The organism is Mycobacterium sherrisii, from assembly GCF_002102355.1.
GTDB lineage: Bacteria > Actinomycetota > Actinomycetes > Mycobacteriales > Mycobacteriaceae > Mycobacterium > Mycobacterium sherrisii.
In genome coordinates this window covers 1-56610 of sequence record NZ_LQPT01000051.1, presented here as the reverse complement: position 1 = coordinate 56610, position 56610 = coordinate 1, and the positions used below count along the sequence as shown (strand labels likewise).

The window sequence follows — 56610 nt, the reverse complement described above, 5'->3', positions numbered from 1 at the left end:
GGATGTACCAAACCATCGGCATGGTGCGGTATTCCGGATGCAGCGGCAGCGCCACCCGATAGGTGTTGATCAAGGCGTACACCGGAGACCGTTGCGCCGCCTCGATCCACTCCTCGGCGATGCCCTGCGCCCGCGCACCGGCGATCACCTCGGGATCGTTGGGGTCCAACAGGATTCGGCGCTGGGCCTCGTACAGCTCGGTGTCCTGTGGCACCGACGCCGCCTCGAGCACCCGGTCGGCATCGTAGAACACCAATCCCAGGTAGCGCAGCCGTCCCACACAGGTTTCCGAGCACACCGTGGGCAGGCCGACCTCGATGCGCGGGTAGCACATGGTGCACTTTTCGGCCTTGCCCGTCTTGTGGTTGAAATACACCTTCTTGTAAGGACATCCGGACACACACATCCGCCAGCCGCGGCAGCGGTCCTGGTCGACGAGCACGATGCCGTCCTCGGTGCGCTTGTACATCGCCCCCGACGGGCACGACGCGACGCACGAGGGATTCAGGCAGTGCTCGCAGATCCGCGGCAGGTAGAACATGAAGGTCTCTTCGAGCTTGAGCTTGATGTCCTCGCTGACCTTGCGCAACACCGGGTCGTCGGGCAGGATTTCGGGCGAGCCGGCCAGGTTGTCGTCCCAGTTGGAGCCCCACGACACCTTCATCGGTGCGCCGCTGATCAGACTGCGTGGTGGCGCCGTCGGGAAGGTGTCGCCCGCCGGCGCGCGGGTCAGGTTCTCGTAGTCGTAGGTCCACGGCTCGTAATAGTCGGCGATGGTCGGCAGCCGGGGGTTGGCGAAGATCCGCAGCAACTTCGCGAATCGCCCACCGTCGCGCAGCCGCAGGCGGCCCTTTCTATCGCGGATCCAGCCACCGCGCCAGCGCTGCTGGTCCTCGTAGGTGCGCGGATACCCCACACCCGGGCGGGTTTCGACGTTGTTGAACCACACGTACTCGGTTCCCGCACGGTTGGTCCAGGCCTGCTTACAGGTCACCGAACAGGTATGGCAGCCAATGCATTTGTCGAGGTTCATCACCATCGCCAGCTGCGCCATGACTTTCATCGTCTCGCTCCGCGGGCGTCGCTTGGACCCGTCATCTAGTAGGTCACCTCCTGGCTGCGCCGGCGGACAATGGTGACCTCGTCGCGCTGGTTGCCGGTGGGGCCCAGGTAGTTGAATCCGAACGAATGCTGGGCATAGCCGCCGGCCAGGTGACTGGGTTTGATCCGCACTCGGGTGAGCGCGTTGTGGTTGCCGCCGCGCTTGTTGTTGGTCTCGGTGCGCGGCGTGTCGACGGTGCGTTCCTGCACGTGATAGACGAACACCACGCCCTCAGGCATCCGGTGCGAAACGATCGCCCGACACACGTAGATGCCGTTAGCGTTGACTGCCTCCACCCAATCGTTGTCGCGGGCTTGAATTTTCGCGGCGTCGGCCGGGCTCATCCACATCGTCGGACCGCCGCGGGACAACGACAACATGTACAGGTTGTCCTGGTAGGTGGAGTGGAACGACCACTTCGAATGCGGTGTCAGATACCGCACGGTCAGACCGATCCCGTCTTTGGTGGGGCCCAGCTCCGGCTGTTCGAACAGCCGGGCCATGTCCAGCGGCGGCCGGTACACGGGCAGCTGTTCGCCGAGTTCCTCGACCCAGTCGTGGGCGAGATAGAAGTGCATGCGTCCGGTGAGGGTGTGAAACGGCTTGAGGTGCTCGATGTTGATGGTGAACGGGGCGTAGCGCCGGCCCCCGGTTTCGCTGCCCGACCACTCCGGGCTGGTGATCACCGGGACAGGCCGGGCCTGGGTGTCGGCGAAGGTGATTCGCCTCTCCTCGCTGCCCTCGGCCAGCTGCGCCAGTCGCTGCCCGGTGCGTTTCTCCAGCTCCAGGAAGCCCTCGACCGCCAGCCGGCCGTTGCAGGTTCCGGACAGGGCCAAGATCACGTCGGCCATCCGCTCGGCCGTGGTGATCGCCGGACGGCCTGCTCCCGCACCGGAATTCATCACCCCGAACTTCGCGGCAAGCTCGCCGACCTCGCGGAAGGGATGGACCGTACAGCCCTTGACGGTCGCCCCGAATCTGTCCAGCAGCGGACCCAACGTCACCCACTTGTCGTAGATTGCGGTGTAGTCGCGCTCGACGACGGTCAGCGTGCCCATCGTCCGGCCGGGGATCGGGACCTCGTCGCTGCTCAACCAATTGCGCTGCGCGCCGTCGGGATACGCCATCGCCTCCGGGGTGTCGTGCTGCAGGGCGGTCAGCACGACGTCGCGCCGGGTACCCAGGTGCCGGCGGGCCATCGCACTGAAGGCACGCGCGATGGCGGCGAATGCGTCGAAATCGGACCGGGTTTCCCAGGGCGGGTCGATGGCCGCGCTGAAGGCATGCACGTAGGGGTGCATGTCGGTGCTGGACAGGTCGTACTTCTCGTACCAGGTGGCGGCGGGCAGCACCACGTCGGACACTAGCGTCGTCGACGTCATGCGGAAGTCGATCGACATCATCAAATCGAGCTTCCCTTCGGGAATCTCGTTGTCCCAGTTGACTTCCTGTGGACGTACCCCCTCGGCGGGAGGCTCGCATTGCACGTTGGAGTCGGTGCCGAGCAGGTGTTTGAGGAAGTACTCGCCGCCCTTGCCGGAGGACCCGATCAGGTTGGACCGCCAGACGCTCAGCACGCGTGGCCAGTTGACCGGGTTGTCCGGGTCGGTCACCGAGAGTTTCAGCGTGCGCCGCGCCAGCTGTTCGGCGACATAGTCGCCGGCGTCGCGGCCGCAGGCCGCCGCCTCGTCCGCGACGTCCAGGCTGGAGCGGTCGAACTGCGGGTAGAACGGGCTCCAGCCCATCGCCGCCGCCGACGCCAGCAGGTCCATCGTGTGCTTGCCCTCGAACTTGCCGGTACCGAGCGGGCTGGCCAGCTTGTCCGCTCCGTAGGCGTCGTATCGCCATTGGTCGGTGTGGGCATACCAATAGGAGGCGCCCGGGACCTGTCGCGGCGGGCGCGACCAGTCGCTGGCGTTGGCCATCGTCTGCCATCCGGTCAGGGGACGGACCTTTTCCTGCCCGACGTAGTGTGCCCAGCCACCCCCGTTGCGTCCCATCGACCCGGTCAGCATCAGCAGCGCCAGGACCGAGCGGTAGATCACGTCGCCGTGGAACCAGTGACAGATGCCCCCACCCATGATCACCATCGATCGACCGCCGGATTCGGCCGCGTTGCAAGCAAATTCCTTCGCCACCCGGATCGCTTGCTCGGCCGACACCCCGGTGATCGGTTCCTGCCAGGCCGGGGTGTTCTGGTGGGCGGCGTCGTCGTAGCCGGTGGGCCATTCCCCGGGTAGCCCGTCGCGGCGAACCGCGTAGTGGGCCAGCAGCACGTCGAACACGGTGCACACCAGATGATCGCCGACCCGCCGCACCGGCACCCCCCGCCGCGCGATCTCGCCGTGGCCGTCGATCGTGTCGAAGCTCGGCAGATCGACCACGACGGCGTCGGACTCGCCATCGCCACGGGCGACGCTCAACGCGGGTACCAGCGAACCCAACGCGAGGTTCCACTTTCCGACACCGTCCTCGCCGTAGCGAAATCCCAGCGATCCGTGGGGCACCACGACGCGGTCGGTGACCTCGTCGAGCAACGCCGGTTTGAACGCGGCATTGTCGACCTCCTCGCCGATATCGGCCGCGGTGAGAAACTTCCCCGGCACCAGCGTGTCGCCGCGCTGCTCGAGCTTGATCAAGAACGGCAAGTCGGTGTAGCGCCGGGCGTAATCGGCGAAGAACGGAACCTGCCGGCGCACATAGTATTCGGTCAGAATGACGTGCCCCATCGCCATGGCCAGCGCACCGTCGGTGCCGGCAGCGCAGCGCATCCACTCGTCGGCGAACTTGGTGTTGTCGGCGTAATCCGGGCTCACCACAACAACTTTGGTGCCACGGTAGCGCACCTCGGCCATCCAGTGCGCGTCCGGGGTCCGGGTGATGGGGACGTTGGCGCCCCACATCATCAGATACGACGCGTCCCACCAATCACCGGATTCGGGAACATCGGTCTGATCGCCGAACACCTGCGGCGAGGCGACCGGGAGATCGGCATACCAGTCGTAGAACGACGTCATCACCCCGCCCAGCAGGGACACGAAACGTGATCCCGCCGCGTGGCTGACCATCGACATCGCCGGGATCGGGGTGAACCCGGCCACCCGGTCGGGACCGTAGGTCTTGATGGTGTGCACGTGCGCCGCGGCGATCATCTCGCAGGCCTCGGTCCAACTCACCCGCACCAGGCCGCCCTTGCCGCGGGCCTGCTGGTAGCGGCGGCGGCGCGCCGGGTCGGTCTGGATGTCGGCCCACGCCAGCACCGGGTCACCGAGGCGAGCCTTGGCCTCGCGGTACATCTCGACCAGCACGCCGCGGGCGTAGGGATATCGCAGGCGGGTGGGCGAATAGCTGTACCAGGAGAACGACGCGCCCCGCGGACACCCGCGCGGTTCGTATTCAGGCCGGTCCGGCCCGACGGAGGGGTAGTCGGTCTGCTGGGTCTCCCAGGTGATGATCCCGTCCTTGACGTAGATCTTCCACGAGCAGGACCCGGTGCAGTTGACGCCGTGCGTGGACCGGACCACCTTGTCGTGGCTCCACCGGTCGCGGTAGAAGATGTCGCCTTCGCGGCCGCCATGCCGCGTGACCGTGCGCAGATCGTCGGAGAACTCCCCGGGCGTGAAGAAGCGTCCGCTGCGTTCCAGCAACTCTTCGAGGGCCCCACCAACGTGTGCGGTTCCAGTCAAGCGGTCTTCCTCCTAACTCGTCTGCGCGGCGTCCGGCGGTTCGCCTGGCAACCGGCGTACACAGCGGGTCAGAGTCGGCGGCAAGTATTACCTGTGATAACAGGTGACAACGTGTACCTTCAATGAGCCTGTAAAGCGGCTGATGATCGCCTGTGGAAAGGTCAGCAGCCTGCTGTGAGACCGCGGCGAGACCGGCGGCCCCACCGGAGGTCGGCGGCGGCCCGTCCTCTCGATGCAGGCGCGCCGGCGCGCGGATGACGGCACGATCGACGGTTCCGGTTCCCGATCGGCAGCTGAAGGAGACTGAACGGGTTCCGGTGGATCCAGAAGTGCTGACTAGCAACGGATTTCAACGGCACGGTGGTCACACAAGGCCTGTACGGCCGGCACTCGGATTGCCGCGCCGCGATGGTTTCCAATCCAGCGGCCTTTGGCGACAGCAACATTCGGCACCCGGTGCCAGAGAGCTCACACGTCATCGACCGCACCTCCGACGGTTACCGGCAACGGCACCCTCCGGCAATCACCACCATCGGGCGACATCGCCATGTCCGGACGAGTCCCCCTACGGCCCAAGCTATTTGACGGAGGCCTTGGACGCGGGGGGCCGGCCGGGTGAGAAAACTCACCGCCCGACCGGTGGCGGCGGATTGGCGGGATGGTGCACGATACGTGGCGTGTAGCCAATCACCTTGCGAGCGAGCACATCAACGACCGAATTCTTGGTGTCAAGAAACCAAGGCGCGGCATCGAATTCTTCTAGACAACCCCTGCTGCCCGACAATTTGGGGAGTGGCGGGTGAACTTTGTTGAACAAATCGTCGCACCGGAATCGCGAGGAGGCTGTCGGATGCTTACCAGCCGACTTGCCGGCAGGTCCGCCCTACCCGGTGTCTCGCACCACGGGCGGCGTTCGACCAGGAGGGATCACGCGTGACTGCCTCGACAGCGGCCCCGGGCCAACCGGCCTGTCGGCTACTGGAACTGATGAGCGGAGCCTGGGCAACGCAGGCCCTCGCCGTGACTGCCGAGATGCGCCTGGCCGATCACCTGGCCGGGGGGATGAGCACCGAAGAGCTGGCGGCCACCGTCGGTGCCGACCGGCGTGGACTACACCGATTGATGCGCTACCTGGCAAGTTTGGGCGTTCTGCGCACAGTCGGAGATCGCTTCGAACTGACCGAGGTCGGCCAGCTGCTGCGCAGCGACCAGGCTAACTCGATGCGGGTTCTGGCATCGCTGTACGGCGGCCCGTTCTACGAATCGTTCGCGGCGCTAGGACGGGCCGTGCGCACGGGCGAGGACTCTTTCACGCACATTTTCGGTCAGCATCACTTCGACTTCTTTGCCGAACGGCCGGAACTCGAATTCAATCAGGCAATGGCGGTCAGCACCGCCGCGCTGCAACGAGTAACCGAGGTCGTGGAATTTACCGGGGCACGGGTCGTCGTCGACGTCGGTGGTGGCAACGGCGAGCTGCTCAAACACATTCTGGCGGCGCATCCGCACCTGCGCGGGGTGTTGTTCGACCGGCCGGATACGTTGGCCTCGGCGAAAGCCAATATGGTGAGGTACCTCAGCCGGTGTGACCTGGTACCCGGCGACTTCACCTCCCGTGTGCCCGCCGGCGGCGACATGTATGTGCTGTCGCGCGTCCTGCACGACTGGGATGATCAGCGGTGCGCGGAAATACTGAAGCGGTGCGCCGAGTCGATGTCGGCAACAGCCGAGCTGCTGGTCATCGAGCGGTTGCTGTCCGAAAGTAACTCGGCGTCGTTGGCGGCGGCGTGGGACATCCACATGCTGTGCAATGTCGGCGGCGAGGAACGGACCGTCGATCACTACCGCAGTTTGCTTGCCGACGCGGGCTTGCAACTGCGCCACCAGCACCAACTGCCACTGGAGTTCGAGTTGTTGCGGGCCACGAAATCTGTGGAGAACCAAGTCGAGTCGACGCCGCCGACATCGATTTGACCCAGCTACCCCCGCGTGACGGCGGCACGTACACCTAGTGGTTGACCGACGCTCGGAATGTTCGAAGTCTGCGCCGACATTGGCGGCCGGGATAAGGGGAAGTTTGTGAAAGCTGTAATCGACCTGGCCGCAGGCGATTTCCATGCAGGCAACAGTGAATCGGTCGACCGCAACGCGGGTGCGACCACGAAGTGGCCGTTGAGGTCACCGATCAAGACGTCGATGGCCACGGTGTGCCTCAGCGGCTCGCTCGAGCAGAAGATAGCCGCGATCGCCGCAGCCGGGTTCAATGGCCTGGAGTTGTTCGAGTCCGACCTGATCGGTTGTTCGCTGTCGCCCCAACAGATTTCCCGGCGGGTCGCGGAGGCCGGTCTGACCATCGACCTGTACCAGCCCTACCGCGACCTCGACTCGACGGACGCCGACGAATACAAGCGCAGACTGCGCAGTGCGATTCGCAAGTTCGACACCATGGAGAAACTCGGCGCACGCACGCTGCTGGTCTGTTCGTCGTGTCTGCCGTCGGCGGTCCGTGACGACGGCATGCTCGCCGATCAGCTCTGGACGGCCGCCGAGGAAGCGCACCGACGCGGAATCGTGTTGGCCTATGAGGCCCTCGCCTGGGGCACTCACGTCAATCGTTACCGGCACGCGTGGGATGTCGTGCGGCAGGCCGACCACCCTGCGCTGGGACTCTGCCTGGACAGTTTTCACATACTGGCGCGCGGCGAAAACCCTGCCGAGATCGCCGACATTCCCGGGGAAAAGATCGCCTACGTTCAACTTGCGGATGCACCGTGGTTGACGATGGACGCGGTGCAGTGGAGTCGCCATCATCGATGCTTTCCCGGGCAAGGCGACTTCGATCTGGCGACGTTCTGCGCGCATTTGCTCGAGTCCGGATACCGCGGGCCGTGGTCGTTGGAAATCTTCAACGACATCTTCCGATGGACCTCTCCGGTGCGCACCGCGACCGAAGGGCACCGCTCGCTGCTGTACCTACAGTCGCAGGTTGCCGAGTTATCACCAAGGGCGACCGACAGATTGCTGTTCGCACCGCCCAAACCCGGGCCGGTGGCCGAACCGGTGTGCCTGCGCTTGGCGGCCGGGCCGGACCACTCGCCGGTGCTGGGCACCACGCTGCGCCACCTCGGATTCGACCTCGCCGCAGCGCAAAGCCGGCACGGGCAGCAGTTGTTCACCCACGGCCCGCTGGCGGTGATCGTCGACCAGGCGGACCCGTCTGCCTGCCGACCCGGACTCACCCACATCGGGATTCATTGCGGACGGACCGCGGAATGGTACGCCAGGGCGGCGGCCTTCGGTGTCCCCGCCGAGGCGGTGACGATGACTGGACCCGACGGCGGCGGCGTCGACGTCGTGCGTGTCGCGGTCACCGACGACGCGTCATTCGACCTGCAGGCGCGCGCGTGTGCCACTACCTGGCCGGCCCCGTTCGATTTGGTTCCGCAGGCGGAAATGCTAACCGCCGCAGATTTTCTCACCGGAGTGGACCACGTCTCGCTGATGGTCTTTGAGGACAGGATGGCCGGAGTCGCGCTCCTGCTGCGATCGGTGTTCGGGATGGAACCGCAAGAAGGCGAGGACATCATCGACGCCCTGGGTCTGGTACGCAGTCAGGCGTTCACCCTTGGTTCCTCGGCCGGGACCCTGCGCTTGGTGCTGACGTCGATCCCGGGTAGCACCTCGTCAGCTGGCGCACCGCGCCCGCAGAGGTATGGCGGCGTCGGGCACATCGCGTTTGGCACCGACGATATCGTCGGCGCGGCCGAACAGATGCGGCGTCGCGGGTTTGAGCCACTTCCCATTCCCGCGAACTATTACGACGACCTCGCGGCACGCGTCGACGTGGACCCGTCTTGGGTCGGCGTCATGAGCGACCACGGTGTTCTCTATGCCACCGACTCCTTCGGCGGCGAGTTCTATCATTTTTTCACGCCGGTGATCGGCGATGAGATCTTCTTCGAGGTCGTGCAGCGGATCGGGGGATACGCCGGTTACGGCCACGCGAACTCGGCGGCGAGGCTGTCGGCTCAATACACTTACGAGTCACTGGCCCAGCTATTGACGGCATGAGTAGCGGGCGGCATCGTGCACGGGAATCGGGTCGAGACATCGGCCGCGGCCAGATGAGTCGGAGCAACCGCTGCGGGACGGCAGGCAGGGTCAGCGGTCTGCCGTGAGGGCTTCGGTCAACGCGCCCAGCCATTCCCGGTCGGCGGGCACCCAATCGAGGTCGGGTAGTTCGGCAGCGGTGACCCACCGCAGCGCCCCATGGTCATGCGGGTGTGGTTCGCCGGCCAGCAGCCGAACCCGGTAGGCGCGCAACGTCATTGCCGCATTCAGTGCGACGTCGGCACCCAGCCGCTCGCCGACCCACACGTCGCCGGCCTCGACGCCCAACTCCTCGGCCAGCTCGCGGGCCAGCGCCGCACGCTCGGTCTCTCCGCGAGCGACCTTCCCGCCGGGAAGCTCCCAGCGGCCGGCCAACCGCGGCGGACGCAATCGTTGCGCCACCAGCAATGTGCCGTTGTCGATCAGGGCTGCGGCGACGACGATCTGGGTGGGCACGCCGGCTCAGCCGCCCGCTGCCGCGCGTACCGCGTCGACGAAGTCGCACAGGGTGCGCTCGCCCGTCCCGAATCGCGCCGGCCAGTGCGTCAGTCGCAGGTCCGTCGCACCGGCCTTCGCCAATGCCGCGGCGTCGGTGGCGACGGCGGCCAGGTCGGGTCGGTCATCCGGGCCGGGGGTCACCCGCAGCGAGCCGGTCACCCCGAAGCCGTGCGGGTCACCGCCGGCGCGCTCGACCGCGGCGCGCATTCGCCCGATGCCGTCGGCGAGGTCGCGGGCATCCTGACCCCAAGGGATCCAATACTTTCCGAACCGCGCGAGCCGGCGGGCGACGGCGCGGTTCACCGTTCCACTCACCCAGATCGGCACCCCGCCGGGTTGGACCGGTTTGGGCATTTGATGGATCCGCTCGAAGCTCAGCGACGGCGAGAAGTAGCTGACCTCGTTCTCCCGCCACAGGCGGCTGCACACATCCAGCGTTTGGTCCAAGATGGCGCCGCGCTTGTCGAAGTCGAGGCCGACGACCTCGTACTCTTCGCGCTGCCACCCGACACCGACCCCGAGATCTACCCTGCCGCCGGACAGAACATCAAGTGTGGCAACGGTTTTCGCGAGAATTGCGGCGGGGCGCAACGCCGCGAGCAGGATGTTGGTGCCCAGGCGGATGCGGTCGGTGCGCGCCGCGAGGTAGGTCAGCACCGTCAGCGGTTCCAGCCAGGGCCCGTCCGGTCCGGTCGGCTGGCGGCCACCTGTCGTGCCGCCGAGGCGGGGATCGGCATAGGCGTCCATGTTCATCCCGAACGCGATGTGCTCCGAGACCAGCAGGCGGTCGAACCCGCAGCGCTCCAGCAGTTGTGCCCACTGGGTCAGATGTGCCCAGTCGGTCCGTGCTTCGGCCGAAAAGGACGGGATACTCATCGACAGCTGTATCGAGGCCATTCGGCAGGTTAACCGATCCGCACCGCGCGCCCGCGGCCCGACGGCCGAAGTCGTTACTTGCGCAGCGTGAACTGGTTGACGTCGATGTAACCGGCGCGGAACGCCCGGGCACAACCGGTCAGGTACCGCATGTAGCGCTCGTAGACCTCGTCGGACTGAATCCTGATGGCCTCGTCGCGACGGGCCTGCAACGCCTCGGCCCACAGATCCAGCGTCCGGGCGTAGTGCAACCGCAGCGACTGTCGGCGGGCGAGGTTGAAGCCCATCTTCGAGGCGTGGAACTCGACCATCTCGATCGCCGGCAGCTGACCGCCGGGGAAGATCTCGCGGGCGATGAAGTCGTTGAAGCTCGTCTGCTCCTCGGTCATCGGCAGGCCGCGCTCGAGGATCTGCGGCGCCGTCAGCATGGTGATCGTGTGCAGCATCATCACGCCGTCATCGGGCAGGTTCCGGTAGGCCATGGCGAAGAAGTCGTCGTAGCGGTCGTAGCCGAAGTGCTCGAACGCCCCGATGGAGACGATCCGGTCGACGGGTTCGTCGAATTGTTCCCAGCCCTGCAACAGCACCCGCCTGCTGCGGGCGGTGTCCAACGCGTCGAACAACCGCTGGACGTGGGCGGCCTGGTGCTCGGACAAGGTCAGGCCGATGACGTTCACGTCGTACTTCTCGATCGCCCGACGCGAGGTGCCGCCCCAGCCGCAGCCGACGTCCAGCAGGGTCATGCCGGGCCGCAGCCCCAGCTTGCCCAACGACAGGTCCATCTTGCGGATCTGCGCTTCTTCGAGACTGATGTCCTGCAGCCGGTCGAAATAGGCGCAGCTGTAGGTCATCGTCGGGTCGAGGAACAGCCGAAAGAAGTCGTCCGACAAGTCATAGTGGGCTTGTACGTCTTCGAAATGCGGCGTCAGCTTCTCGGTCATGGCGGCTCGTGCCTCCCTGAACTGTGGGCCAATCAAGTGATCCACGAGCTGGCCGTCCCCATGGTTCAACGGCGCCGTCCCCGAATGCGCAGGCGTCGAACGTCTAGGCCCAAGCGTAACGTGGCTGGCGTCAGAATTCTCGTCCAGAAAGGTTTGCTACCCATGGTCGTGCTGACGGATGAACAAGTGGACGCCGCCCTGCCGGGCCTACCCGGATGGCAGCGCAGCGACGGCGCGTTGCGCCGCTCGATCAAGTTCGACAGCTTCTTGGCCGGCATCGACGCGGTGCGCCGAGTGGGCGAACACGCCGAGCGCAAGGACCATCACCCCGATATCGATATTCGTTGGCGTACAGTGACTTTCGCGCTCGTCACGCACTCCGAGGGCGGTATCACGAAAAACGACATCGAGATGGCCCGCGACATCAACGAGATCGTCGGGGGCTAGCCCAACGACGAGGCGGCGCGAGAGTCCGAACCGCACGACGGCACCGGATCCGGTGTGCCACAACGCCTTCCCGAGACGGCGATGACAACTAGCGTTGCCATTGCTGCCGCCGTGTACGCCAGCCCTGCCCACGCCAAGTACCAGGGCCGGCCGATCTGCCAGATGCTCGGCTGGGCGAACAGCAGCAGCCATGGCACGCCGACGAGAGTAAGCGCCAGCCAACCCCAGGCCGTGATCCGCGCGCCGCGGTGTTCCCGCAGCGGCCCGTGCACCAGCCACAGCAGCAATGGCACCAGCCACACCCAGTGGTGGGTCCACGAAATCGGCGACATCAGCAACCCGAAGATCTCAACGACGAGCAACTTGCCGAGCCGATCCATCGGCCGCAGGGCGCGCCATGCCAGTACGGCCAGTGCCGCCGTGACGGCGACGGCGGCCAGCACCGGCGGTGAGAAGCCGGCGTCGTGACCGAGGATCCGGGAGATCGCGCCGCGCCAGGATTGATTGATCGACGTGGCGATCGGGCCGACACGATGAGCGTCCCCGAGCAGCACGGTGAAGTAGTAGCGGGTCTGATCGCCGACCACCAACGCCGAGAGCCCGACGGTCAACAGGAACACGACGGCCGAAAACCCAGCGGCAGCAAACCGCCGCACGCCGACCAGATAGACGCCGACGATCGCGGGGGTCAACTTGATTCCCGACGCCACGCCGACCAGCAACCCCGATAACCACCAACGCGAGGTGTAGACCGCCCAGAGCACCGCCAGCATCAGAAACACGTTGATCTGGCCGTAGTCGAAGTTGTTGCGCAGCGGCTCGATCCAGATGGTGATCGCCGTCCAGGCCATCGCGACACGCCGGCCGGTGCCGTTCCTACCGGCGAGCAGGCACTGGGTGAGACGCACCGACCCGTACAGCGCGGCGATCATCGCGACCTGCCAGAGGAACCCGTCGAGGTCGAACGGCAGCCAGTGCATCGGGTAGAACACGATCGCCGCGAAGGGCGGATAGGTGAAGGGCAGCGGGAAGTCGGGCGTGTGCTCGGCGTACACGTAGCTGTACAGCGTGCCGGGATGGTCCAGCGCGGCCGCGCCCCCGAGGTATACGTGCAGGTCGACGAAGTTTGCGCCGTTGGGTCCCAGGTAGGTCAGGCCAAGCCGGGCAGCGACACTCACGATCAGCAACGCCGGCGCGACGGTGCTGATAAGACTCGCCAGCCGCCGAGACAGGGGTGCCGCCGCGGCGGCCGAAGTGGTGTCTATTCGCCCGACTTTAGCGACCGCGACGGTGGCCGTGCGTTATCCGCCGGCACGCCCGTGGGCCGGTGACCGCCGCCTTTCCGGCGGCAAGCCGCCGCGTCGTCGTTTCTCGGCGTTTCGCAACGCCCGGTCACCGCCACCGCTCGTATCGGTAACGATCAAATAAATGCCACACGTGTCACTTGAGTCCCACCAGCATCAAAGTAGCTTCGGGATCCGTCACCTGTTGTCGATCCCTTGGGGGAGCAATGCCAACCATCTGGACTTTCGCGAAGGCCGCCGCCATCGTTGTCGGTTCATCCGCCGCCCTACTGACGGGTGGAATCGCCCATGCCGACCCGGCGCCGATTCCCGACCCCGTGCAGAACATCCCGCAGCAGTTGATCGCTTCGGCGGCCAACGCGCCGCAGATTCTGCAGAACCTGGCCACCGCGCTGGGCGCTCAGCCGCCGGCTGCCCCGGCCGCTCCGGGCATCACCTTCCCGGGCATGACGTCGGCCGCTCAGGCGCCGGCGGCATCCGCCCCCGCGGGTGTGCCGTCGATTCCGGGCCTGACCCCGGCCCCGACCACGCCGACCGCCCCGACCGCGGCCAGCCCGACCATTCCCGGGTTGAGCTCGATTCCCGGACTGGGCCAGTCGACTCCGGCGGCAGCCGCGCCCGCCGCTCCGGCGTCGACTCCGCAGGTGGCCAACGTGAACATGCCGGCGCTGCCCGGCCTGCCGCTGAACGTGCCGCCGAAGCTGTCGCTGCCGGGCGACCTGACGGCACTGGCCACGGGTGCCGTCCCGGGGGCACCGGCCGCCGCGACCCCGGCCGCACCTGCCGCACCGGCCGCGACACCGCCCTCGCTGCTCTCCGCCCTGCCCTGAGCAGTCCGATAACCCACCGCTAACCGGCTAACCCGCTACCGAAGGACGAGGACATCGTGGAAAGCACTTGGAATCTGTCCAAAGGTTTGGCCGCTGTTGTCGTGGCATCGGCTGCCGCGTTCGGGATGAGCCCGAACGCGGCAGCCGACCCGGCGGCGCCGCTGCCGACACCGCCACAACCCGACTCCGCTCAGCAACTTCCGGGCCTGCCCGCGTTGTCACAGCTGAGCCCCATCATTCAGCAGGCGGCCGGTAACCCCGGCCAAGCAACGCAGCTGTTGATGGCCGCCGCGCAGGCGTTCACCCACAACCCCTCGACGCCCACCGAATCGAAGAACGTGGCGGCGTCGGTCAATCAGTTCGTGCAGGAACCCGGCGCCCCGATTCCCGGCGCGGCGGCCCCGGCGCCACAGGCCGCGCCCACCGAGCATGTGCCGGGTGCCGGCATCGTGCCGGGGGCGCAGGCTCACCTGCCCACTGGCATCGACCCGGCCCACGCCGCGGGCCCGGCGCCGATCGCCGCTCCCCCGGCCGGGACGCCGCACGCTCCGGCACCGGGCGCTGCCCCGGGCCCGGCGGCGGGTCCCGCTCCCGGCCCCGCTCCCATTGCCGCCCCGGCCGCCGCACCCGCACCGGAGGCCGCAGCGGTGCCCGGCCCAGCGCCCGCGCCTGAACCCGCCCCGGCACCGGGGGCGGCCCCTGCCGCGGCTCCGGGCTTCGGCCCTAACGCCCCGATCACGCAGGACTTCATGTATCCCTCGATCGGCAGCAATTGCCTTGCGGACGGTAGCAGTTCGATTGCCACCGCCCTCTCGGTCGCCGGGCCGGCCACGATTCCGCTGCCCGGTCCCAAACCCGGTCAGACCGCCTACGTGTTCACCGCGGTCGGCACGCCGGGGCCGGCCGCGGAGCAGAAGCTGCCGCTGAACGTCACCTGGGTGAACCTGACCACCGGCAAGTCCGGCACCGTCACGCTCAAACCGCGAACGGACATCAACCCCGACGGTCCAACGACATTGACCGGGATTGCCGACACCGGCTCGGGCAGCATCATGTCGACGATCTTCGGTCAGGTCACGACCAAAGAGAAGCAGTGCCAGTTTTTGCCCACCATCGGCTCGACCGTGGTGCCTTAATAGCCAACCGACACCCTCCCCAGGGCGAGCGCGCGTGTCACCGCACGACACGCGCGCTCGCCCGGTGCGGAGTTAGTAGGCCATGAACAGGATCGCGTCGCGGTCGTACTCCAGCCCCGGATGCACGCTGGCCAGGTGAGCCTGGGTCAGCTCGACCAGCTCATCCTCGTCTTTGCCGACGATGGCTTCTCCGCACGGACAGGTCAGGTGTGTCTTCATTGCCGCCCTTCCCTTCTGACCTAACTACTGAGCACAACCGCCTACTTTCCCGCTTTGGCGGCCGCCTTCATCTGCTTTTTGTAGGAACGCACGTGGCCCATTGATTCGGCGTCGACGATGTCGGCGACGGAGATGTAGGTGCCGTCCTTCCCGAACTGCCCGGCCGCCGCGCGCCAGCCCTTCGGGGTGACGCCGTACTGCTTGCCCAGCAGCGCCAAAAAGATCTGCGCCTTGACGTCGCCGAAGCCGGGCAGCCCCTTGATCCGGCGCAGCAGCTCCTCGCCGTCGGGATCCCCGGCGGTCCACAAGCCCGCGGCGTCGCCGTCGTAGCGATCCACGATGATCTGAGCCAACGTCTGGATCCGCTTGGCCATCGAACCCGGAAAGCGATGAATCGCAGGCTTTTCCGAGCACAGCGCGGCGAACTTGTCGGGGTCGTAGTCGGCGATCTCGACCGCGCCGAAGCTGCCCATCCGGTCGGCGATCTTCTTCGGCCCCGAAAAGGCGGTCTCAAACGGGACCTGCTGATCCAAGACCATCCCGATGAGCAGGGCCAACGGGTCGCTCGACAGCAGCGCGTCGGCCTCGGGTTCTTGCGCGAGCCACAGTTTCACTGTCACGTTCACTGTCCAGGACCTCCCTTCCTATGAGTCGACACACTACTCACCGGCACTCACCAGCACGGGCCCGGTTATCGTGACGGCGTGGTGGATGAGGCCCGATTGGCACTGATGCTGGCCCGCGACGAACTGCACGCGCTCGTCACCGCCTATTGCCGGGCCGTCGACCGCGCCGATTACGCCGCGCTGCGCGAGCTCTACCACCCCGACGCGACCGACGCGCACGGCGAGTTCTCGACGGGTGGTGTCGAGCAATTCATCACGCAACTACGGGCCGCGGAGCCGTATGTGCGTGTCTGTCAACACAACATCACCACGACCAACTTCGAGATCCACGGCGAGACCGCCCGCGGCGAAATCTATTGTTTGGTGTTCCACACCTTCGCCGGTCCCGAACACGACATCGACGTCCTGATCGGCGGCCGCTACCTCGACGAGTACACCCAGCACGACGGTCGCTGGAAGTTTCACCGGCGCACCATCGTCGCGGACTGGGCCTACCAGAACGACCCGTCGCAAGTGGACTTCTCCCACCCCAGCACCCGCGGCAGCCTGCGCGGACGACCGGGCCGAGACGACCCTTCAGCCGGCCTGTTCACCCGAATTTAGACGGCCAAAACGTTTGTCTGGCAATATCTTTGGCGATTAGCCGCTCTTACGGCGGAACTCCCGCCGGCCGCCGCCGGCCGCGCCGTGCGCCCGCGACTGCTTGCCGCCCCCGTCCTTGTGTTCGGATACGCCCGATGTCTTGGTCATCTTGCGCTCCAGGGCTTCGCGAAACTTGCGCTTGTTCTCGTCCTCTGCCCCCACCGCATCCTGCTTGGAGTTCGACTCGGCCATAGCGGCAGCTTAGCCCGATTACCGCTTGCCCGGCGGCATGCCATACAAATGGGAGATCGGCAGGGTGAGCAGCACTCGCCGGTCGGTGACCATCGCCTGCCGGAACTCATCCCAATCGGGATGCTCACCAGCGATGTTGCGATACAAGGCAATCAACGCTTCCACGGTGTCGTCGTCGGGCGCCGCGGCCGGCGCGGTCAGTTCGGCCGTCCCCTCCGCGACGGCATACGACCAGCCGTCGTCGGAATCGATCAGCAGCGAGGCGCGTGGGTCGCGACGCAGGTTACGAGTCTTGGCCCGCGGCTCGGTGATCGACACCCGAATCACCAACTCCCGCGGATCGAAGTGGTAGCTCACGTTGGACAGTTGTGGTCGCCCGTCGCGCTTGATCGTGGCCAGCACGCCGAGCGAGTTCCCCGCGATCAGTGCCAACAGCTTGTCGTCGAAGACTTGGCGTCCCATTCCCAAAGACTACGTCTGTCGATACCGGTCTGATCCAATCGGATGATGACCGGTTACGCGGTGTTCCTGCGGGGCGTCAATGTCGGCGGCGTCAATATCAAGATGGCCGACGCGGTAACCGCCCTGACCGATGCCGGGTTCACCGCCGTACGCACCATCCTGGCCAGTGGGAACGTGCTGCTCGAGTCGTCGGCGAGCGCAGCCGTCGTGCGCAGGAAAGCCGAAGCCGCCCTACGGGAACGCTTCGGCTACCAGGCCTGGGTGCTGGCCTACGACATCGACACGGTGCGCGCCGTCGTCGACGCGTACCCGTTCGCGCCCGAGGTCGACGGCCATCAGTCCTACGTCACCTTCGTCGCCGACCCCGCCGTGCTCGACGAACTGTGCGGTCTGGCCGACACCGCCGGCGCCGAGGAGAAGATTGGCCGGGGCGAAGGCGTCGTCTACTGGCAAGTCCCCAAGGGCGCCACGCTTACCAGCACGATCGGCAAGACGATGGGAAAGCCGAAGTACAAGTCGGCCACGACGACCCGGAACCTGCGGACGCTGAGCAAAGTCGTGCGAAGCGCCGACCGAGGCGGTGGGTAGCGTGGCCCCGAAGACCCCTGCCCACGACCGGCCCAAGGGGAAGGTCTGTCTCGGCGGCGTTCCCGAGACCGCATTGCTGACGCTGAATTCGCGGGCCCGGGAGGCACGCCGGCCCGATCGCATCCTCGAAGACCCGATGGCGATCCGGCTCGCCGACGCCATCGACTACGACTTCGCGAAGTTCGGCCGTCCACGGCAAGACATCGCGTTGCGCACGCGCCTCTTCGACGCCCAGGCGCTGTCGTACCTGTCCGAGCATCCGACCGCCACCGTGATAGCCCTGGCCGAGGGCCTACAAACCAGCTTCTATCGGCTGGACGCGGCGCTCCCGGACAGCCGATTTCGTTGGCTGACAGTCGATTTGCCGGAGATCGTCGACGTGCGGACCCGGCTGCTGCCGCCCGCGCCGCGGGTGATGGTCCGCGCCCAGTCGGCGCTGGACTTCAGCTGGACGGAGTCGGTCGATCCCGGCGGCGGCGTGTTCGTCACCGCCGAGGGATTGCTGATGTATCTGCAACCCGAGCAGTCGTTGGCGTTGATCGCCCAGTGCGCCAACGCGTTTCCCGGTGGGCGGATGGTCTTCGATCTGCCCCCGGTGTGGGTGCCCAAGGTGAGCAAGTCCGGGGTGCGGACCTCGACGCGCTACCGGGGGCCGCCGATGCCGTTCGCCCTGTCGGCCGCGCAGGCGGCCGACCTGGTTAACATCGTGCCGGGTGTCCGCGCGGTGCACGAGCTGCGGCTGCCGCCGGGGCGCGGTCGCGTGCTGAACGCGGGTGCCCGTCCTTGCCCCGCTGCGATCGTGCCTGACCATGCTGGAATTCGGTTAGCCCACAGCTAGCCCTCGACTAGCCCCGGTCTAGCCCTCGTCCGGGTCGGGGACCGCCTCGATGTAGCGCAGCGCGTCGGCCTTGGTGAGGCCGAGGCCATGGGCGACGTGCACATACTCGCGGGCCGCGGCCGCCATCGCGGCGTCGGTCGGGTCGTAACGGGCGATGAAAGTGCCGAAGCGGCCCCGGGTTTCGACGATGGCCGCGGTTTCCAGCTCACGGTAGGCGCGCGCGACGGTGTTCACGGCCACGCCGAGTTGACCGGCCAGCTCGCGGACCGTCGGCAATCGGGTACCGGGCGGCAATGCGCCGTCCCGCACCCCTTCGATGACCTGTGTCCGGAGCTGATCGAACAATGGACGGCCGGCCTTGAGGTCGACGCGTAGCCATTCGCCCAGCTCCACGTATCCAGTATTACCCCACCACCGCTATCTTGGTGAGATGCGAGTCGCGGTGCTCAGCGGGGCGGGGATCTCCGCGGAAAGCGGAGTGCCGACATTTCGCGACGACAAAAACGGGCTGTGGGCACGGTTCGACCCCTACGAACTGTCCAGCACGCAAGGTTGGCGGGACAACCCCGAGCGGGTGTGGGGCTGGTATTTGTGGCGCCATTACCTGGTCGGCAACGTCGCGCCAAACGACGGCCACCGGGCCATCGCCGCCTGGGAGGATTACGCCGACGTCAGCGTCATCACCCAAAACGTCGACGACCTGCACGAGCGGGCGGGCAGTACCACGGTACACCACTTGCACGGCAGCCTGTTCGAATTCCGTTGCGCGAGTTGCGATTTGCCCTACACCGAGACGCTGCCCGTGATGTCCGAACCGGCCCTGGAGGTGCAGCCGCCACGGTGTCCCCGCTGCGGCGGGATGATCCGGCCGGACATCGTGTGGTTCGGCGAGCAGTTGCCCGAGCGGCCGTGGCACCAGGCGGTCAAGGCGACCGAGGCCGCCGACGTGATGGTGGTGGTCGGTACCTCGGCGATCGTCTACCCGGCTGCCGGCCTGGCCGATCTCGCCCTGTCGCGCGGCGCGGTGGTGATCGAGGTAAACCCCGAGTCCACGCCGTTGTCCGCGAACGCGACGATCAGCATCCGCGAATCGGCCAGCCAGGCGTTGCCCGGCCTGCTGCGCCGGCTTCCCGCCTTGCTGAAATAGCCGTCGCTGGTCGCGCTAAGGTCTGCGCGCGCGGCCCAGCAACAGCTCGGATACCGGCATCGGCGACCAGGCCGGCAGCGTCCACTCCCGGCGCGACGTCAGCACCTCGAAGCCGGCGTCGCGGATCGCGCGTTCGGTGTCGCGGTGAGTATGGCAGTTACCCAGGAACCGCGGCCACACCGTGGCGTCGGCGAACCGCTGCAGCCGGCCCCGCAGACCGGCGCTGGCCACGTGCTCGAGATAGCGCAACTGTCCACCCGGGCGCAGCAACGCGTACAGATGACGCAACACCTGCACCGGATCGTGCACCGAGCACAGCACCAACGAGCAGACGACCGCATCGAAGGGCTCGCCGTCGTTGAACTGCTCGACGGTCTCATTGGTTAGGGCGATCGGGACCGGTGCCGTCGCGGCGGCCGCCCGGGCCCGCGCGTGCAGTCGCGATTCGGGCTCCATCGCCACCACCTGGCGAACGGACGACGGGTAGTTCGGGAAGTTCGTGCCGATCCCGGCGCCCACCTCGAGCACCCGGCCCGACAAATCTGCGAGGTTCTCGCGGCGCAGCGCCTGCACCGCCGCCGTCTCGTGGCTGGCTACGATCGGCCACACCCGCGCAAAGAACCGATTGTCGAACGTCGCTGTCGCTGCCGTCATCTGCCCCTCCGACTCAAACGGGCCCACTATACGGCCGTAAGCCGGTCCTCAAAGCCGCTTTAACCCCCGATTTTGGTCACCGATTCGCCGACCGGGTGACCGTTGTGCTGAAGCGAGATGGCCGGCTCGGGGATCGGCGCGGATTCGGCGATCCCCTCGCTGATGCCGAATCGGTCGTGCAACCACACCAGCGGGCGGGGCGCCCACCAATTCCAGCGGCCCATCACGTGCATGAACGCGGGAACCACGACCATCCGCACCAGGGTGGCGTCCGCGAACACCGCGAGCGTCAGGCCCAGCCCGAACATCCGCATGAACGACACGTGCGCGGCGATCAGCGCGGCGAACGACATCGACATCACCAGCGCGGCCGCGGTGATGACGCGACCGGTGCGGGCCACACCGTGCGCCACCGCTTCGTCGTTGGCCGCGTGCGCCGCCTTGGCCGTCGACCGCGCCGGCCGGTACTGCAGCCAGAACTCGCGGATCCGGGAGATCAGGAACACCTCATAGTCCATCGACAGGCCGAACGCGATGCAGAACAACAGCACCGGCATGTTGGCGACGAGCGTGCCGCTGGGCGTCGTGCCCAGTGCGCCGAGATGGCCGTCCTGGAAGATCCACACCAGCGCCCCGAATGCCGCCGTCAACGACAAGACGTTGCACATCAAAGCCTTCACGGGCAACACCACGCTGCCGGTCAACAAGAACAGCAACACGAAGGTGATCGCGGCCATCACGCCCAGCACGGTCGGCAGCCGATCGGTCACCGCGTCGACGCTGTCCCGATTGACCTGCGCGACGCCGGCCATCTCAACCGGGCGACCCGCGGGCCCCGGTACCTGGTGCAGCCGCTTGAGCTGGGTGTCGGACGCCCGGGAGAACAGGGGCGCCGAACTGCTGACGGTCAGAAACGCGCTGCCGTCGGCCAAACCGGCGGCGGCCGCGGGCGGCCCGACCCGGTTGCCGTTGACGAACGTTCCGCTCGGCGCCGAGACCGCCGACACGTCGGGCACCCGCGACAACCCGGCGGCGTAGGTGTCGAGGTCCGCGGGGCTGACGCCGGTCGCGTCGGGGATGACGATCGGCACCGAGGTGGCCGAATCGTGCGCGAAGTTGGTGCGCAGCTGGTCGCCGACCTGATGTGCGGACGCCGACCGTGGCAGCACCCGATCGTCGGGGAAGCCCCAGGTCACTCGGAGGAACGGAGCGCCGAGCAGCAACAGTAGGGCGATGACGGCCATTCCGATCGGCAGCCAGCGTCGCATGACGTATTTGCTGGACCGATACCAGAACAGCTGCTCGACCGGCCGGTGGCCGGGCTGCGGGCGGCGCAGGATGCGCCGCGCCAGCTTGCGCGCATCCAGCGAGTCCAGCCGCGGCCCCAACAGCACGATCGCGGCCGGGGTGATCACGATCGACGCAACCGCGACGAACGCGACGGTCGCGACGCCGGCGTAGGCGAACGACTTGAGGAAGTACATCGGGAACAGCACCGTCGCCGACATCGACAGCGCGACCGTGACGGCGGAGAACAGCACGGTGCGCCCGGAGGTCGCCATGGTCCGGACCAGCGCCTCCTCCCGGTCGCTGCCCTCCGCCAACTCGTCGCGGTAGCGGCTGACGATCAGCAACGTGTAGTCGATCGCCAGCGCCAGACCCATCGCGGTGCTCAGGTTGAGCGCGAAGATCGACACCTCGGCGGTGTAGGTGACCAGCCGCAGCACCGACATCGACCCGACGACGGCGAGCGCGCCGAGGGCCATCGGCAACGCGGCGGCCACCAGCCCGCCGAACACCCAGATGAGCACCAGGAAGCTCAGCGGCAGCGCGATCATCTCCATTACCAGCAGGTCGGCCTGGTTCTGGGTGTTGATCTGGGCGTATTGCATCGCCGAACCGCCGGCGCGAACCGTCACGCCGTCGCGGTCGTGGACGAAGTGATCCGCCAGTGTTTGCGCGTTGTTCTGGGCGTTGGTCTCCCCGCCCTTGAGGTTGACCACGATCAGGCCCGACTTGCCGTCCTTGCTGATCAAATCGGCGGCGGCTTGCGGTGGCGCGGTCCACGGCGAGGACACGTTGTAGACCAACGGCGAATGCGTCAGATCGTCGACGAGGTCGGCGCCCACTGCACGGGCCTGGTCGCTGCGGGCGCCTTGGGGCGCGGTCACCAGGATCAGCATCTGCTGCCCGCTCTGGCCGAATTTGTCGGTCAGCACCGCGATGGCCCGCGCGGATTCCGAGTTGGGATCTTGGAAGCCCCCGGGTGCCAGCCGCTGGGCGACCGGAAGCCCGAAGACCGCGGCGGCGATGAACACCAGGACCCCGATCGCGATGATGCGGCGTGGCGCGGCGATGGCCAACCGAGCGATCCGTGGCAGCATCTGTGCTTCCTCCCAGGGTCGCGGTCCCGCGGGGGCGCGCACCATATGCGCGGTAACCTAGACCGGGTAAGTGACAGGTGTCAAACAACTCCTGCTGGTGGTACGGCACAGGACCTCGTCTGGTTCGACCGGGTTTCAAACCCGTGAAGACTAAGAGTCCGGCTAGAAAATCAAGCCCCAAATGAGCTGCTCACGGACCAAAAACCCGGCCGGACCGCGACGAACCCTACTCGCGAGTAAATTGCCACAATTTTCCGAATCGTGACTCAAAGAATCCTTAATGGTTGCTTTTAGGCTCAGTGTCATGTGGATCGACGACTTCAGCGCAGATGTCATCAAGGTTGACTTCGAGGCCCTCTACCACGGCGACGTGCTGGTGGAAGGCGAGACCTCCGAGCAGCTTGAAGACTGGCACCCGCTTCCCAACGCGAGCTGATCATCATGAGCTTGCTCGCTCGGCTTCTGATGGCCGAACCCTCAGTCTCCCGTTGGTTCCGTCGATCGCACTGATCTTGCTGCCAACAAAAACCCCCGCCACGGCGGGGGTTTTTGCGTGCTCGGCGCTTTCGTTTTGCGTCGGTGATCGGCCCGTCAGCGGGGCGCCATGCGAATGGCGCCGTCGAGACGGATCACCTCGCCGTTGAGCATGGCATTCTCCACGATGTGCACGGCCAGGGCGCCGTACTCGTCGGGGTCGCCCAGCCGAGCCGGGTGCGGCACCTGCTTGCCCAGCGACGCCTGCGCCTCCTCGGGCAGCGAGCCCAGCAGCGGCGTCTTGAACAATCCGGGCGCGATCGTCACCACGCGGATCAGTTCGCGGGACAGGTCGCGGGCGATCGGCAGCGTCATGCCGACGACGCCACCCTTGGAGGCGGAATAGGCGGCCTGGCCGATCTGCCCCTCGAAGGCGGCCACCGAGGCGGTGTTGATGATGACGCCGCGCTCCGGACTCGTTTCCGGACCGATCGGTTCGCTCTTGGCGATCCGCTCGGCGGCCAACCGCAGCACGTTGAAGGTGCCGATCAGGTTGACGTTGATGACCTTCTTGAAGGCGTCCAATGGGAATGGGCCGTCCTTGGACAGCGTCTTGATGGCGTTGCCGATGCCGGCGCAGTTGACATTGATCCGCAGCGTGCCCATCGACTCCGCCGTGTCCAGGGCCTTGCCGACGGCGGCCTCGTCGGTGACGTCGGCCTCGACGAAGCGGGCACGGTCGCCGAGCTCGCGGACCGCGTCCTCGCCGCGCAGGTCGATCACCACCACCTGGGCGCCGCGATCGAGCAGGCGTTTGGTGGTGGCCAACCCCAGCCCGGACGCACCCCCGGTGACGACGGCGACGGCGTCTTTGATCTCCATTGAGAGTCCTTTCGTGATCGTGCCAACCAACTTGTTGGTTGGGAACTATACCCAGTCGTTGAGGACGTCCGCGACGTCGGCGAGCACCGCCGCGGGCCGCGGTGTGTCCGGCGGGGTGCGGGAGAACCGCGGTGCCGGTCGCGGCTGCAGGCCCCCGTTCACTTCGTAGAAGGTGTCGCGCTCGGTGATGTGCGGCTCGGTCTGGACCTCGCCGAACGCCAGCACCGGGGTCACGCACGCGTCGGAGTCGGCGAACACCTTGGCCCAGTGGTCGCGGTCGGCGCTGGCGAATTTCTCGGTCAGCGCGGCGCGCAGTTCGGGCCAGCGGTTGACGTCGTTCTGCCCGGGCAGGTCGGCCCCGTCCAGACCCAGCCCGGCCAGCATGGCCGCGTAGAACTGCGGCTCGATGGCCCCGACCGCGACATAGCGTCCGTCGGCGCACTCATAGGTGTCGTAGTAGGGCGCGCCGCCGTCGAGCAGGTTGGTGCCCCGCGCGTCCGTCCACAATCCGGAGGCCCGCATCTGCCACATCATCTGGACCAGCACGCTCGAGCCGTCGACCATCGCGGCGTCGACGACTTGCCCCTTGCCGGAGCTCTGCCGTTCCCACAGTGCCGAGAGGATGCCGAGCAGCAGGAACATTGAGCCGCCGCCGAAATCGCCGACCAGGTTCAGCGGCGGAACGGGACGTTCGTTCACCCGGCCGATGGCGTGCAGGATGCCGTTCAGCGAGATGTAGTTGATGTCGTGGCCCGCCTGCTGGCTGCGCGGACCGGTCTGGCCCCAGCCGGTCATCCGCGCGTAGACCAACCGGTCGTTGACCTTGGCGCAGTCCTCGGGGCCCAGGCCGAGCCGTTCGGTGACGCCGGGGCGGTAGCCCTCGATCAGCACGTCGGCCTTGGCGATCAGCTTCAGGACAAGCTCGCGCCCTGCGTCGGACTTCAGGTCAGCAGTCACCACCCGCCGGTTGCGCATCATGGCGTCCTTCGTGGCACCGCCGGGGCCCCCAGGGCCTTTGGCCGGGCGATCGATGCGCACCACGTCCGCACCCAGATCTCCCAGAATCATCGCGGCGTGCGGACCCGGCCCAATGCCGGCCAGCTCCACGACCCGAAGTCCCTTGAGCGGTCCCGCCATGATGTCCACCAACCTTCCGTCTGCGCTGACGCGTGCGAACCCGTTGGCATCTTCGCAGCCGCGCTCCGCGGCCGCGCAGCCCGGTCACCCAACCGGTGGTTAGGGTGAGCCCATGCCGGAATCCACGCTCGACTTTCAGACTTCCACCGCCGACCTCGCGGTCGACCTGTCCGACGGCGTGTTGTCGGTGACCATCAATCGCCCGGACAGCCTCAACTCGCTGACCACCCCGGTGATCGCCGCGCTTGCCGACACGATGGAAAGCGCGGCCACCGATCCGCGCGTGCAGGTGGTGCGACTGGGCGGCGCCGGCCGCGGCTTCTGCTCTGGAGCCGGCATCAGCGCCGACGACATGTCCGACAGCGGCGGCGTTCCGCCGGACGAGATCATCTTGGCGGTCAACCGGCTGATCCGCGCCATCACCGCGCTGCCGCATCCGGTGGTCGCCGTCGTGCAGGGCCCGGCCGCCGGCGTCGGCGTTTCCATCGCCCTGGCCTGCGACATCGTATTGGCTTCTGAGACAGCGTTTTTCATGCTCGCCTTCACCAAGATCGGGCTGATGCCCGACGGCGGCGCCTCGGCGTTGGTCGCGGCGGCGATCGGCCGGATCCGCGCCATGCGGATGGCGCTGCTGGCCGAACGGTTGTCGGCAGCCGACGCGTTCGACGCGGGCCTGGTTACCGCGGTCTATCCGGCCGAGGACTTCGACGCCGAAGTGGCCAAGGTGATTTCGACGTTGCTGCGTGGCCCGGTCGTGGCGTACGCCAAAACCAAGGACGCGATCAACGCGGCCACCCTGGCCGAGCTGGATGCCACGCTGGACCGTGAGTACCGGGGGCAGTCGATCTTGTTGCGCTCAGCCGACTTACGGGAAGGCGCAACGGCGTTCCAGGAGCGCCGCGCGCCGAACTTCACCGACCGCTAGACGCTTAGTCGCCGCCGGAGCGGCAATCCTTCCCGACGTCAGTCAAGGGAGGACACGATGGACGAACCGCTGCGCTGCCTGGTGACCGGGGCGACCGGTTACATCGGTGCCCGCCTGGTGCCGCGGCTGCTCGACGAAGGCCACCGCGTGCGAGCGCTGGCCCGCACGCCGGACAAGCTGGCGGAAGTACCGTGGCGCGAGCAAATGGAGGTCGCACGCGGCGACCTCGGCGACGTCGACTCTCTCATCGAGGCCTTCGACGGCATGGATGTCGTCTACTACCTGGTCCATTCGATGGGGACGTCGAAGGATTTCGCCGAGGAGGAACGCCGCTCGGTCCGCAACGTCGTGACGGCCGCGCAGCGCACCGGGGTCCGGCGGATCGTGTACCTGAGCGGGCTGCATCCCCCGGACCGGGATCTGTCGCCCCATCTGGCGTCGCGCAAGGCGGTGGGCGAGGCGCTCGTCGAGTCGGGAATCGAGACGGTCGTGCTGCAGGCCGGTGTGGTCATCGGGTCCGGATCGGCGTCGTTCGAAATGATCCGCCACCTGACCGACCGGCTGCCGGTGATGACCACACCGAAGTGGGTGCACAACCGGATCCAGCCCATCGCGGTGCGCGACGTGCTCCACTACCTAATCGCCGCGGCAACGGCTCAGGTGCCCTCGTCGCGGGCCTGGGATATCGGCGGCCCCGACGTGCTGGAGTACGGCGACATGATGCGCGTCTACGCCGACGTGGCGGGCCTGCACCGGCGCTACCTGTTCGTGCTGCCGTTTCTGACGCCGTCCATCGCCAGCCTGTGGGTGGGGACGGTGACGCCGATCCCGTCCGGCTTGGCGCGGCCGCTGATCGAAGCGCTGGAATGCGATGCGGTGATGGGCAATTCGGACGTCGACACCATCATCGCGCCGCCGCCGGGCGGCCTCACCCCCTACCGGCGAGCGATCGCGCTGTCGCTGAATCGGGCGGCGCGCGGGTTGCCCGACGCCAGCTGGGCGTCGTCGCACACCGAGCCGGCCGAGCCGCTGCCCAGCGACCCGGCCTGGGCGGGCGAAGTCAGCTACACCGACGTGCGGACGGCAGCAACCGCCGCCAAGCCCGAGGATGTTTGGGCCGCAGCCGAAAACGCCGCGACTAGCAACGGCCGCTGGACCGTGGCCGAGCGGGAACCCGGCACCTGGTTGCGGCTGCGCTCCCGATTCCGCACCCGCGGGACCGCCTGGTTGGAAATGACCGTCGCGCCGCGGGACGGCGGCGGCAGCAGATACACGCAGCGGGCGGTCTTCGTCCCGGCCGGCGTACGCGGGCGGCTCTACTGGCTTGCCGCCCGACCGCTGCACACCGTCGCGCTGGCGGCCCTGGTGCGCAACGTCGTCGAGGCGGCGGACGGCTAAACGCCGAACATCGGCGGCAACACCAGCACCATGATCAAGCCCCAGAAGAAGTGGGTCAGCACGGGCGCCAGGACGCCGCCGCTGGCGCGGCGCTCCAGGGCGCAGACGGTGCCGAGGATGAGCGCGGCGAACCCGAGCATCGGGTTGCCGCTGGCCAGCGTGACGCCGAGGTACAGCACGGTCGAGATCGTCAACGGGGCGAACCGCCCCAGCGCGGTGTAGAGGGCGCCGCGGAAGAACATCTCCTCGGCGACGCCGTTGATCAGGGTGATCAGCACGACCAGCCAGAACGATCCGTGGTGTGCGTATTGCAGCACCCGGCTGATCAGTGCCGCAACGGCGGGAATCTCGCGGGCGAACAGTCCGCCGACGATGAAGACCCCGCCCAGACCCAGCCCGACCAGCGTGCCGCTGATCACCGGCCGCTGATTGCGGCCACGCCAGCAGATGCCGCCCAAATGCAGCGGGCCGGAGCAGGACGCGCCGACGACCCACACCGCGGCCAGCACCAGGGTCAGCCAGTAGAAGCTCGATTCGCCGGGCGGGCGGCGCAGCGAGTAGCCGAGCACCGCCGCGCCGACCACCAAGGTGACCGCGACCACGACGCGGCGCCGCCGCACCAGCGACGGCGGTTCATGGTGTGGTACAGCAACATTGGTGACGGCCTGACGCAGCTCGGAGAACACACTGGCGTGGTACGGGCTGGCCTGCTGGCTCATGCCGGACGGACCTTCGGGGTCAGGCTGAGCAGAATGTCCAGGCCGGTGCGCACGGCTCCGGCGACCGGGCCCGGGACATTGTTGACCAGCTTCAGGGTGGGCCGGGCAATGGGCGGGGTGATGGCCCTGGCCAGCCGGCGGATCCGCAGCGCGTCCCCGCCCGCCCAGGCGGGGTCGGTGTCGGCGAGGTCGTGCGGGTCGGCCAGCTCGTTGACCGGCCGCGGCTTGCCCCGCGCCGCACCCGCCAGGGCCAGCGAGATGGCGTCCTCGACGCCCAGCAGGCCGCCGGGCGGGTCGGGCACCCGTCCGCGCAGCCCGCTGGCCGACGCGAGCATCGGATGATCGAGCGACTCCACCAGGTCGCCGGCCAAGCCGGGCGGCACCGGCAGGGCGAGCCCGGTGATCAGCGACGCCAACGAGGTGTCGACGCGACCGACCGGCAGCGCGGCGTGCCAGCGTCCCGAGGCTCGCGCATACGCCTTGAGCAGGTCCCGGTAGGTAGTGGTGTCCGGACCGGCGATGTCGTACGCGCCGGGCGGGACGAGCTCGGGATCCGCGGCGGCCACCAAATAGTGCAGCACGTCGCGGATGGAGATCGGGTCGATCGGGTTGTCCATCCAGCTCGGGGCGGGGATCAGCGGGAATCGGTCGCCGACGTAGCGCATCATCTCGAACGACGTCGAACCCGCACCGATGATGACGGCCGCGCCCAGCCACACCAGCTCCGGGCCTTCGGGGATGGTCAGCGCCTCGGCGACCTCGGCGCGGCTGGTCAAGTGCTCGGACAGTGCCTCGTCGGCGGGCACGAACCCGCCCAGGTAGACGATGCGGCGCACCCCGGCGTCGCGGGCAGCCGCGGCGACATTGGCGGCCGCGGTCCGATCGGCATCCCTGAAGTCGGGCTGGCCGATGGCGTGGACCAGGTAATACAGGACGTCGACGGGGTCGGCGGCGTCCATCGCCGCCTGCGCCGACGCCGGATCCGATGCGTTCAGACGCACCGGCGCGACATCGTCAAACCACCCGAACCGCTTGAGCTGCTTCGGGTTTCGGCTTGCCGCCACCACCTGGTGGTGGTTTTCCAGCAGTTCCGTGACCAGTCGGGAGCCCACATAGCCGGTCGCACCGGTCACCAAAATCCGCATGCATTTGACCCTATCCCGCGGAAGGCATACCTAAACCGGGTTGGGTTGAACCAACTAAGTTAGGCCACCGTAACTAAGTTCATGAACGAAAAAACAGGGGGAAATGCCACGCGCGTGGGCTTTACAACCACGGCCAGCGAGGATCCGACAATTGCTGCGGTGTCTGTGCAGTTTCCGCAGCACTATCATCCGCAGGAAGAACTGATCGACCGGCTCAGTGGCGTTATGGGGGAACACTTCCGGCGCTTTGCGCTATCGGCCGGCGTGGAGCACCGGCATCTGGCGATCTCGATGGACCGGATGGAGCAGCTGAGCGGTTTCACCGAGGCGAACGAAGCCTACGTCGAGGTCGCTCTGGAATTGGGTGAGCGGGCTCTGCGCGCAGCGCTCGAGCAGGCCAAGGTCCGGCCCGAAGAGGTGGACATCGTGTTTTCGACGACGGTCACCGGGCTCGCCGTGCCGTCGCTGGAGGCACGGCTGGCGCACCGAGTGGGGCTGCGCCAGGACGTCAAACGCATCCCGATGTTCGGTCTGGGATGTGTTGCCGGCGCGGCCGGGGTCGCGCGGGTGCATGACTACCTGCGAGCGTTCCCCGACCACGTCGCGGTGTTGCTGGCGGTCGAACTGTGCACGCTGACCATTCAACGTAACGACCATTCGGTGGCCAACACGGTCGCCACCAGCCTGTTCGGCGACGGCGCGGGCGCGGTTGTCGTCAAGGGCGCCAATTTCTCGGAAACCGAGACCGGCCCGCGGGTGCTCGACACGCGCAGCCGGATGTATCCGGACACCCAGGGCGTGATGGGCTGGGACATCGGCACCGACGGCTTCAAGATCGTGTTGTCCGCCGACGTCGTCAACGTCGCCAAGCAGTACCTGGGTGACGACGTCCGCAAGTTTTTGGCCGACCACGGCTTGGCGCCCTCGGACATCTCGACGTGGGTGTGCCACCCGGGCGGTCCCGCGGTCATCGAGGCGGTCGAAGAAGAACTGGAGTTGCCGGCCGACGCTCTGGATCACACGCGAAACTCGTTGCGGCTCAACGGAAATCTGTCATCGGTTTCGGTTATCGACGTGCTTCGGGCCAACCTGGCCCAGCCGCCGGTGCCGGGCTCGCTCGGCCTGATGATCGCGATGGGTCCGGGTTTCTGCTCCGAACTCGTGCTGTTGAAGTGGTAGCACTGGTACAGACTGTAGACATGTACTACCTGCTGATCCTGGCGGTCGGGCTGGAGCGCATCGTCGAACTGGTGCTGTCCAACCGCAACGCGCAGTGGTCTTTTGCCCAGGGCGCCAAGGAGTTTGGTCGACCGCACTACGTGGTGATGGTCGTCATCCACTCTGCCCTGCTGGTCGGCTGTGTGGTCGAACCGCTGGCGCTGCACCGGCCGTTCCTGCCGTGGCTGGGCTGGCCGATGCTGGCGGTCGCGGCGCTGAGCCAGGTGCTGCGCTGGTGGTGCATCGGCACGCTGGGCCGGCGGTGGAACACCCGCGTGATCGTGTTGCCGGAGGCGCCCCTGGTGCGGCGGGGGCCCTACCGGTTTCTTCACCACCCGAACTATGTTGCGGTGGTGGCCGAAGGGTTCGCATTACCGCTGATCCACACCGCCTGGCTGACGGCGGCCACGTTCACCGTCGCCAACGCGATCCTGCTCAGTGTGCGCATCCGGGTGGAGAATTCGGCATTGGGTTACACATGAGCGGCGCGCCGTCGACGATGCAGATCGCAGCGATGAGGAGGAGCGGCGCTGATGTCCTATGACGCCGACCTGTTGACCGTGGGCGGCGGCCCCGGTGGTTTGGCCACCGCGCTGCAGGCCCGCCGGCACGGGCTGTCGGTCATCGTGGTCGAGCCGCGCGCAGATCCCATCGACAAGGCGTGCGGAGAGGGGCTGATGCCCGGCGGTCTGGCCGAGCTCACCTCGCTGGGCGTCGATCCGGTCGGCATGCCGTTCCGCGGTATCGCCTATGTCAGCGAGCAGCGCCGCGCCGAGGCGCTGTTTCGCGCCGGGCCGGGCCGCGGGGTGCGTCGCACCACCCTGCACGCGGCGATGCAGGCCCGCGCCAAAGAGCAAGACACCGAATGGATTCGGGCCAAGGTAGCCGACGTGAAGCAGGACGCACACGGTGTCACCGCCGCCGGAGTGCGCGCGAGGTACCTGGTGGGCGCCGACGGACTGCACTCGGTGGTCCGGCGCGCCGTCGGCATCAAGGTGACCGCCGGGACGCCGCGACGCTACGGCGTGCGTTGGCATTTCACAGTGCCGCCGTGGTCGGAGTTCGTCGAGGTCTATTGGTCGCGGTTGGGTGAGGCATACGTGACGCCCGTGGAACCCGACCTGGTGGGGGTGGCGATCCTGTCGCAGGGCCGGCCCGACCTGGCGTGGTTCCCGCGGCTGAGCCGGCGTCTGGCGGGGGCCGGCCGTGGGCACGCACGCGGCTGCGGCCCGTTGCGCCAAGTGGTCTCGCGCCGAGTTGCCGGACGGGTGCTGCTGGTCGGTGACGCGGCGGGCTACGAGGATGCGCTGACCGGTGAGGGCGTCAGCTTGGCCGTCAAGCAGGCAGGCGCGGCGGTGGACGCCATCGTCAACGAAACGCCGGCGGCCTACGAGAAGGAGTGGCACCGGGTGACCCGCAACTACCGGCTACTCACCCGGGCCGTGGTGCTGGCCAGCACCCCACGGGCCACGCGGGGTGCCATCGTGCCGGCCTGTCAGCGGGTGCCCGCCCTGTTCCGCTTCGGAGTCAACGTCCTGGGGCACTAATCGCCACGAATCCAACGGTGGCGACCCGCCGCGCCCGGCCACGCCGGCTCGCGATCGCTAACGCGCCTTCCAGACCGGTTCCCGCTTTTCGGCGAAGGCCAACGGCCCTTCCTTGGCGTCCTCGGATCTCATCAGGGCGCTCATCTCGGTGGCGGTACGGCGCCAGCCCGCCTGGTCGCCGGTGGGCACGCCGTCGTCGACGCCGTCGGCAATGCGCTTGCTGGCCTGCACCGATAGCGGCGCGTTCACCGTGACGCGCGCCGCCATGGCCAGCGCGGCGTCGAGCACGGAGCCTTCCTTGACGACCTGATTGACCAGGCCCCACTCCCAGGCGTCGGACGCCGTCATCGGCTCGCCGGTCAGCAGTAGTTCCATGGCCACCTTCCGGGGCAGTTGCTCGACGATGCGGAACACTCCGCCGGCGGCGGCGATCAGTCCGCGTTTGACCTCGGGCAGACCGAACTGGGCCGCCTCGTGCGCGACGACCAGGTCACTGGCCAACGCCAGCTCGGTGCCGCCGCCGAGCGCGGTGCCGTTGACCGCAGCGATCGTGGGCTTGTCGATGAAGTGGCTGACGTATCCGGCGAAACCCCACTCCCCGTGCTCGGGATGATAGATGTTCTCGCGGCGCGAGATCGCCTTGAGATCGGCTCCGGCGCAGAACGACTTGTCGCCCGAACCGGTGAGCACGACCGCCCGCACGTCGGGCTCGTGCTGCGCTTGTTCGAGCGCATCCCCCACGCCGATGCTGACCGCGGCATTGATCGCGTTGCGCGCCTCGGGCCGGTTGATGGTAATGACCATTACGTCGCCGCGGCGCTCCACCAGCACCGCCGGCGCGGCACCGTTCCCGTCGGTCACAGCAGCTCCACGATGGTGGCGTTGGCCTGACCGCCGCCCTCACACATCGTCTGCAGGCCGTAGCGAATTCCCTTGTCCCGCATGTGGTACAGCAGGGTGGTCATGATGCGCGCCCCGGAGCCGCCGAGCGGATGGCCCAGCGCAATCGCGCCCCCGTTGGGGTTGAGTTTCTCCTCGTCTGCGCCGATGTCCTTCAGCCACGCCAGCGGAACCGGCGCGAATGCCTCGTTGACCTCGTAGGCGCCGATGTCGTCGATGGACAACCCGGAGCGCTTCAGCACCTTCTGGGTGGCCGGGATCGGGGCGGTGAGCATGATGACCGGGTCGGCGGCGGCCAGGGTGGCGGTATGCACCTTGGCGATTGGCTTGAGCCCCAGATCTTTTGCCTTGTCCGCGGACATGAACAGCAGGGCGGCCGCGCCGTCGGAAATCTGCGAGGAGTTGCCGGCGTGGATCACGCCGTCCTCCTTGAAGGCGGGCTTGAGGGAGGCCATCTTTTCCATCGGCGTGCCGCGCCGGATTCCCTCGTCCTTGAGTATGACGTTGCCCTCGGCATCCTTGATGCCGACGATCTGGTCGTCAAAGGCACCGGAATCTTGTGCGGCGGCGGCCTTTTCATGCGAGTCGAGAGAGAACTGGTCGAGCGCGGTGCGGTCGAAGCCCCACCGCTCGGCGATCATCTCGGCCCCCAGACCCTGGTTGGGGATCTGGCGGTCGTAGCGGTCCAGGAACGCCTCGGGATACGGCCGGCCACCGTTGGCCAGCGACGCGCCCATCGGGGTCCGCGACATCGACTCGACGCCCCCCGCGACGACGACGTCGTAGTGCCCCGCGACCACCCCGGCGGCGGCGAAGTGGATGGACTGCTGGCTGGATCCGCATTGGCGGTCGACGGTCACGCCCGGCACGCTCTCCGGCCACCCCGCGGTCAACAGGGCGGTGCGGCCGATGTCGAGGGCTTGCTCGCCGGCCTGCATCACGCAGCCCCAGATGACGTCGTCAACGATTTCGGGATCGATGCCGGTCCGGGTGACCAGCCCGTTGAGTACCTGCGCGGACAGTTCCGCGGGGTGCACCCCGGACAGTCCCCCGTTGCGCTTGCCGATGGGTGAACGCACGGCCTCGACGATGACGGCTTCGGGCATGGTGATGTCTCCTTTGACTCCGGTGTTGCGTTCGATTGTCAACCAAGAGGTTGGCAGGGCGGGGGTCGGGGGTCCATTAGCCGCCAGGCCCCAGAACCACGCCGGTCACATCCGGCTCCGGCCGACCCGGTATGGCAGCTATCCGTCGGATCTCGCCCGGTGATATCGCGTTCGACGACCATTCGCCGGGGAGCAAACCCCATCGGCGGATCGCATCAGCACGCAGCCATCGCCTTGCGCCGCAACGCATCAGGTGAAGCCACGGTCCGGCTAGACCGCGGGATAGGCCACGGACTTGACCTCGGTGTACTGATCGAATCCGGCGACGCCGTTCTGGCGCCCCACGCCGCTTTCCTTATAGCCGCCGAACGGGGTGTCGGCCCCGTACGGGGCACCGCCGTTGACGCCCATGAAGCCGGCCTTGATCCGCCGGGTCACCGAAAGCGCACGCTCGAGCGAACCGGCAAACACGTTGCCGGCCAACCCGTACACGCTGTCGTTGGCGATCCGGATCGCGTCCTCCTCGTCGTCGAACGGAATCACCGACAGCACCGGGCCGAAGATCTCTTCCTGGGCGATGGTCATCTTGTTATCGACGTTGGTGAAAAGCGTTGGGCGAACGTAATATCCCTTGTCGAAACCGGTCGGGGCGTCGGGACCGCCGACCAGCGCGGTGGCGCCCTCTTCGACACCCTTGCTGATGTAGCCCATCACCCGCTCGTATTGGCGTTGCGAGATGACCGGGCCGCACAACGTGGCGGGGTCCTGCGGGTCGCCGCACGTGACGTTCTCGTAAATGTTCTTCAGAATCGCCACGCCCTCGTCGTAGCGGGACCGCGGCAACAGCAGCCGCGTCGGGTTCGCGCAGCCCTGCCCGGCGTGCATGCACGGAGCGATGCCGACCATGCAGGCGGTGCCGAAGTCGGCGTCCTCGAGCACGATGGTGGCCGATTTACCGCCGAGTTCCAGGAACAGCCGCTTCATGGTGGCGGCGCCCTTCTCCATGATTCGTTTCCCGACCACCGTCGAGCCGGTGAACGAGATCAGGTCAACCTTCGGCGACAGCGTCAGCTCTTCACCCACGAAGTGATCCGAAGCGGTGACGACGTTGACGACACCCGCTGGGATGTCGGTCTTTTCGGCGATCAGCCGGCCCAGCCGGGTCGCATTGAACGGTGTGTTGGGCGCCGGCTTGAGCACCACGGTGTTGCCGGTGCCCAGGGCCTGGCCGAGCTTGTTGAGGGTGACTTCGAACGGGAAGTTCCACGGCACGATGGCGCCGACCACGCCGACGGGCTCGCGCCACACCTTGCGGGTGGTCAGCGTGCCGGTCAGGCTGACCACTTTGTCGCCCAGGTCGGTCTCCCAGGCGTATTCGTCGATCAGCCGGGCAGGGTATTTCAGGCCATCCTCCAAGGGAGCGTCCAGTTGGGGGCCGAAGGTGATCGCCCTGGGCGAGCCGACCTCGAGGATCAGCTCCTCGCGCAGCTCTTCCTTCTCCTCCTCGATCGCGTCGTGCAGCTGCAGCAGGCAGCGCTTGCGCAGTTCCTTGTTGGTCGACCAGTCGGTCTCGTCGAAGGCCCGCCGCGCGGCATCGATCGCGCGGTGCATGTCCTCCTTGGACGCGTCGGCGACCTCACCGAGCGGTTCCTCGGTGGCCGGGTTGATGTTGGTGAAGGTGCCGGCCTGGCCATCGACGAGCTTGCCGTCGATCATCATCTTCGGCTCGAACCGGACCTTTACAGTGTCAGCCATATCTGTTCAGCTCTCCTGGCAATCGATCTGTTGTGACTCGCCCCTGCGGAGAGCCTTACTGGAAACTAGCCGATTGACAACCCTGCCGCGCCAATCAGGCCCGTGACGTGCGATTACCGCACGCCCGCGCGGGCGTCGTCGGCCACGCTCACCTCCGATTTGCTAACCAAATATCGGTTGCCCCGTACAGTCCGCGCCCGACGATGGACTTCGCCAACGCGACGGTGGCGACCCAGCCGGTGCCAGGTCGGTATACGTCGGACCGGGCCCCAACCGCTTCCCGGCTGAGGTTGTTGACCGGCAAAATCCCTCACCGTAGAGTCCGGCTAATCCGCAGTCGGTGACCATCAGAGCAAGGAAAAGTGGACTTCTCCTATCCGGCGGAAGCCAAACAGTTCCGCGCCGAACTGAGCGAATGGCTGTCCGCCAACCTGACCGACGAACTGGTGGCCGCCCGCCGGACCTCCGGCCGCGACGACGCCACCTTCGAGATGCTCCGCGCGTGGAGCCGGACCATGTCCGACGCCGGCTGGGCCGCCGTCTCCTGGCCCCGCGAATACGGCGGCCGCGGAGCGACCGTCCTTGAACAGCTGGTGTACACCGAGGAGACCACCCGGGCCCGAGCCCCCGTGCCACTGAACGTGATTGGCATGAACAACATCGCCCCCGCGATCATGCAGTACGGCACCGAAGACCAGAAGAAGACGCTGCTCCCCCGAATGATGCGCGCCGACGACATCTGGTGCCAGGGCATGTCGGAGCCGGAGGCAGGATCCGATCTCGCGGCGCTGCGCACCCGGGCGGTGCGGGATGCAGACGGCTTCGTCGTCAACGGCCAGAAGATCTGGACCTCGCTGGGGCACCGAGCGCACTGGTGCCAGTTGTACGTGCGCACCGATCCCGACGCCCCCAAGCACAAGGGCATCTCCTGTCTGATCGTCGACATGGCATCGCCCGGCATCGAGGTTCGTCCGCTCGTCACGCTCAACGGAGACACCGATTTCGCCGAGGTGTTCTTTCACGATGTGCGGGTGCCGGCCGACGCGCTGCTCGGTCCGTACAACGGCGGTTGGCAGGTGGCCACCACCACGCTGGGCCACGAACGCGCCGGGGCCGCAAGGCTATACGCCGAAATGCAGGTGCGGCTCGATGAACTGGTGGACGACCTCGCCACCCACACCGACGCACTCGCCGATCCGGTGACGCTGCGTCGCCTCGGTGAAATCGCCTTGCGTATCAAATATCTCGAGGTGCTGTGCCAGCGGTCGATCTCGGCGACGCTGCACGGAGGCTCGCAAAGCGCGGCGTTCGCATCGGCCAGCCTGGCCAAGACGGTCTGGGGCGAGATCGGACAGGACCTGGCCGCCCTGGCCTTCGACGTGCTCGGCACCCGCGGCGGCAACGGCGCCTGGGCAAACTACCGCCTGACGTCACGGTCGCTGACCATCGCAGGCGGCACCACGCAGATCAACAAGAACATCACCGCCCAACGGGTACTCGGATTGCCGCGCGGATGAACCTCGAACTCAGCGACGAACAGCTCGCCCTGCGCGACACCACGCGGCGCTTTCTGGCCGACAAGGCACCGCTCGCCGGCCACGTCCGCGCCCTGCTCGACGACCCCGTCGGCGTCGAGGACACGGTTTGGCGCGGTTTGGCCGATCTCGGCACCACCGGGCTGCTGGTGCCCGAAGAACACGGCGGCGCCGGGATGACGATGGTGGAAGCCGGCGTCGTCGCCGAGGAACTCGGCGCCGCGCTGCATCCCGGACCCTGGTTGTCCACCGCGGTCGCCGCGCCGCGGGCACTGACCCGGCTTTGCGAAAAGGGTCTTGCTGCACCAATTTTGGCGGGCATAGCGGACGGGACGACGATCGCCACCGTCGGGTTCCTGGATGGCGGGACCGTCAGCGCCGAGGCCGCCGGCGACGCCGTCGTGCTGCACGGGGAACTCGACGGGGTGCCCGATGCGGCGGTGGCCGCAGTTCTGCTGGTCCTCGGCGCGGACCCCGCGGCGTTGTATGCCGTGTACACCGACGCCCCGGGTTTCACCGCTCGGCCGCAAGGCGGGATCGACAAGACCCGCAAACGGTTTCGCGTCTCGCTCAACGGCACGCCCGCGCAGCGGCTGACCGGGGCCGGACCGGTAGACGTCGGGGCGGTGATCGATGACGTCCTGATCGCCACGGCCGCCGACGCGCTGGGTGCGGCCCGGGCCGTAATGGACCTCGCCGTCGAATACGCAAAGTTCCGAAGGCAATTCGGCCGGGCCATCGGGTCGTTCCAGGCGATCCAGCATCTGTGCGTCGACATGTACGAGACGGTCGAGCTGGCCCGCGGCGGCGTGATCCATGCCCTCTGGGCGGCCGACGCCGAGCTGGACGCCGGCGAGCGGCATCTGGCGGCGCTGCGGACCAAGGCGTTCTCGGGGCGACTGGCCACCGTGGGTGACACGGCGATCCAGGTGTTCGGTGGCATCGGCTACACCTGGGAACACGATGCCCACCTCTACCTCAAGCGCCTGCTGGGCTGGTGTGAATTGCTCGGCGGGCCGGACCGGTATCTGACCGAACTCGGTGCGCGGCTGAGCAGCATTTCAAATCCAAGCAAGCGATCTTAGTCCAACTGATCCGCCGCTATCAGGACGGTCCGGACCTCGTCGAGCAGAAGGCCACAGCGCTGCTGGGCGGCGCCGATTCGCGACCGGCCGCCGACCAGGTCGCCGGCGCCGCCATCCGCGGCAAGCAAACCCCACTCACCGGCCCCGGGTATTGAACCAAATAACTGTTACCCATACAGTTGAGCGGTTAGAACCGCGTTAGCATTATCCGAGAAGGGGATTTCCATGACCGTTGTCGATCGGTTGCGTTACGACGGCAAGCGCGCTGTCGTCGTCGGTGGCGCGACAGGCATGGGCGCCGCCGCGGCCAAGTCGGCGGCCGAGCTCGGCGCCGAAGTCATCGTGATGGACTACGCGCCGGTGACCTATGACGTCGCCAAAGCAATTCAGGTCGACCTGCGCGACACCGCATCGATCGACGCGGCCATCGAGCAGCTGGGCGGTCCGGTACACGCCGTGTTCTCGGCGGCCGGCATCGCCGACGGCACCACCGACCTGATGGCGATCAACTTCCTCGGCCACCGGCACCTGATCGAGCGACTTTTGGAGAAGAATCAGCTGCCCTCGGGATCGGCGATCTGTTTCATCTCCTCGGTCGCCGGTATGGGCTGGGAGAACGACCTCGACTTGCTGAACGAATTCCTGGCTACGCCGGACTTCGCGTCGGCCCAGGAATGGGTCAAGGCGCACGAGGCCGAAGGCATCATCCACTACGGCTTCTCCAAGAAGGTCGTCAACGCCTACGTGGCAACCCAGGGCTATCCCCTGCTCAAGAGGGGCGTCCGGATCAACGCGATCTGCCCGGGTCCCACCGACACCCCGCTGGCCCAGTCCAACGCCGACCTGTGGCTGACCTTCGCCCAGGACTATCGCGACGAGACCGGCTCCAAGGTGCACACGCCGGAGCAGATGGGCGACGTGATGGCGTTCCTCAACAGCGCCGCCGCCTTCGGCATCAACGGGATCACGCTGCTGGTCGACTACGGCCACACGATGGCGTCGGTCACCAACGCCTACCCGCCGGGAAAGCCGATCATCGACATCATCATGGGCAAGGTGAAGCTCTAGGTCGCCGGCAAAGGTCCGAATCCCTGCCCTTAGAGGGCGTGCTCGTGGCGCAGTATCCGGCCGGCGCGCTCTCCGATAACCACACACGGGGCCATGGTGTTTCCCGTGGTGACCCGCGGCATGATCGAGCCGTCGGCGATCCGAAGGCCCTGTACCCCATAGACTTTGAGCGATCCGTCGACCACCGACGTGGTGTCAACGCCCATCTTCGCCGTGCCCGTCTGGTGGTGGTACGTCGTGACGTCGTTGCGGATGTAGCACCGCATTTCGGCGTCGTCGAGATTGCCCGGCATGACTTCCCGCTCGCGAAAGGGGTGAAGGGCGGCGGAATTGCCGATGTCGCGGCACAGTTTGATACCGGCGACCGCCGCCGTGAGGTCCGCTGAATCGGACATGAGGCCGGCACCGATGCCACACGTGCAGTACCCACCAACCCACCCCCGCCTTGATAATCGGAGAATTCTCCGGTAACTTGCCTCCAAACGATTCGGAGAACTCTCCGCTAATGCAATCGGGAGGAACTGGACTATGCAATACCGCAAATTGGGCAGTTCCGGGCTGGATGTGTCCCCCATCGCGATTGGTGCCATGACTTACGGCGATCCTCACCGTGGCCACCCCATCTGGTCGTTGCCCGAAGACCAATCTCGTCCACTGATCAGACATGCCCTCGAATCCGGAATCAACTTCTTCGACACCGCGAACATGTACTCGCACGGCAGCAGCGAAGAAATTCTCGGACGCGCCCTGCACGATTTCGCCGACCGTGACGAGGTGGTGATCGCGACGAAACTGCGGCACCCGATGCGCCCGGGACCGAATGGGAAGGGGTTGAGCCGCAAGGCGATTATGACCGAGATCGATCATTCGCTACGCCGGCTCGGCACCGACTACGTCGATCTTTACCAGATACACCGCAACGATCACGCCACCCCATTGGAGGAGACTCTCGAAGCACTTCACGACCTGGTGAAGGTCGGCAAGGTTCGCTACCTCGGCGGCTCGTCCATGCCGGCCTGGGAGTTCGCCAAGGCTCTTCATCTGCAGCACACCCACAACTGGGCGAGATTTATCTCGATGCAGGATCACTACAATCTGCTCGCTCGCGAGGAGGAACGGGAGATGATCCCGCTGTGCCTCGATGAGGGCGTCGGGACGATTGTCTGGAGTCCGTTGGCGCGCGGCAGGCTGGGGCGATCCTGGGAAGACGCCAAGGCCACCCCGCGATCGTCCAATGACGGATTCGCCGACATGCTCTATCGCACGGCCGACGAGTCGTCCGACAAAGCCATCATCGACGCGGTCGGCGCGGTTGCCGCGGCGCGTGGTGTAAGCCGGGCCCAAGTGGCACTCGCCTGGCTGCACAGCAAACCCGTTGTGACAGCACCCATTGTCGGAGCAAGCAGCGTCGGGCAAATCGACCAGGCTGTCGCCTCCCTCGAGATCGGCCTCACCGACACCGAAGTGCAGGCGCTGGAAGCCGCGTACACGCCACGTTACGACTTCCAGGGCATTTCGGATGATGCGCAGCTGCAACAGATTATCGCGCGAATACCCCAGTTATCGGTAGCCGGTTGACGATTCGCAACCGTCCGAACCACGGCACCGGACAGGGAAACTACGCACCCGACACGCCGCGCAGCTCACGTTGGTTAACGGCCCGGCGTCGAGACCGGTCCGCACCACGTTGCGGAATACGTTCGGTCCGGTTGGTGATCCGTCGAGTGATTCCAAGCCCCGACCAGCTGCGCTCTCACGCATTCACTCGAGAGGAGACAACTCGTTGCGTTATGTGTTGAAACCTGAACAGATGCCCTCCGCATGGTTCAATGTCCTGCCCTGCCTGCCTGCGCCGCTCGCAGCACCGCGGCATCCGATCCTCGAACGTGAAGTCGACCCCGCGGATCTCGCTGAGTTGTTTCCCGCCGCCCTGATCGACCAAGAGATGTCCGCCGAAAGCTGGATAGACATACCGGGTCCGGTACTCGACATCTTAAGGCTATGGCGTCCAACACCATTGGTGCGAGCCAGACACCTCGAACGGTGTCTGGACACGCCGGCCCGGATCTACTTCAAGGACGAGTCGGTATCGCCCACCGGCTCGCACAAGTCGAATACTGCCGTCGCCCAGGCCTACTACAACAAGGCGGAAGGCATTCGGCAGATCACCACCGAGACCGGTGCCGGGCAGTGGGGCAGCGCCCTGTCGATGGCGTGCCAAATGCTCGGCTTGGATTGTACGTCTTCATGGTCGCCGCATCACACCGGCAGAAGCCGTACCGCCGCATCCTGATGGAGACATGGGGCGCCGAGGTGATTGCAAGTCCGTCGGCAACCAAGGACGCAGGACGCGCGGTCAGGCAAGAGCATCCGGACAGCCCCGGTTCCCTGGGGATCGCGATCAGTGAAGCCGTCGAAGAGGCGTTACTACATTCGGATACGCACTATGCGCTCGGATCCGTGCTGAACCACGTGCTGTTGCACCAGACGGTCATTGGGCTGGAGGCCAAGCAGCAACTGCAGCTCGCGGGTGAGACGGATCCGGATGTCATCATCGCGGCGTGCGGCGGGGGTTCGAATTTCGCCGGCCTCGCCCTACCGTTTCTGCAACCGCACGCGCGCGAAGCGAACAGGCCTCGCCTAATAGCGGTCGAACCGCAGTCCTGTCCGTCGCTGACAGAAGGCATGTTGCGCTACGACTCCGGTGACATCGCCGGTCTCACGCCGCGACTGTGGATGTACACGATCGGACGTGACTTCATTCCGCCGGCCACCCACGCCGGAGGCTTGCGCTACCACGGTGCCGCGCCAATCGTGTCCAATCTTGTGCAACACCATTGGATTGAAGCGGTTGCCTACCCGCAAGCCTCCGTCCTCGAGGCGGCCGTGCGGTTCGCACGCGCCGAAGGCATGATCCCGGCACCAGAGACCGCGCATGCTATTCGGGGCGTAATCGACACCGCGCTGGCCGCGCGACGTACGCAGCAGCAGACCCTCATCCTGTTCAACTATTCCGGCCATGGCCTACTCGACTTGGCCGCCTACGACGACTACTTTCACGACCGTCTGCCCGACGAATGATGGCACGCCGCCGGCAAGCATGACGGTCGAACCGGAATGGTCTCCACTTATGCTCGACACGGCAGCGCAGCGACTTCCGGTGAGCAGAGGAGGTGCCGACCCGTGGCGGACGAGGCCGACACGCGCATCCGCGCCGACGCCCTGCGTAACCGAGAGCACATCATTCAAGTGGCGCACGACGCCTTCACCGAGTCGGGAGCGACCTCGCTCAACGAGATCGCCAAACGCGCAGGCGTCGGTGCGGGAACCCTTTACCGCCACTTCCCCACCCGCGAAGCGTTGGTCCTCGCGGTATACCGGCACGACGTCCAGCGACTCGTGGGATCGGTCCCCAAACTGCTGCAGACCCGCGCGCCATTAGAAGCGTTCCGCGTGTGGTTCCTCAAACTCGCCGACTATGTCCGCCTCAAACACGGTCTGGGCGACGCCCTCAACAGTGCGGCACTACAGCATGCGATCGACGAAACATACGCACCCGTCGTCACCGCGGTCGGTCAGCTGCTCGATGCCTGCAAGACCGACGGCTCGCTGCGGCCGGATCTCGACCCCGCTGATGTCCTGCTGCTGATGAGCTTTCTGTGGCGGCTGGCCGAAGGCACCGAGGGGAAGCGGCAAGCCAAACGAATTATGGAGCTCGCCATCGACGGCCTGCGCGCTAGTTGAGCTGCCCGGGCCGCGTAACGTCGGTGGCATGGCACGCATTGTCATCTTCGGCGGGCACGGCAAGGTCGCACTGCAGCTGGCCCGCATCCTGACCGAGCGTGACGACCAGGTGACCTCGGTCTTCCGCAATCCCGACCACTCCGACGACGTCGCCGTCACCGGTGCGCAACCGGTGGTGGGTGACATCGAGCGGCTGGACACCGACGCGCTGGCCGACCTGGTGGCCGGGCACGACGCGGTTGTCTTCTCGGCCGGCGCCGGTGGCGGCAACCCGGCGCGCACCTACGCCGTCGACCGGGACGCCGCGATCCGGGTGATCGATGCCGCCGCCCAGGCGGGCGTCCCGCGGTTTGTCATGGTGTCCTACTTCGGTGCCGGCCTGGATCATGGCGTACCGCAAGAGAATTCGTTCTTCCCCTACGCCGAGGCCAAGGCCGCAGCCGACGCTCACCTGCGCGACAGCAACCTGGACTGGACGATTTTGGGTCCCGGCCGGCTGACGCTGCAACCGCCGACGGGCAAGATCACGCTCAGCGAAGGTAAGGGTGAGGTGTCCCGCGCCGATGTCGCGCTGGTTGCCGCCGCCGCGCTGGCCGACGACACGACGATCCGGCGGACCATCGAATTCAACAACGGCGACATCCCGATCGCGCAGGCGCTGGCGGGCTGACTAAGCTGCATCTCGCAGCTGGTCTGCACGCGCCGCACCCGCGGCGTGGGCATCGAGCGAAGCGAGCGCTAGTCAAGCTTCGTGAGAGGGAACCCGGTGAGAATCCGGGACTGTCCCGCAACGGTATGCAGGAACGACCGCCGTCACACGCACTGGTCAGGATGACTGGGAAGCGACGGCCAGTAGGAGCACCACGGGTGCGCGCCTGCGAGTCCGGAGACCTGCCAGTTGTGCCGGGCGCGCCGCGCCCGGCGGCTCATCGCCTCGAGGAATGGGCGTTTGCTGCATCGGTTGGCGGGTTAGTACCTCTGCGAAGATAGGGTGCGTTCCGCTACCGGATCAGCTGCACGTCCGCCGGCGGTGACCACCACGCCGATCGAAGGACGAATATCGTGACCGCTCAAGCATTCACCGCCACGGTCGTCGGCTCCCCGCGCATTGGGCCGAAACGCGAACTCAAACGCGCGACCGAAGGGTATTGGGCCGGACGCACCAGTCGGGCCGACCTGGAAAACGTGGCCGCGACGCTGCGCCGCGACACCTGGAAGGGGCTGGCCGACGCCGGCCTCGACTCGGTGCCGGTCAACACATTCTCCTATTACGACCAGGTACTCGACACCGCGGTCATGCTGGGCGCGTTGCCGGCCCGGGCCGCGCAGGTGTCCGACGATCTGGATCGCTACTTTGCCGCCGCGCGCGGCAACCAAGACGTCGCGCCGCTGGAAATGACCAAATGGTTCGACACCAACTACCACTACATCGTTCCCGAGATCGAACCGGCGACGAAGTTCGCGTTGCACCCCGACAAGGTGCTCTCCGAACTGAAAGAGGCTCAGGGGCTTGGGATTCCGGCACGTCCGGTCGTGATCGGGCCGATCACGTTCCTGTTGCTGAGCAAGGCAGTCAACAGTGTCCATGGGGGCGGCGCGCCGATCGAACGCCTGCAGGAGCTGGTGGGGACCTATTCCGAGCTGCTGAGCCTGCTGGCCGACAACGGTGCGCAGTGGGTGCAGATCGACGAGCCGGCCCTGGTCACCGATATGTCACCCGAGGCGCCGGCGCTGGCCGAGGCCGTCTACAACGCGCTGGGAAAGGTGAACAACCGGCCCGCCATCTACGTCGCCACCTACTTCGGCGATCCAGGCGAGTCGTTGGGGGCGCTGGCCCGCACCCCCGTCGAGGCGATCGGTGTCGACCTGGTCTACGGAGCGCAGACCGCGGTCGCGGGGATACCCGAGCTCGCCGGCAAGACGCTGGTGGCCGGTGTCGTCGACGGGCGCAACATCTGGCGTACCGATCTGCAGGCGGCGCTGACAAAGCTGACGGCACTGCAGGATTCGGTTGCCGCGGTTGCGGTGTCGACGTCGTGCTCGACGCTGCATGTGCCGTACTCGCTGCAGCCGGAGACCGGGCTCGACGACGCGCTGCGCAGCTGGCTGGCGTTCGGCCAGGAGAAGGTCGGCGAGGTGGTGACGCTGGCCCGGGCGCTGTACGAGGGCCGCGAGGTGGTGGCCGACGAGATCGCGGCCTCCAATGCGGCGGTCGCCGCGCGCAGAAAGGACCCGCGGCTGCACAACGAGGAGCTGCGGGCCCGCATCGGCACCATCCTCGCCTCGGGCACGCACCGCGGCAACGCGGCCCGGCGCCGCGCCAGCCAGGACGAGCGACTGCACCTGCCGCCGCTGCCCACCACCACCATCGGGTCCTTCCCACAAACCGTCGAGATCCGCAAAGCCCGCGCCGCTCTGGTCGCCGGCGACATCGACCAAACCGAGTACGACCGCAGGATGCAGCAGGAGATCGCCGACGTGGTCAGGCTGCAAGAGGAGCTCGGCCTGGACGTGCTGGTGCACGGGGAACCCGAACGCAACGACATGGTGCAGTACTTCGCCGAGCAGTTGGACGGCTTCTTCGCGACCAAGAACGGCTGGGTGCAGTCCTACGGCACCCGTTGCGTGCGCCCGCCGGTGCTGTACGGCGACGTGATTCGCACGCATCCGATGACGGTGCGGTGGGCCCAGTACGCGCAGTCGCTGACCGACAAGCCGGTGAAGGGCATGCTGACCGGACCGGTGACGATCTTGGCGTGGTCGTTCGTCCGCGACGACCAGCCCCTGGCGGACACCGCGCATCAGGTGGCCCTGGCGATTCGTGACGAGACGGTGGATTTGGAGGCCGCCGGCATCGCGGTCATCCAGGTCGATGAGCCGGCGCTGCGCGAATTGCTACCGCTGCGTCGGGCCGACCAGGAAAAGTATTTGCGTTGGGCCGTCGGGTCTTTCCGGTTGGCCACCTCCGGCGTCGCGGACGCCACACAAATCCACACGCACCTGTGCTACTCGGAATTCGGCGAGGTGATCGGCGCGATTGCCGACCTGGATGCCGATGTGACGTCCATCGAGGCGGCCCGCTCGCACATGGAGGTGCTGGACGATCTGAACGCGGTCGGCTTCGCCAACAGCGTGGGTCCGGGTGTCTATGACATTCACTCCCCGCGGGTGCCCAGCACCGCGGAGATGGCCGACTCGTTGCGCGCCGCGCTGCGGGCGGTGCCCGCCGAACGGCTGTGGGTCAACCCCGACTGCGGGCTGAAGACCCGCAACACCGACGAGGTGACGGCGTCGCTGCACAACATGGTCGCCGCGGCGCAGGAGGTCCGCGCGGGGGTCTAGGTTGCGCCGAGCCTAGCGCCAGGTCTTATTCGGGCGGACTTACCCCGTGCTGGCGTTACGCTCGCGGCTGGTCCTCGGGCTGGGGCTCGGGCTCGTCCTCGGGCTTGGGCTCGGGCTGGGGCTGGGACAGCACCTGGACCGGCACGTCGTCGGCCCACGGCTGCCGGGTGACCATGTCGGCGACCTTGACGACGCCGCGCTCGAATTCGCCCGTCGCGGCGTCCACCAGCCGGTAGGTCTGGGTCTGCTTGTGGATCGGTTGCGCGTCGAGCAACACCACCCGCACCTCGCCCGGCAGAAAGCCGCAGCGCTGCTGCATCGCCGCGATCAGCTGCTCGTTGTGCAGGTGGCCGTCACCGAAGTTCCATCCGACGGCGGTGCTGCAGATTCGCTCTCCGTCGGTGATGACGTAATCGTCCTCGTTCTGCCCGGCCATCGCCCGATGCGCCAGCGTGAACAGCGCCCGGCCGTGCGTGTTCATGGCACGGAACGCATATCCGAGATACATCGGGATCTGCGCGCGTTCCTTGCCGTAGACCTTTTCCAGCTGCGCCGCGGGCATGCTGGCGATCGAGACGATGTTGTGGTTGATCTTTTTGTCCGCGGACGGCTTGATGCACCACAGCGAGGTATCCCAGTTGCCGGCGTAATAGCGCATGCCGGGCAGAAACGAGATCTTGCGCGGAAACAGGTTGCCCAGAATCACGATCCCGGCGAGGAACGCGATGAAAATCGCCACCGGCACAGGGTGTTTCAGCTCCGCCAGCCCGGTGTGCGCGTGGCCGACGAACAGCGCGAACACCCCGAAGATCATGAACACGTTCCACTCCAGCGGCACGCCCATCGGGATGGCCGTCAGGATGCCCAGGTGGAAGATCACCATGAGGGTCGCGGCAACCGCCGTCGGCCAGCCTCCGTGCGCGACGAATAACGCGATGGGCACCCACATTTCGACGAAGGTGCTGACATGGGCGAACAACCGCGACAACCGTCCCGGCCGCAGATCGTCGGGAAACTTCTCGAAGAACAGGCGCTTGATGAACCGGGGGCGAAAGACGGGGTTGTTGGACATCATCGTCGACATCACGAACGGAAAGTGTTTATTCAGTTTGGATGTCGCCGCACCAATCCAGATGACCAGAAACACCAGCTTGGCCGCGATGACCGTGTCGACCCCGCCGAACAGGAACGTCACCGCCAGCGACGCGTACACCTCCCCCCGGGCGGCCAGGAAGATCACCTTGTCCCGCAACCCGAGCAGCCCGAGCACGACCAGGATCAGCACGATCCGCCAGGTGGGGATCAACCCGACTTCGGTCCCCAGCTCGGGCACCGGGCCGGTGCCGTCGGCGAACAGCGTCAGGAAGAGCAACAACAGCAGCAGCCCGTAGAGCGCGCAGTCGAGCAGGGTGCGGGCGGTGCCCCTGGTCCCCGGCACGCGATTAGGCCACGGCGGCAACCGGATGGTGTCCGGCCGCAGCCAATACAGGATCGAACCCAGCGGCGGGCTGATCCGGTTGTTCAGCGGCCCGAAGCCGCACCCCAGCCCGACCACCTCGAACAGCATCGTGTACAGCACCACCTTCTCGAGCACGATCGGCTCGCAGTACCACGACGTGACGTGGGTGAAGGCCAGGCCGCGGGTGGTCGCTACGGCCAACACCCAGGCGAACAGGATGTAGAGCAGAACCTTGCCGACGTAGAACAGGTGCAGCACGACCGGCGTTCCGAAGCCGACCTCCGCCCAGTGCCGAGCCATCGGCCGGATTTTTTCGCTGCGGGACAGCTTGCTCCACTCGTCGATGTCGACTTGCGGCAGTTCGGGTTGGAGGAATCCCATGGTTCCACAGACTAGAACGCGTTCTAGGGCAACGCCGCCAGGATCCCAATTGACATCCTTTGCTCGCAGTTCCCCGGCCGGATAGCGTGATCTTTCGGTACCTGCTTGAGGAGACGTCACCATGAGCAGACGCTGGCCCCTCGGCTGCGCCGTCGCGCTGACCGTGGCCGCCGGCTGGCTGGGCGCCGCAATCGCGTATGGCGATACTCCGGGGCCGGGCGACTCCTGCACCATCCTGCATGCCACCGCCCAGGACGCCAACGGCCGGACCCTGTGGTGCAACCCGACCATGACCGGCGACCACAGCCTGGTCTGGCAGTACGGCGGACCCGCGGACTAGCTGATGCGGCGGGGCGTCAGCTTCCGCTGCGCACGTCCGGAATAGGCACTCAGCGGCCGGATCAACGCGTTCGATGCCGCTTGCTCCATGATGTGGGCGGTCCACCCGGTGATCCGGCTCATCACAAAAATCGGGGTGAAGCAGGCGATGTCGAATCCCATCAGGTGGTAGGCCGGACCGGTCGGAAAGTCCAGATTGGGCTTGATGGCGGTGGCCGCGAACATCTCGGCTTCCAGGATGTTGTACATGTCCAGCCAGCGCTGGCCGTCGCGGACGGCGGCGACGCGGGTCAGCGCGGCCTTCATCGTGGGCACGCGGGAGTCACCGTTCTTGTAGACCCGATGCCCGAATCCCATGACCTTCTCTTTGCGAGCAAGCTTGCCGCGCAACCAGTCCCGCGCGTTGAGCGGGTCGCCGATCTCGATCATGTCGCGCATCACCGCCTCGTTGGCACCGCCGTGCAGCGTGCCCTTGAGCGCGCCGACGGCGGCGGTGACGGCGCTGTAGATGTCGGACTGCGTCGAGGTCACCACCCGCGCGGCGAAGGTTGACGCGTTGAACCCGTGTTCGGCGTACAGGATCATCGATTGTTCGAAGGCCGAGACCACCTCGGGTTCGGGCACCTCGCCGAAGCACATCCGCAGAAAATTCTCGGCGTATCCCAGGCTGCTGTCCGGCGGGATCGGTTCGAGACCGCGCCGCCGGCGCATGTCGATGGCGACGATGGTGGGCAGCACCGCGAGCAGGCGCAGCGATGTGGCACGATTCGCGGCGTCGACGTCCTCGTCGGGATCCTCGGCCCCCAGGAAGCTGATCGCCGTGCGAACCACGTCCATCGAGTGGCAGTTGTCCGGAAGCTTGGTGAGCAGCGAGAGCATCGACCGGTCCACCCGTCGGCTCGCCCGCTCGCGCTGACTGAACAGGGCGAGTTCGGAATCGGTCGGTAGCTCACCGCGCCAGAGCAGAAACGCGACCTGCTCGAAGTTGCAGTGGGCGGCCAGGTCCTGTACCGGATATCCGCGATAGGTCAGCGAATTGGTCTCCGGCACCACCTTCGAAATGGCGGTGGTGTCCACCACCACCCCGGCCAGCCCCTTGCGGATTTCAGTGGTCGGTGCGGTCATGGTGTTGCCTCCCAGGCGTCGTAGCCGAGCAGCTCGTAGAGCCGGCTGCGCTGCTGCATCCGATCGAGAAGACCGAATTGTGTTCCTGTCGTGTTGATTTCGCGTAGGCCGGCCTCGACGGCGAACATGGCCAGCCGCAACGTGGTGACCGGGTAGATCACGACGTTGTAGCCGAGGTCGGCGAGTTGGCGCGCGCTCAGCAACGGCGACTTACCGAACTCGGTCATGTTGGCCAGCAGCGGAATGTCGATGGCGGCCCGGAACGCCTCGAAATCGGCCACCGCCCTGAGGGCTTCGGTGAAAATCATGTCCGCCCCGGCGTCGGCGTAGGCGCGAGCACGGTCGATCGCGGCGGGCAGCCCTTCGATTCCGGCGGCATCGGTGCGGGCGCAGATCACGAAATCCGGGTCGCGGCGGGCGGACACCGCCGCGCGTAACCGTTGCACCATCTCGGCGGCCGAAACGACGGCCTTGCCGTCGAGATGGCCGCACCGCTTCGGGTTGACCTGGTCCTCGAGATGACAGCCGGCCAACCCGGCGTCTTCCAGCACCGTCACCGTGCGTGCCGCGTTGACCGGTGCCCCGAATCCCGTGTCCGCGTCGATCAGCGTCGGCAGCTCCGTCGCGGCGGCGATCCGTGCGCCCCGGTCGGCCACCTCGGTCAGCGTCGTCAGCCCGATGTCGGGCAATCCGAGGTCGGCGGACAGCGCGGCACCGGACACATAGACGCCCTCGAAGCCCGCCCGCGCGACGGACTTGGCCACCAGCGGCGAGAACGCGCCCGGAAAGCGCTGCAGGCAACCGGAATTCAGGCCGGCGCGCAGCCTCGCCCGCTTGTCGGCCGCGCCGGTCATCCGAAGATCCCGGACGGGATCACCGGCGCCTTGTCCAGCACCCGCGGATCGACCAAGACGTTCAGCTCCCCGAGGGTGCCGCCCTCGAGGTCGGCGAGGACGTCGACGGCACCCAGGAACCGTTGCTGCTCGGCGGGTTCCACGATGTCCGCGGCGAGCTCGGTGAACTTGCGCACGTATTGGTCGCGGGCGAACGGACGCGCTCCCAACGGATGCGCATCGGCCACCGCCAGTTGCTCGGAGATCACCTCGCCACTTTTGAGCGTCACCTCCGCGCGCGCCCCGAATGCCTGCTCGGCCGGGTCATTCGAGTGGTAGCGACGGGTCCATTCCGGATCCTCGACGGTGCAGATCTTCCGCCACAATTCGATGGTGTCTTTCCGGTGCGCCCGCTCGGGGGCATACGATCGCTCGTGGTGCCAACAGCCGTCCTGCAGCGCGACCGCGAAGATGTACGGCAGCGAATGATCCAGGGTCTCCCGGGAGGCGTCGGGGTCGAACTTCTGCGGATCACCCGACCCCGTGCCTATCACCACGTGGGTGTGGTGGCTGGTGTGCAGCACGATCGTGGCGATCTGCTTTAGATCACCGATCCGACCGCGCAACCGCCGCGCCAGGTCGATCGGCGCCTGGCTTTGATATTCGGCCGAATGCTCCTTGGTGTAGCTGTCCAGGATGGCGCGCTTGGGTTCGCCGGGCGCCGGCAACGGCACCCGGTAGGTGCGATCCGGCCCGCCGAGGAGCCAGGCGATGACGCCGTCCTCGCCCTCCCAAATCGGCGCCGGCGCACCCTCGCCGCGCATCGCGCGGTCGACGGCCTCGATCGCGACCTTGCCTGCGAAAGCGGGTGCGAACGCCTTCCAACTCGAGATCAGGCCCTTGCGGGATTGGCGGGTGCTGGTGGTCAGGTGCAGGGCCTGCCCGACGGCCTGGTAAATGGTGTCCGCGTCCAGCCCCAGCATCGTCCCCAGGCCGGCGGCCACCGACGGGCCCAGGTGGGCGACGTGGTCGATCTTGTGCTCGTGCAGGCAGATTCCCTTAGCCAAATCGATGTGGATCTCGTATGCCGTGGCGAGGCCGCGGATCAGTTGGGCGCCCGGTATCTGAAGGTGCTGGGCGACCGCGACGAGCGGCGGGATGTTGTCGCCGGGGTGCGCGTACTCCGCCGCCAAAAACGTGTCGTGGTAATCGAGTTCGCGCACCGCGACACCGTTGGCCCAGGCCGCCCACTCCGCCGAATAGCACCCGGGCACCCCGAAAACCCGCGCGCCCCGCGGTACCGGATGCGCCAGCGCCTGCGCACGAGCCGTGGTGACGGGCCGCCGAGTCACCGCCGCGGCACTCACGGCGGCGTTGTCGATGATCCGGTTGCGCACCATCTCCGCGGTGTCGGGATCGATCGGGACCGGGTCGGTGGCGACCTCGGCGATCTTGGCGGCCAGCTGCTCACTGCGGGGGAAGTCGTCGGCGCTGCGCCGGGTCCGAACCTCGATGATGCGCATAACACGCACGGTACGCAGCGCCGACAATGGGATAAATGCCCTAAACACGCGTAATTTTGTGTCCTCATCCGGGCAGGTTTGCGGATCTTGTGAAAGTCGCCGGGCGTACGGTAGTGCAGGTGGCGAAGACGTTCGCCGGGGCACGGCTACGACGACTGCGTGAGGAGCATGGGCTCACGCAAGTCGCCCTCGCGCGCGCCCTGAACCTGTCCACCAGTTACGTCAATCAGCTGGAGAACGATCAGCGCCCGATCACCGTGCCGGTGCTGCTGTCACTCACGGAGCGCTTCGACCTGCCGACCCAGTACTTCGCACCGGATTCCGACGCCCGGCTGGTTGCGGACCTACGCGAGATCTTCGCCGACGGGCCCGCGACCACGGGACAGATCGAGGAACTCGTCGCCAGAATGCCCGAGATCGGCCAAACGCTGGTCAACCTGCACCGGCGGCTGCACGACGCCACGGCCGATCTCGAGGCACTGCACGACCGGGCCAACGCCGACATCAACGCGCCGCCGCCCCGACCGATGCCCTTCGAGGAGGTCCGTGACTTTTTCTACGACCGCAAGAACTACGTCGGCGAGCTGGATCTGGCGGCCGAAGCGATGTTCGACGAGAGCCGCCTGCGGACGGGTGGACTGGATCGCCAGCTGGCCGACCTGCTCGACGGGCGCCTCGGCGTGCGGGTGCTGATCGACGACGGGAATATGTTGTCCGCCAATGCAAAACGTGTTTTCGACGCCGAGTCCAAGACGCTGCACTTGGCCCGCTGGCTGCATGCCGGCCAACGTGCGTTTCAGTTGGCAACCCAAATCGCGCTGCTCACCCAGGCCGAGCTGATCAACGGCATCCTTGCCGGCGACGATCAGCTCAGCGACGAGGCGCGCGCCGTGGCGCGAATCGGGCTGGCCAACTATTTCGCCGGTGCCCTGTTGTTGCCCTACCGGAGCTTCCTGGCGACCGCCGAGACCGCGCGCTACGACATCGACTATTTGGCAAGGCATTTCGAGGTCGGATTTGAAACCGTCTGCCATCGACTGTCCACTTTGCAGCGTCCCGGCACGCGCGGCATCCCGTTCATCTTCGTCCGCGCCGACAGCGCCGGAAATATTTCTAAACGTCAGTCCGCCACCGCATTTCACTTCTCCCGAGTCGGTGGCAACTGCCCGCTGTGGGTGGTCCACCATGCTTTCTCCCGACCCGGCCAGTTCCTCACCCAGATCGCTCAAATGCCGGACGGGCGAACGTATTTCTGGGTCGCGCGGACCACGACGACCCAGGCCGGTCGCTATCTGGGACCGGCCAAGAGCTTTGCCATCGGACTGGGCTGCGACATCGCCCACGCCGAAAAGTTGATCTACTCGGCGGGAATCGACGTGCACGACGCGGAGGCCATTGTGCCGATCGGTGCCGGCTGCAAGATCTGCGATCGCCCGGCCTGCCGGCAGCGCGCCTTTCCGTATCTGGGCTGTGCGGTGCGGCTGGACCCGCATTCCAGTACCGATCTGCCCTACCCGCCCGCCATCGGCCCAGAGCAGCGGTGAAAACCACGGTGCCCCAACGGTTTTAATCTGCAGGACGGTCAACAGCGGCAGGTGTTGGTCATCAAATCCGGCCGAACCGGTGTTACCACCACGTATTCGGAGTAGTTTGCTGTTGGAACACACCTGCAGACGAGGAGCCCGTCATGGCGGACGTCGATTATTGCGTGGTCGGCGCGGGTTTCGCGGGCTTGACGGCCGCCTACCGGTTGCACCGGGCCGGGCACTCGGTGGCCTTGCTGGAAGCGCGCGACCGAGTGGGTGGTCGCACGTTTACCGTCACCCGCGACGACGGGGTGTGGATCGATCGTGGCGGTGCCTGGATCGGGCCCGGCCAGGACCGGATCTATGCGCTGATGAGCGAGTTCGGCATCCCGGAGTACAAGCAGCACAACGACGGCGACGCGATGATGGTGGTCGGCGGCAAGAAGCACCGCTACGGCGGCAGCATCCCGTGGACCGTGAGCCCGTGGGTGGTCGCCAACCTCGCCATGGGACTGGCCGCCATCGACAAAATGTGCAAGGCGATCCCGCGCGAAGCCCCGTGGGAAGCGAAGAAGGCACAGCAGTGGGACCGCATCAGCATCGGGCAATGGATCGAAAAGAATTCGATGTCCAAGGAAGCCGCCGAGATGCTGGACATGGCCTTCGCCGGCCTCTACACCTCGGCGGCATCGGAGACGTCGTTGCTGTGGGGACTGCTGCAAACCGCCTCCGCCGGCGGGCTCACCTTCGCAATCTCGGGCAAGGGCGGCTCTCAGGATGCCCGCCCGGTCGGCGGCATGGGCGCCATTCACCGCCCGATGGCGGCCGCACTCGGCGACTCGCTGCACCTGTCGCAGCCGGTGCGGCACATCGACCAGGACGCCGACGGGGTGACGGTCAGCGCGGCCGGCCTGACGGTGCGGGCACGTCGGGCCATCGTGGCGATCCCGCTGGCGATCGCCACCTCGATCCAGTACGAGCCGCTACTGCCGGTCGATCGCGCATTTCTGCACCAGCGCATGCCGAGCGGCGCCGTCATCAAGACGTCGATCTGCTACGACGAGCCGTTCTGGCGTGCCGACGGATTGTCCGGCCAGTCCGCGGCGCCGAACTCCCCCGCCACCCTGACCATCGATGCCTGCACCGACACCGGGAACCCGGGCATCATGTGCGTCATCAGCGAGGGCCCTGCGGCACGCCGGCTGACCCGGCTCGACGAGGCCGAGCGCAGGGCACTGGTGATGGGCGAACTCGTGGACCGGTTCGGTAGCAAAGCCAAGGCAGCGCGCGAATTCCACGAGCAGAACTGGACGGTGGATCGCTATTCCGGCGGCGGAATGATCGGGCACACTCCCACGGGTGTGCTGACCGAATACGGCTACACGTTGCGCGAGCCATGCGGCCGCATCCACTGGGCGGGCACCGAAAGCTCGGCCGTCATGTGCGGATGGATCGACGGCGCCGTCCGGTCCGGGGAGCGCGCGGCGGCCGAGGCGATCGCGGCCGAAGCCGTGGCGGTGGCCTAGCTGTACTGACCTGAGAGGTTGAGTACGCGGCTGGCAGGTGGTTGTCCGCCGAGTGCGGTGTGGCCGCGGTGGTGATTGTAGGTGTGCAGCCACCGGTTGAATTCTTCGCATCGTTCGGTATCGCTGCGGTAGAGCCGGGCGTATGCCCACTCGTCGGCCAGGGTGCGGTGAAATCTCTCCACCTTGCCGTTGGTCTGCGGGCGGTAGGGTCGGGTCCGGCGGTGTTTGATGTTGCCGAGGGCGTCGCCGAAGGCGTGGGATCGGTAGCAAGATCCGTTGTCGGTCAAGACATGTCGCACTGAAAAGCCGCATTCGTTGAACCACGCGTTGGCGCGACACCAGAACGCCGCCGCGGTTTCCTTGCGCTTGTCGGCCAGCAGCTCGCTGTAGGCCAGTCTCGAGTGGGCGTCGATCGCGGTGTGAAGAAAGTGATATCCGCGCACTGGATTGTGGCACTTGCTGATCTGCCCTGAACTCTTGTCGGCTTGGCTGTTGCGTTTGCCGGCGGTTCTGCCCAGCATCCGCCAGCCGCCCCCGGCGGGAATCGTGCCCAGTTTCTTGACATCGACGTGCACCAGATCACCACAGGCCGCCGATTCCATCCGCCGGATCACCCGTCCCGTGGGGCGATCGAGCCAACGCAATTTGGCCAGGCCATACCGAGTCAGCACCCGATGCACAGTCGAGGGATGCAACCCCAGCAGATAACCGATCCGCGCTGGCCCCCAGCGCCGGATCACCCGGACGTTGATGATGCGCCGTTCCACGCGTGCGGGTGTCCTGTTGGGGCTGCGGTGGGGCCGTGAGCTGCGATCGGCCATGCCGGCTCGACCGAGTTCACGGTAGCGCCCGGCCCAGCGAGCAGCGGTGCCAACCGAGACCTGGAACCGCTCGGCAGCCCGGCGTAGCGGCCAGCCGTCCTCAACGATGCAACGCGCAAGACGCAGACGCCCGGTTTCCGACAAAGGGGCATTACGGTGAGACACGAAGACCTCCGAAGTGAGTTGGTGTGTTCCTCGACAGCTCGCACTTCACTCGGAGGTCTTCGTTATGTCACCACGCCACGCCGTCTCTAACTTTCGTGGTCAGTACACCTAGCCCATGTAGCGTTGAAATCACTTGTGCCACTTTAGTTTCAACTGTAACGGCATGGCCTTTTGTGTCGGTGGTCCGCGTTATCATTCGAACATGCGTTCGACAGATCGCGAGGGTATCCAGGCGGACTTTGACGCGTTG

General features: G+C 66.7%; 51 protein-coding genes, 2 pseudogenes and 1 riboswitch (1 of these 54 only partly in view). Of the genes and pseudogenes, 27 read left to right on the top strand and 26 right to left on the bottom strand.

Features of this window, described 5'->3' with window-relative positions; all coding sequences use genetic code 11:
• Together narH and AWC25_RS08930 are read right to left on the bottom strand one after the other, a co-directional pair.
• Nucleotides 1-1063: the 5' portion of a nitrate reductase subunit beta gene (gene narH / locus AWC25_RS08935; RefSeq protein ID WP_085166654.1), read on the bottom strand. Its footprint begins 602 nt before the window's first position; the window shows 1063 of its 1665 coding nt (coding positions 1-1063); the start codon lies at nucleotides 1061-1063; its stop codon lies beyond the left edge, outside the window.
• Between the two features lie 35 nt (nucleotides 1064-1098).
• Nucleotides 1099-4788 (bottom strand): nitrate reductase subunit alpha, encoded by a 3690-nt coding sequence (locus AWC25_RS08930; RefSeq protein ID WP_069401356.1) that lies wholly within the window; start codon nucleotides 4786-4788, stop codon nucleotides 1099-1101.
• Between the two features lie 933 nt (nucleotides 4789-5721).
• Between AWC25_RS08930 and AWC25_RS08925 the strand changes: the two genes are divergently transcribed.
• On the top strand, nucleotides 5722-6762 hold the full coding sequence (locus tag AWC25_RS08925; protein WP_142278749.1) for a methyltransferase: 1041 nt from the start codon (nucleotides 5722-5724) through the stop codon (nucleotides 6760-6762).
• A gap of 222 nt (nucleotides 6763-6984) precedes the next feature.
• Nucleotides 6985-8859 carry a sugar phosphate isomerase/epimerase and 4-hydroxyphenylpyruvate domain-containing protein gene (locus tag AWC25_RS08920; protein WP_372513533.1) on the top strand — a complete coding sequence of 625 codons (1875 nt, stop codon included), beginning with the start codon at nucleotides 6985-6987 and terminating at the stop codon, nucleotides 8857-8859.
• Nucleotides 8860-8949: 90 nt separating this feature from the next.
• Here AWC25_RS08920 and AWC25_RS08915 read toward each other — a convergent pair whose 3' ends face one another.
• Genes AWC25_RS08915 through AWC25_RS08905 form a run of 3 tightly spaced genes read right to left on the bottom strand, consistent with a single transcriptional unit; the run spans nucleotide 8950 to nucleotide 11213 of the window.
• Nucleotides 8950-9354, bottom strand: a complete 405-nt coding sequence (locus AWC25_RS08915; protein ID WP_085166653.1) for a (deoxy)nucleoside triphosphate pyrophosphohydrolase — start codon at nucleotides 9352-9354, stop codon at nucleotides 8950-8952.
• Nucleotides 9355-9360: 6 nt separating this feature from the next.
• Nucleotides 9361-10293, bottom strand: coding sequence for a TIGR03619 family F420-dependent LLM class oxidoreductase (locus AWC25_RS08910; RefSeq protein ID WP_069401353.1), 933 nt, complete (start codon nucleotides 10291-10293; stop codon nucleotides 9361-9363).
• 53 nt (nucleotides 10294-10346) lie between these two features.
• A complete protein-coding gene (locus tag AWC25_RS08905) occupies nucleotides 10347-11213 on the bottom strand; it encodes a cyclopropane mycolic acid synthase family methyltransferase (RefSeq protein WP_069401352.1) in 867 nt (288 codons plus the stop codon).
• Nucleotides 11214-11375: 162 nt separating this feature from the next.
• Between AWC25_RS08905 and AWC25_RS08900 the strand changes: the two genes are divergently transcribed.
• A complete protein-coding gene (locus AWC25_RS08900) occupies nucleotides 11376-11660 on the top strand; it encodes a 4a-hydroxytetrahydrobiopterin dehydratase (protein ID WP_069401351.1) in 285 nt (94 codons plus the stop codon).
• On the opposite strand, the pseudogene AWC25_RS08895 reads toward AWC25_RS08900, so the two are convergent.
• A pseudogene (locus tag AWC25_RS08895) lies at nucleotides 11657-12946 on the bottom strand (mannosyltransferase); the annotation flags it as partial. The gene AWC25_RS08900 and the pseudogene AWC25_RS08895 overlap by 4 nt on opposite strands.
• 224 nt (nucleotides 12947-13170) lie before the next feature.
• Between AWC25_RS08895 and AWC25_RS08890 the strand changes: the two are divergent.
• Nucleotides 13171-13794: a hypothetical protein gene (locus tag AWC25_RS08890; RefSeq protein ID WP_069401349.1), complete on the top strand. Its 624-nt coding sequence runs from the start codon at nucleotides 13171-13173 to the stop codon at nucleotides 13792-13794.
• Nucleotides 13795-13850: 56 nt separating this feature from the next.
• Nucleotides 13851-14930 carry an Rv1157c family protein gene (locus AWC25_RS08885; protein ID WP_085166651.1) on the top strand — a complete coding sequence of 360 codons (1080 nt, stop codon included), beginning with the start codon at nucleotides 13851-13853 and terminating at the stop codon, nucleotides 14928-14930.
• 72 nt (nucleotides 14931-15002) lie between these two features.
• On the opposite strand, the gene AWC25_RS08880 is transcribed toward AWC25_RS08885, so the two are convergent.
• Nucleotides 15003-15149, bottom strand: coding sequence for a hypothetical protein (locus AWC25_RS08880; RefSeq protein WP_007169078.1), 147 nt, complete (start codon nucleotides 15147-15149; stop codon nucleotides 15003-15005).
• Nucleotides 15150-15190: 41 nt separating this feature from the next.
• Nucleotides 15191-15763 carry an HhH-GPD-type base excision DNA repair protein gene (locus AWC25_RS08875; RefSeq protein WP_069401380.1) on the bottom strand — a complete coding sequence of 191 codons (573 nt, stop codon included), beginning with the start codon at nucleotides 15761-15763 and terminating at the stop codon, nucleotides 15191-15193.
• 117 nt (nucleotides 15764-15880) lie between these two features.
• Between AWC25_RS08875 and AWC25_RS08870 the strand changes: the two genes are divergently transcribed.
• Nucleotides 15881-16378: a nuclear transport factor 2 family protein gene (locus AWC25_RS08870; RefSeq protein ID WP_069401379.1), complete on the top strand. Its 498-nt coding sequence runs from the start codon at nucleotides 15881-15883 to the stop codon at nucleotides 16376-16378.
• A gap of 36 nt (nucleotides 16379-16414) precedes the next feature.
• On the opposite strand, the gene AWC25_RS08865 is transcribed toward AWC25_RS08870, so the two are convergent.
• Complete coding sequence (locus AWC25_RS08865; protein ID WP_069401347.1) at nucleotides 16415-16609, bottom strand: DUF5302 domain-containing protein; 195 nt, start codon at nucleotides 16607-16609, stop codon at nucleotides 16415-16417.
• Nucleotides 16610-16627: 18 nt separating this feature from the next.
• Nucleotides 16628-17071, bottom strand: a complete 444-nt coding sequence (locus tag AWC25_RS08860; protein WP_085166650.1) for a PPOX class F420-dependent oxidoreductase — start codon at nucleotides 17069-17071, stop codon at nucleotides 16628-16630.
• Nucleotides 17072-17116: 45 nt separating this feature from the next.
• Between AWC25_RS08860 and AWC25_RS08855 the strand changes: the two genes are divergently transcribed.
• Both AWC25_RS08855 and AWC25_RS08850 read left to right on the top strand, forming a co-directional pair.
• Complete coding sequence (locus AWC25_RS08855) at nucleotides 17117-17659, top strand: DUF1697 domain-containing protein (protein WP_069401378.1); 543 nt, start codon at nucleotides 17117-17119, stop codon at nucleotides 17657-17659.
• Nucleotide 17660: 1 nt separating this feature from the next.
• Nucleotides 17661-18486: pseudogene (locus AWC25_RS08850) on the top strand (class I SAM-dependent methyltransferase).
• A gap of 29 nt (nucleotides 18487-18515) precedes the next feature.
• On the opposite strand, the gene AWC25_RS08845 reads toward AWC25_RS08850, so the two are convergent.
• Nucleotides 18516-18890, bottom strand: coding sequence for an Rv1152 family transcriptional regulator (locus AWC25_RS08845; RefSeq protein WP_069401345.1), 375 nt, complete (start codon nucleotides 18888-18890; stop codon nucleotides 18516-18518).
• 37 nt (nucleotides 18891-18927) lie between these two features.
• Here AWC25_RS08845 and AWC25_RS08840 point away from each other — a divergent pair, with 37 nt between their 5' ends.
• Nucleotides 18928-19644, top strand: coding sequence for an SIR2 family NAD-dependent protein deacylase (locus AWC25_RS08840; protein ID WP_069401344.1), 717 nt, complete (start codon nucleotides 18928-18930; stop codon nucleotides 19642-19644).
• A gap of 15 nt (nucleotides 19645-19659) precedes the next feature.
• Here AWC25_RS08840 and AWC25_RS08835 read toward each other — a convergent pair whose 3' ends face one another.
• Nucleotides 19660-20298, bottom strand: a complete 639-nt coding sequence (locus AWC25_RS08835; RefSeq protein WP_069401343.1) for a class I SAM-dependent methyltransferase — start codon at nucleotides 20296-20298, stop codon at nucleotides 19660-19662.
• Nucleotides 20299-20357: 59 nt separating this feature from the next.
• A complete protein-coding gene (locus AWC25_RS08830) occupies nucleotides 20358-22682 on the bottom strand; it encodes an MMPL family transporter (protein ID WP_069401377.1) in 2325 nt (774 codons plus the stop codon).
• A gap of 304 nt (nucleotides 22683-22986) precedes the next feature.
• Here AWC25_RS08830 and AWC25_RS27665 point away from each other — a divergent pair, with 304 nt between their 5' ends.
• Entirely contained in the window at nucleotides 22987-23118 is a 132-nt protein-coding gene (locus AWC25_RS27665) for a hypothetical protein (RefSeq protein WP_101528271.1), read from the top strand.
• Between the two features lie 155 nt (nucleotides 23119-23273).
• Here the strand turns inward: AWC25_RS27665 and AWC25_RS08825 are convergent, their stop codons facing one another.
• Both AWC25_RS08825 and AWC25_RS08820 read right to left on the bottom strand, forming a co-directional pair.
• Nucleotides 23274-24038, bottom strand: coding sequence for a 3-hydroxyacyl-CoA dehydrogenase (locus tag AWC25_RS08825; RefSeq protein ID WP_069401342.1), 765 nt, complete (start codon nucleotides 24036-24038; stop codon nucleotides 23274-23276).
• Nucleotides 24039-24083: 45 nt separating this feature from the next.
• Nucleotides 24084-25175, bottom strand: coding sequence for a CaiB/BaiF CoA transferase family protein (locus AWC25_RS08820; protein ID WP_085166668.1), 1092 nt, complete (start codon nucleotides 25173-25175; stop codon nucleotides 24084-24086).
• 112 nt (nucleotides 25176-25287) lie between these two features.
• Here AWC25_RS08820 and AWC25_RS08815 point away from each other — a divergent pair, with 112 nt between their 5' ends.
• Both AWC25_RS08815 and AWC25_RS08810 read left to right on the top strand, forming a co-directional pair.
• Nucleotides 25288-26100: an enoyl-CoA hydratase gene (locus AWC25_RS08815; RefSeq protein WP_069401341.1), complete on the top strand. Its 813-nt coding sequence runs from the start codon at nucleotides 25288-25290 to the stop codon at nucleotides 26098-26100.
• A gap of 57 nt (nucleotides 26101-26157) precedes the next feature.
• On the top strand, nucleotides 26158-27498 hold the full coding sequence (locus AWC25_RS08810; protein ID WP_085166649.1) for a DUF2867 domain-containing protein: 1341 nt from the start codon (nucleotides 26158-26160) through the stop codon (nucleotides 27496-27498).
• Here AWC25_RS08810 and AWC25_RS08805 read toward each other — a convergent pair.
• Nucleotides 27495-28217, bottom strand: a complete 723-nt coding sequence (locus AWC25_RS08805; RefSeq protein ID WP_085166648.1) for a CPBP family intramembrane glutamic endopeptidase — start codon at nucleotides 28215-28217, stop codon at nucleotides 27495-27497. The genes AWC25_RS08810 and AWC25_RS08805 overlap by 4 nt on opposite strands.
• Nucleotides 28214-29362: an NAD(P)H-binding protein gene (locus AWC25_RS08800; protein ID WP_069401338.1), complete on the bottom strand. Its 1149-nt coding sequence runs from the start codon at nucleotides 29360-29362 to the stop codon at nucleotides 28214-28216. The genes AWC25_RS08805 and AWC25_RS08800 overlap by 4 nt, the downstream gene beginning before the upstream one ends.
• Before the next feature lie 81 nt (nucleotides 29363-29443).
• Here AWC25_RS08800 and AWC25_RS08795 point away from each other — a divergent pair, with 81 nt between their 5' ends.
• Genes AWC25_RS08795 through AWC25_RS08785 form a run of 3 tightly spaced genes read left to right on the top strand, consistent with a single transcriptional unit; the run spans nucleotide 29444 to nucleotide 32127 of the window.
• Nucleotides 29444-30541 carry a type III polyketide synthase gene (locus AWC25_RS08795; RefSeq protein ID WP_085166647.1) on the top strand — a complete coding sequence of 366 codons (1098 nt, stop codon included), beginning with the start codon at nucleotides 29444-29446 and terminating at the stop codon, nucleotides 30539-30541.
• 20 nt (nucleotides 30542-30561) lie between these two features.
• On the top strand, nucleotides 30562-31062 hold the full coding sequence (locus AWC25_RS08790; RefSeq protein WP_069401336.1) for an isoprenylcysteine carboxyl methyltransferase family protein: 501 nt from the start codon (nucleotides 30562-30564) through the stop codon (nucleotides 31060-31062).
• Nucleotides 31063-31110: 48 nt separating this feature from the next.
• Complete coding sequence (locus AWC25_RS08785; protein ID WP_142278748.1) at nucleotides 31111-32127, top strand: NAD(P)/FAD-dependent oxidoreductase; 1017 nt, start codon at nucleotides 31111-31113, stop codon at nucleotides 32125-32127.
• Nucleotides 32128-32184: 57 nt separating this feature from the next.
• On the opposite strand, the gene AWC25_RS08780 is transcribed toward AWC25_RS08785, so the two are convergent.
• The 3 genes from AWC25_RS08780 to AWC25_RS08770 form a co-directional block, all read right to left on the bottom strand.
• The gene (locus tag AWC25_RS08780; RefSeq protein WP_069401375.1) at nucleotides 32185-32931 is read right to left on the bottom strand and encodes a crotonase/enoyl-CoA hydratase family protein; all 747 of its coding nucleotides are present in this window, start codon (nucleotides 32929-32931) and stop codon (nucleotides 32185-32187) included.
• Between the two features lie 53 nt (nucleotides 32932-32984).
• Complete coding sequence (locus AWC25_RS08775) at nucleotides 32985-34133, bottom strand: thiolase family protein (protein WP_069401374.1); 1149 nt, start codon at nucleotides 34131-34133, stop codon at nucleotides 32985-32987.
• A gap of 270 nt (nucleotides 34134-34403) precedes the next feature.
• On the bottom strand, nucleotides 34404-35888 hold the full coding sequence (locus tag AWC25_RS08770; RefSeq protein WP_069401334.1) for an aldehyde dehydrogenase family protein: 1485 nt from the start codon (nucleotides 35886-35888) through the stop codon (nucleotides 34404-34406).
• Nucleotides 35889-36250: 362 nt separating this feature from the next.
• Between AWC25_RS08770 and AWC25_RS08765 the strand changes: the two genes are divergently transcribed.
• From AWC25_RS08765 to AWC25_RS08755, 3 genes are all read left to right on the top strand, one after another.
• Nucleotides 36251-37405, top strand: coding sequence for an acyl-CoA dehydrogenase family protein (locus AWC25_RS08765; protein WP_069401333.1), 1155 nt, complete (start codon nucleotides 36251-36253; stop codon nucleotides 37403-37405).
• Complete coding sequence (locus AWC25_RS08760; RefSeq protein ID WP_069401332.1) at nucleotides 37402-38508, top strand: acyl-CoA dehydrogenase family protein; 1107 nt, start codon at nucleotides 37402-37404, stop codon at nucleotides 38506-38508. Before AWC25_RS08765 ends, AWC25_RS08760 begins: the two co-directional genes overlap by 4 nt.
• A gap of 225 nt (nucleotides 38509-38733) precedes the next feature.
• Nucleotides 38734-39576: an SDR family oxidoreductase gene (locus AWC25_RS08755; protein ID WP_069401331.1), complete on the top strand. Its 843-nt coding sequence runs from the start codon at nucleotides 38734-38736 to the stop codon at nucleotides 39574-39576.
• Between the two features lie 29 nt (nucleotides 39577-39605).
• Here the strand turns inward: AWC25_RS08755 and AWC25_RS08750 are convergent, their stop codons facing one another.
• On the bottom strand, nucleotides 39606-39971 hold the full coding sequence (locus AWC25_RS08750) for a GMC oxidoreductase (RefSeq protein WP_069401330.1): 366 nt from the start codon (nucleotides 39969-39971) through the stop codon (nucleotides 39606-39608).
• 133 nt (nucleotides 39972-40104) lie between these two features.
• Here AWC25_RS08750 and AWC25_RS08745 point away from each other — a divergent pair, with 133 nt between their 5' ends.
• From AWC25_RS08745 to metE, 6 genes are all read left to right on the top strand, one after another.
• Nucleotides 40105-41154 (top strand): aldo/keto reductase, encoded by a 1050-nt coding sequence (locus tag AWC25_RS08745; RefSeq protein WP_069401329.1) that lies wholly within the window; start codon nucleotides 40105-40107, stop codon nucleotides 41152-41154.
• A 214-nt stretch (nucleotides 41155-41368) separates the two neighbouring features.
• The gene (locus AWC25_RS27335; RefSeq protein ID WP_244899479.1) at nucleotides 41369-41869 is read left to right on the top strand and encodes a pyridoxal-phosphate dependent enzyme; all 501 of its coding nucleotides are present in this window, start codon (nucleotides 41369-41371) and stop codon (nucleotides 41867-41869) included.
• The gene (locus AWC25_RS08740) at nucleotides 41824-42657 is read left to right on the top strand and encodes a TrpB-like pyridoxal phosphate-dependent enzyme (RefSeq protein WP_244899478.1); all 834 of its coding nucleotides are present in this window, start codon (nucleotides 41824-41826) and stop codon (nucleotides 42655-42657) included. Before AWC25_RS27335 ends, AWC25_RS08740 begins: the two co-directional genes overlap by 46 nt.
• 102 nt (nucleotides 42658-42759) lie before the next feature.
• Entirely contained in the window at nucleotides 42760-43320 is a 561-nt protein-coding gene (locus tag AWC25_RS08735) for a TetR/AcrR family transcriptional regulator (protein WP_069401327.1), read from the top strand.
• 28 nt (nucleotides 43321-43348) lie between these two features.
• Nucleotides 43349-43990 carry an SDR family oxidoreductase gene (locus AWC25_RS08730; RefSeq protein ID WP_069401326.1) on the top strand — a complete coding sequence of 214 codons (642 nt, stop codon included), beginning with the start codon at nucleotides 43349-43351 and terminating at the stop codon, nucleotides 43988-43990.
• 49 nt (nucleotides 43991-44039) lie between these two features.
• A riboswitch (cobalamin riboswitch) is annotated at nucleotides 44040-44222 on the top strand.
• 160 nt (nucleotides 44223-44382) lie between these two features.
• The gene (metE, locus tag AWC25_RS08725) at nucleotides 44383-46662 is read left to right on the top strand and encodes a 5-methyltetrahydropteroyltriglutamate--homocysteine S-methyltransferase (RefSeq protein WP_085166645.1); all 2280 of its coding nucleotides are present in this window, start codon (nucleotides 44383-44385) and stop codon (nucleotides 46660-46662) included.
• 55 nt (nucleotides 46663-46717) lie between these two features.
• Here the strand turns inward: metE and AWC25_RS08720 are convergent, their stop codons facing one another.
• Nucleotides 46718-48502, bottom strand: coding sequence for a DUF3556 domain-containing protein (locus AWC25_RS08720; RefSeq protein WP_085166644.1), 1785 nt, complete (start codon nucleotides 48500-48502; stop codon nucleotides 46718-46720).
• Nucleotides 48503-48623: 121 nt separating this feature from the next.
• On the opposite strand from AWC25_RS08720, the gene AWC25_RS08715 reads away from it, so the two are divergent.
• Nucleotides 48624-48842, top strand: coding sequence for a hypothetical protein (locus tag AWC25_RS08715; RefSeq protein WP_069401324.1), 219 nt, complete (start codon nucleotides 48624-48626; stop codon nucleotides 48840-48842).
• On the opposite strand, the gene AWC25_RS08710 is transcribed toward AWC25_RS08715, so the two are convergent.
• From AWC25_RS08710 to prpD, 3 genes are read right to left on the bottom strand one after another with little or no spacing between them, the layout of a single operon-like run.
• Nucleotides 48839-49966 (bottom strand): bifunctional 2-methylcitrate synthase/citrate synthase, encoded by a 1128-nt coding sequence (locus AWC25_RS08710; RefSeq protein WP_085166643.1) that lies wholly within the window; start codon nucleotides 49964-49966, stop codon nucleotides 48839-48841. The two genes, AWC25_RS08715 and AWC25_RS08710, sit on opposite strands and share 4 nt — an antisense overlap.
• Nucleotides 49963-50820, bottom strand: a complete 858-nt coding sequence (gene prpB, locus AWC25_RS08705; protein ID WP_085166642.1) for a methylisocitrate lyase — start codon at nucleotides 50818-50820, stop codon at nucleotides 49963-49965. The genes AWC25_RS08710 and prpB overlap by 4 nt, the downstream gene beginning before the upstream one ends.
• A complete protein-coding gene (prpD, locus tag AWC25_RS08700) occupies nucleotides 50817-52322 on the bottom strand; it encodes a 2-methylcitrate dehydratase PrpD (RefSeq protein ID WP_085166641.1) in 1506 nt (501 codons plus the stop codon). Before prpD ends, prpB begins: the two co-directional genes overlap by 4 nt.
• 119 nt (nucleotides 52323-52441) lie before the next feature.
• Here prpD and AWC25_RS08695 point away from each other — a divergent pair, with 119 nt between their 5' ends.
• Nucleotides 52442-53866, top strand: coding sequence for a short-chain fatty acyl-CoA regulator family protein (locus AWC25_RS08695; protein WP_069401373.1), 1425 nt, complete (start codon nucleotides 52442-52444; stop codon nucleotides 53864-53866).
• Between the two features lie 143 nt (nucleotides 53867-54009).
• Nucleotides 54010-55374: a flavin monoamine oxidase family protein gene (locus AWC25_RS08690; RefSeq protein WP_069401320.1), complete on the top strand. Its 1365-nt coding sequence runs from the start codon at nucleotides 54010-54012 to the stop codon at nucleotides 55372-55374.
• Here AWC25_RS08690 and AWC25_RS08685 read toward each other — a convergent pair.
• Nucleotides 55371-56360, bottom strand: coding sequence for an IS481 family transposase (locus AWC25_RS08685; protein ID WP_085166640.1), 990 nt, complete (start codon nucleotides 56358-56360; stop codon nucleotides 55371-55373). The genes AWC25_RS08690 and AWC25_RS08685 overlap by 4 nt on opposite strands.
• Nucleotides 56361-56610: the final 250 nt, after the last annotated feature.

Excerpts from the sequence above, each read along its gene's own strand:
- AWC25_RS08920 (WP_372513533.1), top strand. The coding sequence starts at position 6,985 with ATGGCCACGGTGTGCCTCAGCGGCTCGCTCGAGCAGAAGATAGCCGCG.
- AWC25_RS08910 (WP_069401353.1), bottom strand. The coding sequence starts at position 10,293 with ATGGCCTCGATACAGCTGTCGATGAGTATCCCGTCCTTTTCGGCCGAA.
- AWC25_RS08905 (WP_069401352.1), bottom strand. The coding sequence starts at position 11,213 with ATGACCGAGAAGCTGACGCCGCATTTCGAAGACGTACAAGCCCACTAT.
- AWC25_RS08900 (WP_069401351.1), top strand. The coding sequence starts at position 11,376 with ATGGTCGTGCTGACGGATGAACAAGTGGACGCCGCCCTGCCGGGCCTA.
- AWC25_RS08890 (WP_069401349.1), top strand. The coding sequence starts at position 13,171 with ATGCCAACCATCTGGACTTTCGCGAAGGCCGCCGCCATCGTTGTCGGT.
- AWC25_RS08880 (WP_007169078.1), bottom strand. The coding sequence starts at position 15,149 with ATGAAGACACACCTGACCTGTCCGTGCGGAGAAGCCATCGTCGGCAAA.
- AWC25_RS08870 (WP_069401379.1), top strand. The coding sequence starts at position 15,881 with ATGCTGGCCCGCGACGAACTGCACGCGCTCGTCACCGCCTATTGCCGG.
- AWC25_RS08865 (WP_069401347.1), bottom strand. The coding sequence starts at position 16,609 with ATGGCCGAGTCGAACTCCAAGCAGGATGCGGTGGGGGCAGAGGACGAG.
- AWC25_RS08860 (WP_085166650.1), bottom strand. The coding sequence starts at position 17,071 with ATGGGACGCCAAGTCTTCGACGACAAGCTGTTGGCACTGATCGCGGGG.
- AWC25_RS08855 (WP_069401378.1), top strand. The coding sequence starts at position 17,117 with ATGACCGGTTACGCGGTGTTCCTGCGGGGCGTCAATGTCGGCGGCGTC.
- AWC25_RS08840 (WP_069401344.1), top strand. The coding sequence starts at position 18,928 with ATGCGAGTCGCGGTGCTCAGCGGGGCGGGGATCTCCGCGGAAAGCGGA.
- AWC25_RS08835 (WP_069401343.1), bottom strand. The coding sequence starts at position 20,298 with ATGACGGCAGCGACAGCGACGTTCGACAATCGGTTCTTTGCGCGGGTG.
- AWC25_RS08830 (WP_069401377.1), bottom strand. The coding sequence starts at position 22,682 with ATGCTGCCACGGATCGCTCGGTTGGCCATCGCCGCGCCACGCCGCATC.
- AWC25_RS27665 (WP_101528271.1), top strand. The coding sequence starts at position 22,987 with ATGTGGATCGACGACTTCAGCGCAGATGTCATCAAGGTTGACTTCGAG.
- AWC25_RS08825 (WP_069401342.1), bottom strand. The coding sequence starts at position 24,038 with ATGGAGATCAAAGACGCCGTCGCCGTCGTCACCGGGGGTGCGTCCGGG.
- AWC25_RS08820 (WP_085166668.1), bottom strand. The coding sequence starts at position 25,175 with ATGGCGGGACCGCTCAAGGGACTTCGGGTCGTGGAGCTGGCCGGCATT.
- AWC25_RS08815 (WP_069401341.1), top strand. The coding sequence starts at position 25,288 with ATGCCGGAATCCACGCTCGACTTTCAGACTTCCACCGCCGACCTCGCG.
- AWC25_RS08810 (WP_085166649.1), top strand. The coding sequence starts at position 26,158 with ATGGACGAACCGCTGCGCTGCCTGGTGACCGGGGCGACCGGTTACATC.
- AWC25_RS08805 (WP_085166648.1), bottom strand. The coding sequence starts at position 28,217 with ATGAGCCAGCAGGCCAGCCCGTACCACGCCAGTGTGTTCTCCGAGCTG.
- AWC25_RS08800 (WP_069401338.1), bottom strand. The coding sequence starts at position 29,362 with ATGCGGATTTTGGTGACCGGTGCGACCGGCTATGTGGGCTCCCGACTG.
- AWC25_RS08795 (WP_085166647.1), top strand. The coding sequence starts at position 29,444 with ATGAACGAAAAAACAGGGGGAAATGCCACGCGCGTGGGCTTTACAACC.
- AWC25_RS08790 (WP_069401336.1), top strand. The coding sequence starts at position 30,562 with ATGTACTACCTGCTGATCCTGGCGGTCGGGCTGGAGCGCATCGTCGAA.
- AWC25_RS08780 (WP_069401375.1), bottom strand. The coding sequence starts at position 32,931 with ATGGTCATTACCATCAACCGGCCCGAGGCGCGCAACGCGATCAATGCC.
- AWC25_RS08775 (WP_069401374.1), bottom strand. The coding sequence starts at position 34,133 with ATGCCCGAAGCCGTCATCGTCGAGGCCGTGCGTTCACCCATCGGCAAG.
- AWC25_RS08770 (WP_069401334.1), bottom strand. The coding sequence starts at position 35,888 with ATGGCTGACACTGTAAAGGTCCGGTTCGAGCCGAAGATGATGATCGAC.
- AWC25_RS08760 (WP_069401332.1), top strand. The coding sequence starts at position 37,402 with ATGAACCTCGAACTCAGCGACGAACAGCTCGCCCTGCGCGACACCACG.
- AWC25_RS08755 (WP_069401331.1), top strand. The coding sequence starts at position 38,734 with ATGACCGTTGTCGATCGGTTGCGTTACGACGGCAAGCGCGCTGTCGTC.
- AWC25_RS08750 (WP_069401330.1), bottom strand. The coding sequence starts at position 39,971 with ATGTCCGATTCAGCGGACCTCACGGCGGCGGTCGCCGGTATCAAACTG.
- AWC25_RS08745 (WP_069401329.1), top strand. The coding sequence starts at position 40,105 with ATGCAATACCGCAAATTGGGCAGTTCCGGGCTGGATGTGTCCCCCATC.
- AWC25_RS08740 (WP_244899478.1), top strand. The coding sequence starts at position 41,824 with ATGGTCGCCGCATCACACCGGCAGAAGCCGTACCGCCGCATCCTGATG.
- AWC25_RS08730 (WP_069401326.1), top strand. The coding sequence starts at position 43,349 with ATGGCACGCATTGTCATCTTCGGCGGGCACGGCAAGGTCGCACTGCAG.
- AWC25_RS08720 (WP_085166644.1), bottom strand. The coding sequence starts at position 48,502 with ATGGGATTCCTCCAACCCGAACTGCCGCAAGTCGACATCGACGAGTGG.
- AWC25_RS08715 (WP_069401324.1), top strand. The coding sequence starts at position 48,624 with ATGAGCAGACGCTGGCCCCTCGGCTGCGCCGTCGCGCTGACCGTGGCC.
- AWC25_RS08710 (WP_085166643.1), bottom strand. The coding sequence starts at position 49,966 with ATGACCGCACCGACCACTGAAATCCGCAAGGGGCTGGCCGGGGTGGTG.
- prpB (WP_085166642.1), bottom strand. The coding sequence starts at position 50,820 with ATGACCGGCGCGGCCGACAAGCGGGCGAGGCTGCGCGCCGGCCTGAAT.
- prpD (WP_085166641.1), bottom strand. The coding sequence starts at position 52,322 with ATGCGCATCATCGAGGTTCGGACCCGGCGCAGCGCCGACGACTTCCCC.
- AWC25_RS08690 (WP_069401320.1), top strand. The coding sequence starts at position 54,010 with ATGGCGGACGTCGATTATTGCGTGGTCGGCGCGGGTTTCGCGGGCTTG.